This window comes from Hymenobacter negativus (assembly GCF_017571495.1).
Taxonomy (GTDB): domain Bacteria; phylum Bacteroidota; class Bacteroidia; order Cytophagales; family Hymenobacteraceae; genus Hymenobacter; species Hymenobacter negativus.
Genome location: NZ_JAGETZ010000018.1, coordinates 57,672 through 115,342 on the forward strand (window position 1 = coordinate 57,672; position 57,671 = coordinate 115,342).

Below are 57,671 nucleotides of genomic sequence, written 5' to 3' on the forward strand. Positions count from 1 at the left end.
TTTTAACCTTTTTTATACCGATGAATTAGTTCCCAAAAGAGGAGCATGAAATACTAAACCTTAGAGCACATGTTAAACCTTAAGTCGTATTGACACTGAGAATCGTTATAAGCTATTAAGTAAGTAGGAGATAAATGAAGCAAAGGATTAACATAATCGTTGCTGTTTTACTCTCATAATCTTTCACCAACTGCCACCCACAAATTTACCCACCCATACAATACAGTCTGCCACGCAGGCACTAGCACCCGCCATACAGCATTTAACACGGATACGTAAATAAAAAAACAAACTTTCTGCGCCAGACACCACGGTGCTTGTGCTGGATTAACTCTTGACAAAAGCGACAGACGAAGACACCCTATACAAAATTGATTTAAGCAGTTCAGTAGAAGGCTTACCAATTCTCTTGAGCACGCGAAAAACAAATCGAGTTATGTCTTATAATTTATATTATGTTAAATTATAAACGCGAATGTCCCTTTAACAATAAAAAAAGCCCGCTCACCTAAGTGAACGGGCTTCCCCTACTAGCAGCAATCAGTCGACTACTTTTTATTGAGGGACTGAAGCTTTGCATTCAAACGCTCAGAGTCAGCAGTCCGACCTAAGCGGAAATATACTTTCTGCAGAGAAGTCAGCGTGTTCCGGTCATCGGGCTGAAGCTGGAGTGCCTTCTCAAAATATGGCACCGAAGCTTCAAAGTACTTCTTGCCGTCAGCTTCGAATTTCTTTCCCGATGTTTGATACGTTTTCAAGTCCATCTTACTGGCTTTAGTGTAAGCATCAGCAGCCTTGTTGTAGTTGTATACACCAAGGTTGAACTGCGCGTCGAAATTATTCGGGTCCAGTTCAACGGCCTTACGGTAATCAGCTAGTGCTAAGTCCGTTTTCTTTTGCTGGTCGTACATCGAACCGCGAACCGCATACAGGTTCGAGTTAGTGGGGTCAGCGGCGATTGTCTTCGAAATTTTGTTGAGCGCTTCTTCACCACGGCCCGAAGCCAGCGAAACGTTCAGATCCTCCAACATGAAGGTTTTGTTGTTTGGATACGCAACCAAGGCCTGTTGCAACACCTTAGCTGCTTCAGCATTATCGTTCTGCTGCTTAGCCATCTGAAACAGACGCGAGTACAAGGTAACCGACTTATAGTTCATGCCCAGCAGTTGATTGTAGCTAGCCTTCGCACCCGCATAATCCTGCTTGGCTTCTGAAGCATAAGCCGAGTAAAGCACTGCCGTCGTATCCTGGGGCTTAATTTTTGAAGCCAGCTTGTAATTCTCGATTGCCTTGTCGTACTCCTTGGCATTGTAGCTGTTCACGGCATCATTGAAAGCGTGACCATACAGATTATCCATCTTGGCTACTGCCTGCTTGCCAAACTCGCCGTCTTTCGTATCCAACTCAATGGTCTTAGCATACGACTCATAGGCCTTCTGCACACCCTCACCGGGTTGCAACTGCTTGGAATAAATGGGGCTATCCATCATACCCTGGTAGATTTCGCCCCGCGTATACCAAGTCTTGGCTTTGCCGATGGTCTTCTCGTTAACAATGGCTTTGTCGATGTCGACCCGCGCCTTGTCCAACAATCCGCTCCGCTGGTTCAGAATGGCATTGGTAACAGCCGAGGTTTGAGCGGAAACCAGTGAAGGCAAGCCAGCCGTGAGCATCAGCGCCGCAGCAATCGTCAGAAATGTCTTCTTCATGAGTTCGGGAATATGCCGGGTTGAGCTGGTAACGCTGCCAAGTCCCGGCGAAAAAGTGAAAAAAGTGAGTTAAAGAGTGAAATCGCTGAATGCTCCAAACGGAGCCTCCAGACAATGAGTTCGCCAAAAATAAACGGGGCGGCCCAAATGGACCGCCCCGCTCCTACTTCATCTATTATGCCAAGTCCGCTTCCTCGGCTTCATCCTCCTCTTCGTCCGCCTCATCAGCATCGTCTGCAAGGTCGTCCTCGTCATCCAGAAGGTCATCTTCGTCAAGGGGTTGCGGTTCAACTACCGTACCATCTTCAGTCCCTGTTACAGCAGCAGCCACCAACCCATTTTCAATTTCCTCTTCTTTCTCTTCAGCTTCGACCTTCGCAACCGAAGAAATTTCATCGTTGCCGCCGATTTTAATCAGCCTCACCCCTTGCGTGGCACGACCAATCGTGCGCAAGTCACTCATTCGCAAACGGATGGTAATGCCCGATTTGTTGATAATCATCAGGTCATCGCCATCATTTACGTCTTTAATGGCCACCAGCTTGCCGGTTTTATCGGTTAGCTTCATAGCCCGGACGCCTTTGCCACCGCGCTTGGTTACCCGGTATTCTTCGAGTTGGCTGCGCTTACCAAAGCCATTCTCGCTCACTACCAGCAATTCCTGCGTCGGGTCGGATACGCACACCATGCCCACCACGCGGTTGCCGGGTACTTCTTCCAAACGAATACCACGCACACCCGCCGCCGCCCGGCCCATGGAACGCGCTTCGCTCTCGTTGAAGCGAACAGCCCGGCCGGTGCGCGACGCCAGAATAACCTCCGAATTCGGCGCGAGCAACTGCACGTCCAGAATCCGGTCGCCTTCGTTGATGGTGATGGCGTTGATGCCCGCCGTGCGGGGGCGCGAATAGGCTTCCAGCGGAGTTTTCTTCACCGTGCCCTGCTCGGTGCAGAACATCAGGTAAGTATTTTCGAGGTAGTCCGGGTCTTTCAGGCCGCGCACGTTGAGCACAGAGCGAACCTTGTCTTCGCGGGGTATCTCGATGAGGTTCTGGATGGGCAAGCCTTTGGTGGCCTTCCCTCCTTCCGGCACTTCATACACTTTCAGCCAGAATACCCGCCCTAGTTCAGTGAAGAACAGGAGGTACTCGTGGGTAGTAGCTACGAACAGGTGCTCGGTAAAATCGTCCTTCTTGGAAATAGCCCCCCGCGAACCAGCTCCTCCACGTCCTTGGGCACGGTATTCATCCAAATTGGTACGCTTAATGTAGCCTTCACGCGAAATGGTGATGACCATCGACTCGTCGGCAATCATGTCTTCCGTCGAGAAGTCCCCACCCTGGTAGTTGATTTCCGTGCGTCGGGCATCGCCGTAACGCTCCCGAATATCCTCCAACTCGGTTTTAATGATGCCACGCTGCAACACTTCCGAAGCCAGTACCGAATTCAGGTAGTCAATAAGCTTCATGAGCTCGTTGTACTCGGCCACAATTTTATCGCGCTCCAAGCCGGTAAGGCGCTGCAGACGCATGTCAAGGATAGCACGGGCCTGGACTTCGCTCAGCGCGAAACGCTCGATGAGCTGGCCACGAGCTACCTCAGGGTCGCGCGAGCCGCGGATAAGGGCAATTACCTCGTCCAGATGGTCGAGGGCAATAAGCAAGCCTTCCAGGATGTGGGCACGCTTCTGGGCTTCGGCCAGCTCGTACTTGGTGCGGCGCACGATGACCTCGCCGCGGTGCTCCACAAAGTAGTGAATGAGCTGCTGCAGGTTCAGCGTCATGGGGCGGCCTTTTACCAGGCACACGTTGTTGACGCCAAAAGAGCTTTGCAGTTGGGTATATTTGAACAGGTTATTGAGCACTACGCTACCCATCGCGTCACGCTTCAGGTCGTACACGATGCGCATACCGTCGCGGTCCGACTCATCGCGCATGTCCGAAATGCCCTCAATCTTCTTATCGTTGATGAGTGCAGCCGTTTTTTCAATCATCGACGCCTTGTTCACCATGTAGGGAATCTCGGTGACGACAATTTGCTCCTTTCCTGTCTTCGTCGTTTCGAAAGTGGCTTTAGCGCGCATCACTACACGGCCGCGGCCGGTATGAAAGGCCTGCTTCACCCCCTCGTACCCGTAGATAATACCGCCCGTCGGGAAGTCTGGAGCCGTAACGTACTGCATCAGCTCATCCACCGTGATGTCGGGGTTGTCGAGATAGGCAATGATACCATTGACAACCTCCGTCATATTATGAGGAGCCATGTTAGTGGCCATGCCCACGGCAATACCCGACGTGCCGTTTACCAGCAGGTTGGGAAACTTGGCAGGTAATACGCTGGGCTCTTCGAGCGAGTCGTCGAAGTTAGGCTGAAAGTCAACAGTGTCCTTGTCAAGGTCGTTGAGCATTTCATCAGCGATGCGCTTGAGACGGGCCTCGGTATAGCGCATTGCAGCCGGTGAGTCGCCGTCAACAGAGCCGAAGTTACCCTGCCCATCCACGAGGGGATAGCGCAGGCTCCACTCCTGGGCCATGCGCACCATAGTGTCGTACACGGAGCTATCGCCGTGCGGGTGGTACTTACCCAACACCTCGCCCACGATACGGGCCGATTTTTTGTAGGATTTGTTGTAGCCCACGCCCAGCTCGCTCATGCCGTAGAGCACGCGGCGGTGCACGGGCTTCAGGCCGTCGCGCACATCGGGCAGGGCCCGGGAGATGATAACCGACATCGAGTAATCGATGTAGGCGCCCCGCATCTCGTCTTCGATATTAATCGGAATGATTTTTTCGCCTTCCGCCATTGAGGGGGTTGATAGGCAGCTTTAAAAAACCAAAAAAAAGGTGGTTTTCAGCCGCAGGGTGAATGGTTCTTTATATGCGTGCGAAGATACAACAAAAAGGCCGCAACGGCAAGCGCTGCGGCCTTTTTTACCCATATCCAGGCACCCACTTTACGGCGAATAACAGAGCGCTTTTACTGCCCTAAATTCAACAAGTTTGAGGCCGTAGCTGGCGGCGCAAAAACTATTTCAACGGCTTGCTTTTGTCGTTACCGCGACGACCCTGCTTTTCGCTGGTCAGTTTGATTTTCTCTCCAATGGCGGGATTCTGCTTCTTCCAAAGCGGCTGCCCCCGATACTTCACGCCGCTGTGCAGGTGCACCTTGCGCACATGGCAGCTCTCAATGGGACAGGTGCGGCAACCAACCACCAGCAGCACCGGCAGCATCATTAAAACCAAACGGCGGAACAGCTTCATTGGGCAAAGGTAGCGGCAAGGTATCCGGCAACACCAACACTGGGACAGCAGAAATTGCGGATGACTTACCCGTTTATCAATCGGCGCCGTCCCACTCGGCTAGGAACCGGGCCACGTAAGCTTCCATAAACGCGTGCCGCTCCTTGGCCACAGCTCGTCCGGCATCGGTGTTGAGCCGGTCTTTCAGGTGCAGCAGCTTTTCGTAGAAATGATTAAGTGTAGGCGCAGAGTTCTTCTGGTAGCTGGCGAAGCTGTCGTGCACCACCGGCACAATGGCGGGGTCGTGCAAGGGCCGACCGGTATGGCCGCCGTAAGCAAATGCCCGCGCAATCCCAATGGCCCCAATGGCATCAAGCCGGTCGGCGTCCTGTACCACAGCAGCTTCAATGGATGAAACAGGAGTGGCAACACCCAGGCCCTTAAAAGACACTTCCCGAATAATGGTCTCGACGCGGGCTATCAGCGGCTCGGGAAGACCTTGGCTTTGCAGCCAGGCGCGGGCGGCGCGGGGCCCGGCTTCGTAGTCACCCCCGTGGAATTTCCAGTCGGCAATATCGTGCAACAGGGCGGCCAGCTCCGTCACGAGCGGGTCGGCCTCAGGGTAAGCTTTTGTCAGCCGACGGGCCATCAGCCAAACCCGTCGAATATGCGCCCAATCGTGACCACTGCCCTCACCGGCGAATTTTTGCTCAATAAACTGAGCGGTGGCATCGATTACGTTTTCGTACATGCAGCAGAGATTAGAAATGGGAATTGCCAAAGCGCAAAGCTACAGTGGCCCACTCCAAGCTTTACCACCCAAAACGTCACTGCAAACTCAAGAAACCCAAAACTTCGCGCTGGCCAGTGTTTCTTCGCAGCTATATTATTTGCCTTCCCCATGATGCGTTCCCGTTATTTATCGAACACCGTACTGCTTGCACTACTCGCCGGAGCCCCACAGCTAGTACGGGCACAAACGCCCTCCACTCCTGCCGATACGACGCATAAATATGAGAACCCGGGCGGACAGCCGGCATTGGTCAAAAAGCCTTTTTTCAAGAGCAAGGGCTTCCGGGCCAGCATTGTGCCCGCCATTCTTATCGGCTATGGCGTCAGCACCATCAATGGAAACGGATTTTACAGCTCATACGATGCCAAACGAGACATCCGCAAGGCTTTTGGAGACTACCGCAACCACATCGATGATTTTCTGCAGTGGTCCCCCTATCTGGAAATTCCAGTGGTGCTCCTAGCCGGCGTAGAATCGCACGATGACCGACTGAACCTCGGGCTGGTGATTGTGAAAAGCGAGTTGATAATGCTGTCCTCTGTGTATGTAGTGAAAACCCTGGCCGACGTGGAACGACCTGATGGGTCAAACAACCTGTCGTTTCCGTCTGGGCATACGGCTCAGGCATTTCTGGCGGCCAGCATCGTACACACCGAGTTTCGCGATAAGAGCCAGTGGTATGGCATTGGGGCATACACGCTGGCCACCAGCGTAGCTGCTTTCCGGATGATAAACAACAAGCACTGGGAGTCTGATGTGGTAGCCGGCGCGGGCTTCGGCATCATGTCGGCCCACTTGGCCTACCTCACGCACCGCAACCGCTGGGGACGCAAGGCCACTGGCCGGGGCGTAGGCGACACCAGCTTTCTACCAATGTGGAGCCCGGCGGGGGGCGCCGGCCTATGCTTCACCTGGCGGCCAAAGTAACGGCTTCATCATTTGGTAATACCCGCCGGGTAACACCTGATGCCCCGTGCGCGTTGGCATTTGCTAAACAGCACCTATATGAAGCAGAACGAGATTCAACCCCGCCAAAACCGCGTAGTGTACGTGCTGATGACACTGATTGGCGCGTTGGGCCTTATCTGGGGGTTGTGGCGGCACATGCATAGCTAGCGCTAGTACCAGAAAAGGGCTCCCGACCAGTGTCAGGAGCCCTTTTCTGGCTCAGGAGAAGCCTGAGAATTCTACTCATGCCTCAGGCAGCCATCAGCTCGTCCTCTCGGTAACAATCCCAGAAACCATCATTCAGCCGATATACATTAACGCGGTGAACCAAGCCGGTATCGGGACGCCGCTCCCGGAGCTGGCCACGCCAGATAATCTGACGAGCGGGAGCATCAGGGGCTGGTTGCACGCGGTGGCCCAAGTCGTAGACAAAGGTGCTGGCCGGACGGCTCACCATCAGCACGGGCAAGGCCGATTGCTCGTCCTGATTAAAGACTTCATCGTATTCGGGGTGCTGGTCTTCTGCCTCAGGCAGGTCGTCAATCAGCGGGTAGTCGGCAGTCGGTTCGTCGGTCTCGTAGTAGACCTTTTTCGTAGTTGCCATAGCAGCATGCTGTTAATTTATTTAACTCCAGAGAAAAACTTGTTTCCTCTAGACAAGAAGCCTGTGGGTTATTTTAGGCAAGTTACGAAGAGGCAATACGTCCCGATACTTTTCTCCGCAATGGCAGCAGGGCTTATCTCTGACTAAAATGGGTCCAAGGTTGTCAAAAGCTTCCCCGGATTATCAGCCAACGCATTTCTTGGCCTAGTGGCTTGGTATCTTTGTGCCACTCACGTTTGGAATGTCCCCGGCCAACCGGCTCACTCTGTAAAAAGAGAAGCCCGACTGGTTGAGACAGACGGGCTTCGAGAAGTATAGGGGTTGGTATCACCCTTTTTACTTCTGGCAAGATGAAAAAGGACAGCGTGAAGAAACTACTGCAAACGGTCGGTAAGGCTGTGTTGCTGGGAGTTGCGAGCGGTGTAGGGAAGGGCATTGGCCTTTTCTTACTAACGCAACTACTGAGGTAGTTGGTAAGGCAGTTTGGCCGTGTGCCGGGCTGCCTTATTTTGCTTTAAATACCTTCTGAATACGATACAAAGATAAAGCTCGTTCAAATTTATTTCCTAGCAATATGTTTCGCCTGGAAATTCAACCTCATCATCAGACAATTTAGCCTTCTAGGCACACTGACCGGCACACCACAAAAAAAGCCCCACACAAAAGCAAGTTTTGCATGGGGCTTAAATGACCTGGAGCCGCCTGTCGGACTCGAACCAACGACCCTCTGATTACAAGTCAGAAGCTCTACCAACTGAGCTAAGGCGGCGGGTTGGTGATGCAAAAGTACGCAGGCAAGCCATAATTGCCAGCTTTTCGCTGTTTTTTTTATCAACAAAAAGGCCCGTCATCTATGATAACGGGCCTTTTCTGCGGATTATCAGCACTATGCGAGCTAGCTGCGGATGGTCTTGAGCTGTTTTTTCAACGCATCAATTCGCTTCTGCCCTTCGGCAATGCGGCCCTGGTACTCCTCACGTAGTTGCGAAGCATTCTTGGAACGGGCAAAGAAGTCGAGGTTGGTTTGCAACGTGGCAGCGTCGTTTTCCAGCTCATTGATTTCCTTGCGCAACGCCATTTCCTTGCGCGCTAGCTGCTGCTGAGCGTGCGGACGGGCCTTGAGGCGGACCACTTCGGTCTGGAACAGCAGCTCGGCACGGTCGGCGTAATGGAGGCCGGGGACGTGGTCGAGGTACTTGCCCAACAGCGCGAGCAATTGCTCTTCGCTACGGTCGGAAGTGCCACGGCTGGACTGGTCGTCGGTGGCGTCGAATTCGGTGGACCAATTGGCCAGGATTTCGCGGAAGCCTTCCAGCGAGCCGGGGGCATCAGCAGTCAGGGCGTTTACCTGCTCGGCAATTTTGTCTAGGTGAGCAGTTTGCTCTACCGATGCCTGCTGCACCTTTTCTTCCCGCTGACGGAATTCCTGCTTCGGACGCTCAAACACAGCATCGCAGGCGGCGCGAAAGCGGTGCCAAAGCTTATCGGCCAGCTTATCGGGCACACGGCCCACATCCTTCCACTCCTTCTGCACCCGAATGATGACCTGACGGGCCGCGTCGTGGTCGGGATTGTTCTGGGCTTCTTCGGCCTGGTCGATGAGGGCCTGCTTGGCTTTTACGTTAGCCGACTTCTCGTTGTCGAGTGACTTGAAGAAATCATTCTTACGGTTGAAGAAAGCTTTGTAAGCTGCCCAGTATTGCTTGTTCAGCGCATCGGCCTGGGCACGAGGCACAAGGCCGGCAGCTTCCCACTCGGCTTTGATTTCCTGGAGCTCGTCAGTTTTCGAGCGCCACAGATTCACGCGGTCCGTGTCGAAGGTGGCGAAGGGCAACACACGCTCCAAAAGCGCCTGCTTTACCACGAGGTTGCTTTTCTCCACCGTCGAGCGCTGGTCCACGAACTCCTTGCGGCGCTGGTGCAGCACATCGGAAGCCGCAATGAAACGCTGCCATAGCGGCTCGCGCTGGTCGTTGGGTACGGGGCCGATGTTTTTCCAGTCTTCGTGTAGCTTGGTCAGCTCGTCGAGGGCTTTGTTGATGCCGGGGGCATCGGCCAGCGCTTCGGCGCGCTTGATGAGGGCTTCTTTGGCCTCCAGGTTGCGGCGACGGTCGAGGTCCTTCATCTGCAGGAACTGGCCCTGCTTGCTGTAGTAGATATCGAGCAGGCCGTGATAGGTATCCCAAATGCTTTGGCTGTCGGTTTGCGGCACAGCACCAGTAGCTTTCCACTCGGCTTGCAGCGCCTTGAGCTTAGCCGAGCTGTCTTTCGTTTCGGCACCTTCTACCAAGCTGCGGAGCTGGTCGAGCAGGGCTTTTTTCTTCGTCAGGTTGTCGGCCCGGCTGGCGTCTTCGGCCTTGGCATCCTTCACGCGGTTTTCGCGGAACTCCTGCAAAGCCTTATTCAGCTCCTGCTGGCCCTCCGGCTGCTGGAACGCAAAAGCCTCCACCCCTTCGCCCCCAGCGGCGAATTTCTCGCGGGCCGCAGTGCGGGCCAGGCCCACGTTGGCTTCGTACTGGCGCGTAAGGTCCTGAATCTGCTTGCGGTTCTGACGAGCGTTGGGGCTGCGAAGCAGGCTCACCAGATAAGTAGCCTGGGCCGGTAGGTCGAGCCCGGTAAAATCGGGAGCTGGCGCTTCCGAAATATGTGCTACCCCCGTTTCCTCAATACCCGTAGGCTCCTGACCGGCCGCAATTGCGGCAACATCGGCGGGCGGTGCATTCAGAGGCGTGTCGGAAGAGGTAGGCAGCGAGGCAACGGGCTCCGTCGCAGTTTCCAGCTCGCTGGAGCTGTGCAGGGCTACTTCCGGCAACGCAACTTGGTCTTCTACCGTGGCCGCGCTATTGGCGTTGCTCAGGGTTTCGGGGTCCGCAAGCGGTGCAGGAATAGCGCTGTCGATGTGCTCAGCAGCGGGCAAGGCCTCGGGATTGGGCGACGAAACCGCATCGGAGCCATAATGGGCAATAGCGCGAGCGGCCGGGGCCGAGACGTCGCTACCGTCTACAGTTACGGCATCGGAAACGTGTTGAGCCGTTTCGGCAGCGGCCGTTGCTTCCGGCGTGCCCGCGTCGGGCGCGGTGCTGCCCAGGTCGGTGGCCACCACGGAATCGGCAGGTGCTTCGGCGGTGCCGGCACCTTCGGGCTGCGTGGCAGGCAGCGCAGGCGTGCCCTGTGCAGGCAGTTCTACCTGGCTTTCGCCGGCCGCATTAGGCTCGGGCGTGGTGGAGGGAGCCACCGGCGCGGATTGCCCCGACCGATTTTGAATCTCGGCGAGACGGCGTTGCAAAATGGTCATCCGGTCTTCAGCGGACGGGTCGGTGCCGCCGGCTAGCGGGGCAGTGGGGTTTTCTTCAGCAGCCATAAATCTTCGTAAAAGCCGGCCTATACCAGAGGCCAGAGGAGCGCGCAAAAAAGTTTGTAAAGGAACAAAATCCCAGCCCGAAGGCTGCATTAATTCAAACGAGGGTCTACCGGATAATTAGCCAGCACCTTGAAACGGCCGCCTTTTTCCCGGAGGATGTCCCGCCAGAAAGCATCAGATGCCAAAGTAAACACTTTCCCGGCGCTTGCAGGGTGTCGTATCCAACTCTCGCCCTGCATTTCGCCCGCCAGCTGGCCCTTCGACCAACCCGAATAGCCGGCAAACAGGCGTACTTCGTCGGGCTGCACGGCCCCGCTGCCAATAAGACCCAGCAGCAGCTCAAAGTCGCCGCCCCAGTATACATCCTGCCCCAAATCGTTGGCACCGGGCAGGTCAGGTCGGCGGTGCAGATAATGCAGGGTATTGGGCTCAACGGGCCCACCCACATAAATGGGCAGGCTGCCAGCCGAGCCAGCCTGCGGGGGCAGGTCAAGCACGTCGTCGAGCACAAGGTTAGTTAGGCGATTGAGCACGAGGCCGAAAGAGCCGTCTTCGGGCTCGTCGCGGCAAAGCAAGATGACACTACGCTCGAAATTGGGGTCGCCGAGGAAGGGCTTGGAAATAAGCAGGGTACCGGGCCGCATGGGATGGTCGAATGTTAAAGGTTGGGGGGCTGAATGAGGACTTTCGCAATGAACAGCCCGTGTGGGAGCTTAGCCGCCGTTTCAAGCTGTATTACCTTGCGGCGCGAATGAGGTCCTGACTTCAAAACAGAATAATAAAGACTCCTGTCTTTGCAAAAATGTTCCGGGTTCACCCCGGCAATAGCGTCCTCCCCTATTTGAACCCCCTCATTACGCAACTGCCAACCTATATTCCTGCCCATGACCGACCCGCACCTTGCCGACCTGCGTCAAACCTATGCCCAGCGCACACTATCCGAAACCGATGTGCTTCCGGAGGCGGTCGCGCAGTTTCGGGTGTGGCTGGATGAAGCCTTGGCCACCAAAGTAGACGAGCCCACGGCGCTCACGCTGAGCACAGTGGCCGCCAGTGGCCAGCCATCGTCACGCGTGGTGCTGCTGAAGGGGCTACCCGATGATGCGGGCTTCCTGTTCTACACCAACTACGACTCGCAGAAAGGCCAGGAGTTGGCCGGACAGCCATTGGCCGCCATGAACTTTTTCTGGCCCGCGCTGGAGCGTCAGGTACGCGTGGAAGGTCGGGTAGAAAAAGCCCCGTCGGCCCTATCGACCGAATATTTCCAGAGCCGGCCACGCGGCAGCCAGCTGGGTGCCTGGGCTTCGCCTCAGAGCCAGATTATTGAGAGTCGGGAAGAGTTGGAAACCCGCGAAAAGGAGCTGGAAGCGCACTTTGAAGGCCAAAATCCATTACCGCGCCCGGAGCATTGGGGCGGCTACATTCTGCGGCCCACGCGAGTAGAATTCTGGCAGGGCCGCCCCAGCCGCTTACACGACCGCATCGTTTACGAACTGGAAGGCAGCACTTGGAGGCGCAGCCGCCTGGCCCCATAATAAGGGCTGACTATTTTAGAAGGGTTGAATGTTAAGAGCTAAATTCTCAGAGCTTGGTCATTGGAGTCAAATAACACCCGCATTCAGCCCTCAACCCTCAACATTCAACCCTTCTCCTTTTGGCTGAAATTCAACCCGTGCGCGGCTGGCGCTATAACCCGGTCCTGAGTGCTGATATTGATGCGTATGTGTCCCCGCTGTTCGATGTAGTATCGGTTAAACAGCGGGAGGCACTCTACCGCAATCCACTTAATTCCATTCATCTGTCGGTACCTCGGGGCGACGACCCGGCGGCGGCGGCGCTGGAGCGCCTGCGGCAGTGGGAAGCCGATGGCGTGCTGCGCCAGGATGAGCTGCCAGGGATTTACGCGTATTATCAGTATTTCCGGCTACCGGGCAGCGCCCGCGAGTATTGCCGCAAGGGTTTCATGTGTCACATTCGGGCGTATGACTGGGACGAGGACGTGGTGCTGCGCCACGAAAACACGCTGCCCGCCTCGGTGAATGACCGGGCGGAGCTGCTCGCGCGCACCCAGTTCCAGACCAGCGCCACCCACGGCCTGTACCGCGACGAAGATTTCGAGCTGGAAACCTACCTGGACGAGGCTATACGCTCGCCGCTGGTGGAAACGGAAGAGGACTACCAGGGCGCGCGCGACGTGCTGGCCGTGATTCAGGATGCTGCCATCATCCGGCGGTTTCAGCAGGTGCTGGCGCGCCGGCAGGTGATTCTGGCCGATGGGCACCACCGCTACGAGGGCTCGCTGGCTTATCGGCAGGCCCGGGAAGTGGCTGCCGAAGGCCACGCCACCGGTCAGGAGCCCTGGAACTACCACCTCATGTACCTCACCAACTCGGCGGCCGACGACCTGCGCATTCTGCCCACCCACCGCCTGTTGCTGGAACTGCCTGCGCACCTCACTGAAACCGAGCTACTAGCCCGGCTCGCGCCCTACTTCACGGTATTGCCCGCCGATGATGCCAACGACTTGCCGGAAATCATTGCGGGCAAACGCTGGGCCTTTGGGCTGTATCTGGGCGGGCAGGCTTACAAAATCCGGCTGCGGCCCGAAGTGCATACACAGATGGACTGGACAACAACAGACGAGGTAAAGGCCTTGGATTTAACGGTGCTGCATTTTTTTGTTTTTGAAAAGGTGCTGGGTATTGTGGGGCCGGATGCGCAACGGACCTGGCCGGGCGTGGCCTACGTGCGCAACTTTACCGAGTGCCTGCAGCGCGTGGACCGCGGCGAGGCCCGGGCCGCCTTCATCGTAAATGAGGTAAGCATGGCCGAGGTGGAGGCCGTGTGCCATTCCGGGTCCGTGATGCCGCCCAAATCCACGTTCTTTTATCCCAAAACCATTGGCGGCTTTCTTTTCAGCAGCATTGCAGATGAGGAAGCCGGCAACACGTTTGCCGACTTTTTCCTGAATTCTCCCGCGTGAAACTGATTTTAGCTTCTAACTCGCCCCGTCGCCGCCAGCTGCTCACCGAGCTTGGCTTGCCTTATGAAATCCAGCTTTTGGAGGTCGAGGAGGACTTTCCGGCCCACCTGCGCCGCGCCGAAGTAGCCGAGTTTCTGGCCGCTCACAAAGCAGCGGCTTACGCCCCCGGTCTTGCAGCGGACGAGCTGGTAATAACGGCTGACACTATTGTGTGCCTTGACGATGACGTGCTGAATAAGCCCGCCGACGTAGCCGAAGCTACTGCCATGCTCACCCGCCTGCAGGGCCGAGCCCACGACGTATTCACGGCCGTGTGCCTGCGCTGTGGCGACGGCCGCGAAGTCGTGTTTTCGGACCAGACCACTGTGTATTTCCGCGCCCTCAGCCCGACTGAAATCAGTCATTACATCGCCACTGCCAAGCCCTTCGACAAAGCCGGCGCCTACGGGGCGCAGGACTGGCTGGGCATGGTCGGCATCGAGCGGCTTGAAGGCTCCTACTTCACGGTGATGGGGCTGCCCACGCACCGCGTGTGGGCGGAGCTGGAAAAGCTGGGGGCCCTCCCCGAACCCACCACCCGCTAATGCCCGCCGCGCCCCAGCCGGCCCGCATCATGCCCTGGCTGCTCTGGACCGGCGCCCTAGGCCTGCTCACGGCAGCCATTGCGCTGGGCCTGGTGGTGGGCACCGCCAGCTACGCCCAGCTCCAAGTCCTGGGGCAACTGCCTTACCACGAGTTCCAGTATAAAATTCTGAAACTGGCCCTTACCCCGGACCGGCTTGCTCTACTTAGGGCTTTGCTGGTCGGGGCAGGCGTGGCCGGGCTATTGGGCACGGTGGTGCTCCATCAGCAGTTTCAGCCGGCGCATGGGCTTTTCCAGGAAGCACGGCTGGCCCGCAGGCGCTTTGCCAGCTGGTTTCGGCGGCAGCCCAAGCCTGAAAAACATTGGGCCGCCGTCTTGCTTGGCCTTGTTCTGGCGGCCCGCCTGTGGTATTTGGTTAGCTACCCGCTCAGCACCGACGAAATGGCGTCACATGACTTTTTCGCCCAGCGCGGACCGCTCACCGTCACCACCTACTACCCCATTCCCAACAACCATATTTTTTACAACCTGCTAGCCTGGCCCCTGGCGGCTGCGGGCCTACCCGCGCTGCTGGCCATGCGGCTGCCGAGTCTGCTGCTCGGCTTTGTTGGGACGGCGCTGGGCTATGTGCTATTGGCCCGGATAGCAGGTGCCCGACTGGCGCTGGCCGTAACCGGACTGGTGAACCTGGCTTCGCTCTGGGTGTACTACGCCATGGCGGGACGCGGATACTTTCTGCAAATCGGACTGCTACAAGCCGGCTTTTTTGCAACGGTAGAGCTGTTGCAAACACCCGCCCGGTATACCCGGCTAGCCTGGCTGGCTTTTGGCATAAGCAGCGTGCTGGGGCTGTATTTGATACCAAGTTACGCCTATCCGCTGGTGTCGCTGGGTGCGGGACTTGGGCTGGGATTTGTCTGGCAGCGTCGATGGCAGGCGCTGGGGCAGCTGGTGGTGGTGGCTGTTTTTGTTGGACTAATAACCGTTCTGTTGTATGCACCAGTAGGCGCCGTTTCCGGCTGGGAACGGCTGCTCCACAACCCTTACGTAGCGGCCAAAACTCCGGCGCAATTCTGGCCTACCTACCGGGCCTTTCTCTACGAAACGGCCGCCACACTATTTGGGCCCAGCCTCCGCGTGAGTGGCCCGGTCTGGCTGGCGCTGGCGCTGGGGGGTGGAATGGTGAGTGCGTATTGGCTAAAAAAAGGCCACGCCTCACTGCGCATCGCTGCGCAACTGGCCTCACTCCTACTGCTCATGCCGCTGCTCCTGATGGTGCTGCAACGGGTGTATGCTCCCACCCGCGTGCTGCTGTATCTCACGTTTTTTGGCTACCTGCTGGGGATGCTGTGGCTGCAACGGCTACCTTGGGAGCGCTACATCCAGGCACGTTGGCAAAGCCCACTGCTCCTGCTCCTCGTTGTCAGCATTGGCAGCTACCGGCTGTACGAGAACCGCAGCCAAGTGCAGGCATTGCGCCACGAAACCCAGCAGGTTGAAGCCGCCTACCGCTGGTTACGGTCCCAACCGCAACCCGTCGGCCAGCCCGCCCGCATCTGGCTGCATGCCATTATTCACGAACTATTTTTTCTGCATTACGAGCAGCAGGAACCCGCCGGTCGCCGTGACCGGCTGGCGTCGCAACCGGCCACGATGGCAACGGGCGGCTACGACTACCTGGTGATTGGCCGGCGGCCCGAAGACCGGAAGCTACCGCCCCCACCTCCCCAATACCAAGCCCGCTACCACGACGATTTGGTGACGATTTATCAACTCACCGTGCAGCCCAACCAGCACGACAGATAGCTCATTTTGGGCAAGCCATGCCACTAACCATGACTTCTTCCGTTCCCAGACTGTCCTTCTTCGCCATGCTGGGCTGCGCGGTACTGGCCGTCAGTGCTGGTTATGCGGCAATAGTACTGCACAGCGCAACCTGGGCCGACACGCAGCAACTGAACAACGTTTTCCCTTTCTACCACTGGAAAATCCGGACTTTCACCCCAGTTGAATTACGGCAGGCTACCCAGTGGCTTGCCATCGCTGCCGGGGCTTTAGGAACCAGCTGGGCCGTGCTATTCAGGAGTCGGGCCAAGCGTACCGAACAGCCCAGTCAGCAAGACAAAATTGGTTTTTCAGGGACAATAACAATCTTGCTGAATGACCTAACGCAGGCGCAGCGGCGCGGCGCAACAGCAGCTTTTGCCGCCCTCACTGGCTTGCGCCTGGTGCTGAGTCTGCCAATGATTATTCCGGCTTACGATGATGCCGCTTCGTACACGCTATTTGTGAGCAAGGGGCTTCTGGCAGTCAGTTCCTACTATCCATTGCCCAACAACCATGTGCTGAGCAACACGCTCAGTTGGCTGTTTTTTCAGGTAAATCCCAGCTTTTGGTGGACCATGCGCCTGCCAGTAGTTCTCACGGCTACGGCGGCTACCGGGCTGCTGTTTGTGGGGCTGCTGCGCGAGAAAGTAGCATTTCGGCCGGCACTGCTGGCTACCGTGCTGTTTAGTCTGAGCCAGCTCAGCCTCTACCACGCCGTGGTAGGCCGGGGCTACTGGCTGCTGACCGGGCTCGCGGGCCTGGTCTTCTTCAGCACGATGGCGCTGAGCCGGCCGACAGCCCGAACACGGCGGGCCTGGTGGGGGCTGGTGGTGGGTGGCATGCTGGGCACTTACGCTGTGCCCACGTTTGCGCTGGTGCTGGGGTCGGCGTTTTCGTGGTTGGGATTGGAATGCCTGCGCCGCCGCGATGCCGCGGGCCTGCTTCGATTGGGGCTGGCAGGAGGCATTACGGCCGTGGGCTCACTGCTGCTGTATGCGCCGCTGCTTTTCATTTCGGGACCGGCCAAGCTGTTCAATAATGGTTTTGTGGCGTCCCTGCCGTTGCACGATTTCCTCGCGGGCCTTCCCCGCTTCGTGTGGCAAACGGAAGGTGCTATGGCCGGGCAAGTCGCGTATGGCGGGCTGCTGGTGTTCGCCGGATTTATTGCCGCTGCCGGACTGCTTTGGCGGGCCCGGCAGCAAGCGCTGCCCGCGCAGCTGGCAGTGCCCATCCGCCGGCTGGGGCTGCCCGCGCTGTGGTTCATAGCCCTGCCCTACGCGGTGCTGGCGGCCCAGCGCGTATTGCCCCCCGGTCGCACCATGTTCTACAAGGCGTTTTTCTTTTTCACCCTCCTGGCGCTGGTCCTCGAATGGCTGCTACAAACGCAACTGGCCAGCCGTCTCCGGCTGCTCCGGCCGTTGCTGGGGCTGCTGGCCCTGGGCTGGGCAGGCTACCAAGTGGTGAGCCTGCGGCGCGATGCCCGCATCCCACTCCAGCACAACGCAGCATACCACGAAGCCTTTGCCTGGCTGGCCCGCCAAACACCCGGTCCCGTGCTGGCTCCGGAGCCCACCCACGCTATTTTCCTGGGCCTGTATTTCCGCGCCGAGCAGCCCGCCTGGCCCTGGCACGCCGATGCTGCGCCACAGCCGGGCATTCCCTACGCCTACGCCGTAGCCTTCCCTAATCGACGCGGCTACTTCCAGCCGCGCTTTGCCTATCCACCCGCCTTCCACAACCAGGAAGTTGATATTTACCGCATCAGCACGCCAACCGACTCTACTGCTAGCCCCGCCTATTGGCACTTAGTAGAGTAGAATTTCATAAAAGGGTTACTCAGTGCCCCCGCGCCAGCAACGCAATTCCGGCCACAATCAGCACCAGCCCACCCACCTGCGGCAGGCTCAACGCCTCGCGCAGCACCACCAGCCCCAGCAGCGCGGTGAGCAGCACGGAGCCGCCCACAATCAAGGGCGTACCCACCGAGGAATTCACCCCGCGCTGGAACACCACAAATGTTAGGATTTCGGCCAGTCCCACGCCCAATCCGGCCAGTACCGCCAGCCCCACGCCTTTGCCCGATACGGCCAGGTGCTGCCCTTGCAGCTTCAGTTTCACGAGCCACGCGGCGCCCAGTGCGGCAGCTACCAGCTGCAGAATCACCGCGCCCACGGCGGGCGGCAGGTGGTTGGCGGCCAGCTTAATGAAGAAATTGTAGAGCGCGAGGCACAGGGCGGTGAGCAGGGCAAGCGGAAGCCAGTTCATATATCATTCAATATCATACAGAATTGCTAACGCTTTTACGGTCGCGTCTTCATCCAAACCAATCATAGGCATTGTCTGAACAAACCTGCTCTTTATCTCAGCAGGCAATTCATTAATGGATAGGTCATCGTCAATAATGACATAGTTTTTTTCATATCCACCTCGTGAAACCCAGTCCTCAATTTCGCGACCCCGGTCCTGATTATGATTCAAAACTGAGCTGTCGTTAACCTTCTCGATTGAAGATGGGATTATGCCCCTGGTGTTCAACAGCACTTTCCACTCTTCCAGCGAATAGTTGATTCGGTGGGATGTAGTCAGGACAATTGATGCATCTGTTTCGTCAATGATACGAGCCAGATTTTTCGCGGCTTTCTCATTGAACTTCATAAAGCCATCAGGCTCAAGTTCTACAACCCGCCAAACCGGAGTCGTAACCAAAACGCCATCGATGTCCAGAAGAATTACCACAATTACCGCAGCTTCTCCTTCAGCAGTTCCATTTCCGTGGTTGGCAGCACCTGCTCGTAAAGGATGTTATAGGTCGCCTCCGTAATCGGCATGTTCACTTTGAGCTTCTTGTTCAGCTCGTGAATGGACTTCACGGCGTAGTAGCCTTCGGCAATCATGTTCATTTCCAGCTGCGCTGACTTCACGGAGTAGCCCCGGCCCACCATACCGCCAAACGTGCGGTTGCGCGAGAACTGCGAGTAGGCCGTAACCAGCAAATCGCCGAGGTAGGCCGAAGCCGATAAATCGCGCGCCTGTGGATTGATGGCTTGCAGGAAGCGGCGGATTTCCTGCACCGCGTTGCTCACCAGCACGGCCAGGAAATTGTCGCCGTAGCCCACGCCATGCGCGATGCCGCCAGCCAAGGCAATGATGTTTTTCATCACCGCGCAATACTCAATGCCGTCGAGGTCCTGGGCCGGATGGGCGCGCACGTAGCGGTTGCGCAGCAGCTCGCAGAAATCCAGCGCCAGCCCCGCGTCGGGCGAGCCAATGGTGAGGTAGCTCTGCTTTTCCAGCGCCACTTCCTCGGCGTGGCAGGGGCCGGCGATGACGCCCAGCCGCGTGCGCGGCAGCCGAAACCGCTCGGCCACGTAGTCGGTCACGAGCTGGTTTTTGCTCGGAATCATGCCCTTAATGGCCGAAACCACCTTCTTGTGCTTGAGGGCATCGCGGCCCAGCTTATCAAGTACGGGCTGCACGAAGGCTGCCGGCACCGCCAGCACCAGCCAGTCGGCTTCCTCGATAGCGTCTTCCAAGTCGGTGGTCGGAAAAACCTGGTTCAAATCGAACTGCACGGCCGAGAGATAGCGCGGGTTGTGGCGGGTGCGCAGCAGGTGTTGCACGTCCTCTTTCGAGCGCTGCCACCAGTCGATACGGGCCCCGTTTTCGCTGAGAATTTTGGTGAGTGCGGTGGCCCAGGAGCCGCCGCCGAGCATGGCTATTTTTTCCAAGGAGTGGTGGGAATTGAGCGGGGAGGTTGAAATGGCGCCCTCAAAAAAGAACGTCACGCGGAGCTTGCCGAAGCATCTCTGGCGCAATACTAACCCCAATTAAGCGGATTACTGCGGCAACAGAGATGCTCCGGCAAGCTCCGCGTGACGTGCGATGGATACGTCAGAACGGAGCGGAACCGCTTATTTACCCGCTTCCGGGTCGTCTTTTAGAGCTTCCTTATTCAGAGATTTGGCATCCTTGATATCCACCAAGGCGCCATCTTTCAGGGTCTTGGCCACGGCGCGGAATGGGCCACTCACCACTTGCTGGCCCGCCTGCACCCCGCTCAGAATCTCAATATTCTGGAAGTCGCTGATACCAGTTTTTACCGGCGTCAGTACCGCCTTGCCGTCTTTAATCACGAACACCACTTCCTGAATTTCGGCCTTCGGCGCGGCGCCCGGCTGCACGGCCGTAGCCGTGCCATTGCCCCGGTTCGAGCGTACCTGCGGGCCATTTTTATCGTCACTGCTCGTGTTGGCTGAGTCCGAACGCGTGGTAACCGAAGCCAGCGGTACGCTCAGCACGCCCGATTTACGGTCGGTGATGATGTCTACCGAGGCTGTCATACCCGGGCGGAACGGCACAATAGTCTGGCCCCGTACGGTGCGCACCAGATGCTTGTAGCTCTCGGGTTGCAACCGGATGCGAACCTCAAACTCGGTCACGGCTTCGGCCGTGAGAGCGTCTTTGGCGGTATTGGCAATGTTGGTCACGATGCCCTTGAACTTCTCGTTGCGGGTGCTGTAAGCATCCACGTCCACGTCCACCGAGTCGCCGATGTTCACGTTGTTCACGTCATTCTCATTCACATTCACGCGCACCTCCATGTTGTTGAGGTTGGCAATGCGCATGATTTCAGTGCCAGCCATCTGGGTGGTGCCCACCACGCGCTCGCCCTTCTTCACGTTGAGCTTACTCACCGTGCCGCTCACCGGCGCGTAGATGGTGGTTTTGTTGAGGTTTTTGCGAGCTTCCTCCAGCGAGGCCGAAGCGGCGCTTACGGTGCTCTGCGAAGCCCGAATGGTTTGGCGGGCGCTGTTGATTTCTTCCTGGGAAGCATTGTAGGCCGCCTGGCTGGCTTCGTAGTCGGCCTGCGAAATCACCTTTTGCTTATAAAGCGAAGCGTTGCGGCGGTAAGTCAGCTCCGTTTGCTTAGCCGTGGCCAAGAGCTGTTGCAGGCGGGCCTGGGCCTGGCCCACATTGGCGCGCTGGGTGCCCACCTGGGCGCTTTGCATGGCCACCTGCGCTTGATAGTTGTCGGGCCGGATGCGGAGCAACAGCTGCCCTTTGCGCACCGAGTCCCCTTCCTGCACATAAAGCTCGATGATTTCGCCGGACACGTCGGGCGAAATTTTCACTTCGGTTTCGGGCTGCACCTTACCCGAGGCACTCACTTTTTCCACGATGTTGGCGGGGCCAGCCTTCGCGGCCAGCACTTCAACGCCGGTGGGCTTGCCAATCCAGCCCTTCTTCTTTGCCACGGTGTAGCCCACGATAAGCACCAGCACCACGGCAATCAGCGAATACAGTAAACGGTTGTTTTTCATTGGTTAGTTGTCAGTTTTCAGTTGTCGGTTGTTAGGTTGTTCCAATGCCTGTTATCAGCGGCGACTAGGCCTAACCACTGATAACAAGCAACTAACAACTGCCTAAAGTGTCAGCGGCTTGCCCTGGTAGAACTCCAGCACTTTGCGGCGGAAAATGAAGCTGTACTTGGCCTGAATGCGGTTCGACTCGGCGAAGGTGAGGTTGTTTTTGGTGATGTTGAATTCGGTGCCGTTTAGCAGGCCGTTGTTGAAGCGGATTTCCGCGTTGCGCTGCGTGAGCGTGAGGGCGGTTACCTGGCGCTTGTTGGCTGCGTACTGAAGCTGGGCGGCGCGGGCATCGGCGTAGGCCTGCTCGATGCTCTGGCGCAGCGTGAGGCGGGCCTGCTCGGCGCGCACGGAAGCTACCTGCTCGTTAATAATGGCCCGCTGCACACCCGTGCGGACCTGCAAGCCATTCAAAATCGGCACCGACAGGCTGAATTGAATGGATTTGCCCAGGTTGTTGTTGAGCTGGTCGAAGAAGCGCACCGGCAGCACGTCATAAGTCGGCTGGCCCGGCAATGAGAACGTGTAGCCATTGGTGAACGGGGCTGGATTGCCGGACGCGTCGCGGATTAGGGTAGACAGCGGAATCGGGGTGCCTTCCGAAGTACCGGTAATCACCCGCGATACCGACGACGAAGAGAAACCGGTAAAAATCTGCCCGTTCAAAAACAGGCGCGGGTAGTAAGCACCCCGCGTCAGGTCGATGCTGCGGCGGGCGCTCTGCACCCGTAGCTCGGCCGCTTTTATTTCAGGCAGTCGGCCCGTAGCGCCTTGGTAGGTTTCGTTCAGGTCAATGACGTAGGGGGCTTCCTCGTCGGGGTCGGGCAGCGACGGTACCTCAATCTCAAAGGTTTTGGCCGTGGCCGGGTCAATATTGAGCAGCTGCATGAGCGCCAGCCGGGCCAGGTCGACCTGGTTTTGGGCCGTGATGACGTTCAGCTCGTCGGTGGCCAGCTGCGACTGGCTATCGAGCAGCGTGCTTTCCGGGATGCTGCCGGCTTTGAGCAGGATTTTGGTGCGGGTAATCTGCTCCTGGTCGCTGGCCACGCGGGTCTGGTTAGCCCGTACCAGTTCCTGGGCCAGCATCAGCTGCAAAAACTGGGAGGCCACGTTCAAACTCAAATCGTTTTTAGCCTTTGCAATGTCCTGCACGCTGGCTTCCAAGTCCAGCGCGTTGCGCTTAATGGTATTGCGCAGCTGAAATCCCTGAAACAGCGCCAGCTGCGACACCGCCGAGAAGTTGTTGGCCCGCACCGTCTGGCTCTGGTACTCAAAGGTGAGCGGGTTCACGCTCGTACCAAATTGCCAGTTTTGGGTCCCGTTGAGGTTGACCGTGGGCAGCAACGCGGCGCGGCTTTGCTTCAGCACCTGTTGGTTGCTCTGGGCCGTCAGCTCGTTCTGGCGCACCCCGAGGTTGTGCTCCAACGCATAGTCTACGGCGCGTTGCAGCGTCCAGGGCCCGGTTGCTGGCTGGGCCGGGCTGCTCAGCGCGGCGGCCGGCGGCGAAGCCGGAATGGCCGGTGACTGCGCCCAGGCAGCCGGAGCCAGCAGCAGGTTCAGGCCCAGGCTGGCCAGCGCCAGGGCGCGGGGCGAATAGGCAGCAGTGGTAATCCTTGTTTTCATTTTGCAGAAAATTGGGTGCTTGGTAGTAGCATAATCGGTTTCGGGCCGCTTTTATTACATTGTTCGGCGCTAGTCCAACGTCGGAATGTAGGTGATGCGCTGCACCCAGTTTAGCTGACGCAAATAAGCCAGTGTTATTTCTTTGATGGGGCTGTCCATCTCGATAAACTGCCGGGCGGCGTCGTTGCGGCCCTTTCGGCTCACAAACATGGTGGCAATATTGCACTGGTCGTGGGCAATGACGGAGGCAATGAAAGCGATGGAGCCCGGCACATCGTCGGCATCAATCATCAGGGTGTGCAGTGCGCCCGAAAAATCGGCCGGGAAGCCGTCTACTTCCACAATGCGAATCACGCCGCCGCCCCGGCTCTGGCCCACCACCTCCACGCGGTGCCCGGTGGTGCCGTCCACCAAGTTCAGCTTAATGGTGTTCGGGTGCATGGTCGAGGCGTTGCCCACGCTTTGGAACGTGTAGCGCAGCCCGGCGGCCTCGGCGTGTTCAAAAGCGGTGCGAATGCGGGTATCGTCGGGTGCGTAGCCGAGCAAGCCGGCCACTATGGCGCGGTCAGAACCGTGGCCCTCGTAGGTGCGGGCAAAAGAGTTGTAGAAGGTCACCACGGCTTCGGTGGGCAGCGCACCCAGGATGCGAATGGCCGCACGGGCAATGCGCACCACCCCGGCCGTATGCGACGAGCTAGGCCCAATCATTACGGGCCCAATCATATCAAAAATACTGGATTTTTCGGCCATTTTATTGCACCACTCGCTTGGTTGAAGAGCTAAAAATAGTGGGCGCGACGTGCCGGCTCAATTCTTTTAACTCAGGATTTAGGGACAAAGATGCGGCGCAACCGCAATGGTTGCGAATTGTTCGGCAAGCCGCGTAAATAAGGGCCCTTGAAACCTCAGTATTTTGACGATATTTGCCCCGGCCCCACCCAGCCGTGTCTCCCTCCCACCTTACCGCTTTTTCCATGTCCGCCTCTCCCACCCAGGAGGAATTTTCTCCCGCCGTGCTGGCGCAGCTGCGCCGGCTTCAGGAAAAATACTCCCCCGACGGCCAGGACCTCGCCGCCTACCTCGAAGGTCTGTACCACGCCAAATACATCAACTACTGGGATTATATTGAGTTAGACACTTTACTCTCTCTCCAACGCCCGCTCACCAACATCCCCGATGAGCGGATTTTTATCATGTACCACCAGATTTCGGAGCTGTATTTTAAGCTCTGTCTCTGCGAGTACGAGCAGATTGGCAACCTCACCCAGCCCACCTTGGGCGAAGTCGTGCTGCGCATTGGCCGCATCAACCGCTACTTCGACAACCTCATCGACTCGTTCGATGTAATGGTCGATGGCATGGACAAGCAGCAGTTTCTCGACTTCCGCATGGCCCTAATGCCTGCTTCGGGCTTTCAGTCGGTGCAGTACCGCATGATTGAGATTGCCAGCACCGCGCTCGAAAACCTCACCGACCAGGTGAAGCGCCAGACCCTGGGCCAGGCCGATGCCCACGATTTCGACCAGCTCCTGGGCTGCATCTACTGGAAAGCCGGGGCTACCGTCGAAGCCAGCGGTGCCAAGGCACTTACCCTTATCGAGTTCGAGCGCAAGTACACCGCCGAGCTCGTGCGCCACGCCGAAGCTTACCACCAGCGCAACGTATGGGCCGTGGTGCAGCGCCTACCCGAGGCCGACCAACGCCATCCCCGCCTGGTGCGCGCCCTGCGCCAGCTCGACGTGAGCGTGAACGTGAACTGGCCCCTGATGCACTTCAAATCGGCCGTGCGCTACCTCCAGCGCAACCCCGTGGACGTGGCGGCCACCGGCGGCACCAATTGGCGCAGCTACCTGCCGCCCAAATTCCAGCGCCGTATTTTCTACCCCCAGCTCTGGAGTGCCCAAGAGCTTGAAGACTGGGGCAAAGGCTGGGTAGAAAGCGTGCTGGAAGAAGGCGTGGGCGTGTAATAAACGTCCAAAAAGCCACAAGGCTGCAAAGTAATCAGCACGGCCCTGCGTCTTGCTGGTTATGATGAAAGCACCCCTGCTAACTGGTCTGATTGACCGCCGGATTCTTCTAAATTTTCGGGCAGCCCCGGAAGTCGTGAACCAACTGCTACCTCACCCATTTCGGGCGCAACAGGTGCAGGGCATGGCCATTGTGGGCATTTGCCTGATACGTCTGCGCCATGAGCGCATCAAGGGCTTGCCGCCGGTTTTTGGGCTGGCCTCGGAAAATGGCGCGCACCGGATTGCGGTGGAATGGGAGGCGAATGGCCACCTGCACAGCGGAGTCTACATCCCCCGGCGCGATACTTCCTCGGCGGTAAATGCCTTGGTGGGCAACCAGCTGTTGGGCATTCATTACCACAGTACGTTTTTGGTAGCGGAAGCCGGTGGCCGGTACGCCATCTCATTTCAAAGCGCCGACGGCACGCAGCTGACCGTAAAAGCCCAGGAAACGGACGTGTGGCCCACAACCAGCCTATTCGCTGACCAGGACCAGGCCTCCGACTTCTTTCGTCGGGGGGCGGCCGGGTATTCGCCCCGCGCTTCCGGTGCGGGTTTCGATGGCGTCGAATTGCAAACCACCCAATGGAAAGTCTCACCGTTGGCCGTGCAGCACGTTTCGTCCAGCTTTTTCGCGGATAGCTCGCGCTTCCCGGTGGGCTCGGTGGTATTTGACAATGCGCTGCTGATGCGGGACGTATCGCACGACTGGAAGCGTCTGCCTGCCTTGTGAAAATCGGCGCAGGCTCCGGCCGGCTAGTCGGCGGCCATTGTGCCCTTTTCGGCGCGCGTCTCCCCCATTCGCCAGTATACGAGCAGCGACAGAAAGGCACAGCCCGTCACGTACCAATAAAACCATTCCTCTACGCCGCGCTCTTTGGCAAAGAGGGCTACGTATTCGGCGGTACCACCAAATATGGCTACGGTCAGGGCGTATGGCAAGCCTACACCCAGTGCCCGGATTTCGGTCGGAAACAATTCGGCCTTTACCACTGCGCTGATGGAGGTGTAAGCACTGACCACGAACAGCGCTGCAATGAGCAGGCCCGCTGCCATCCCGGCGTCGTGCGTGTGGGCCAGCAAGCGTAGCAGCGGCACCGTGCCCAACGTTGCCCCGACGCCAAACAACAAAAGCACCGGCCGGCGCCCAACCTTATCGGAAATGGCGCCCATCAACGGCTGAAAAAGTAGTGCAACCGCCATCACACCGAATGAAATCAGGGTAGCCTGCTCCTTGCTGAAACCAGCCGTATTGACCAAGAACTTCTGGGCGTAGGTGGTGAAGGTATAGAATGCCAGCGTACCGCCCAGCGTGAGCCCCACCACCGTGAGCACGGCCTTCGGATGCTGAAGTAGTACCTGTAGCTGGTCAGGTTTGGGCGTGTTTTCTAACGCTGGGCCGGTTGCGCCTTGCTGTTCGAAAGCGGCGGTTTCGGCCATGTGAGTACGCAGATAAAGCGCCCCAAGCGCGGCCGCCGCTCCAATCACGAAGGGGACTCGCCACCCCCACGCACTCATTTCATCAGCGGTCAGCACCTGCTGCAATCCCAACTGCACCGTCAGGGCCAGCAACTGCCCCCCCATGAGCGTGAGGTATTGGAAGCTGGACCAGAAGCCCCGGTGGCGCGCCCCCGCCATCTCGCTCAGGTAAGTGGCCGAAGTGCCGTATTCACCGCCCACGCTGATGCCCTGTACCAGCCGAGCCAGCAGCAACAGCATCGGAGCAGCCACCCCAATGCGGGCATAACTGGGGGTGGCTGCAATCAGCAATGAGCCGCCAGCCATGAGCTGCACCGATAGCAGCAGCGCCGCCCGGCGCCCGTGGCGGTCGGCGTATGCTCCCAACAACCAAGCGCCCAAAGGCCGCATCAGAAAGCCTACCGCAAAAATTGCTGCCGTATTAAGCAGCTGCGCAGTGGCACTGCCTTTCGGAAAAAACACCGGTGCGAAATAGAGGGCAAAGGCAGAGTAGGCATACCAATCATACCATTCCACTAGGTTGCCAATGGAGCCACTGATGATAGAGCGCAGCCGTGAAACGGTAGTGGAAGCATTAGGTGTTGTCATGAAGCAAATAAACAGCTTAGCGTGCAGCGCCGACGTCACGTTAGTCAAGTTAGCGGAACGAGTGCTCTATCAGCTTTGCTTCGGCTGAACCAAACTTGGAAAATCAGGCTAAGCAAACGGCCTGTGACGAGGCTTTATTAAGAGTGGAAGCTAAGCTCCAAGGTATTGGTGATGTTTGTCCAAATAGCTTCCAATCCTTTGGGAGGAGCCGTACTGTAGCTTTGTATAATAATTGTCAGAAAGCCAGAAAACCCTAAAGGATAGCCACCTTTCTTATTACACAAATGTTAAAACAAGAAATTGAATTATTGCTCACTCCCGAAATAGCTTTTGATGAGCTAGCTCGATATGATGCTATTCTTTCACAAGCGGGCGTCAAACCAGGGGAGGCTGATTTTGTGCATTTAAAGCGCCGTTCCATTGATGCGAGGGGCCGCCAGCCTCTCGTGCGCTTGCGAGCAGACATCTACAGCAGCAGGCCACCAGCCGAGTTGTTTGGGCCCTGGTTTTTTTATCCAAATGTTAAATCAAATTCACAAAAGACTATAGTCGTTGGTGCAGGGCCGGCAGGGCTTTTTGCTGCGTTGCGCTGCATCGAGTTGGGCATAAAACCAATCGTGCTGGAGCGCGGGCGCGACGTGCGCGCCCGTCGGCGCGACCTTGCGGCCATCAACAAAGAGCAGCAAGTCAATCCCGATTCTAACTACTGTTTTGGTGAAGGCGGCGCCGGCACTTATTCGGATGGCAAGCTTTATACCCGGGCTACCAAACGCGGCGACGTAGGCCGGGTGCTGCGCCGGCTGGTGCAACACGGCGCCACGCCCGACATTCTGGTGGATGCCCACCCCCATATCGGCACCAATAAACTGCCGGCCGTGGTGCAGGCCTTGCGCGAGGCCATCATTGAGGCCGGCGGTGAAGTCCGGTTCGATACCCGCGTGACCGACCTGCTCCTGGAAAACAACCAGCTGCGTGGCGTGGTGACGGCGGCGGGCGAAGCCATTGAAGCGGAAGCCACCATTCTAGCCACCGGTCATTCGGCCCGCGACATCTACGAGCTGCTGCATCGGCGCGGCGTACTTATCGAAGCCAAGCCCTTTGCGCTGGGCGTGCGCGTCGAACACCCGCAGGAACTCATCGACCAGGCCCAGTATCGGCGGGCCGAGCGCGGGCTGCTGCCGGCCGCTTCTTACTCGCTGGTACACCAAACCGAGGTGCGTGGGCAGCAGCGCGGCGTGTTTTCGTTTTGCATGTGCCCGGGTGGGTTCATTGTGCCAGCGGCCACTGCCCCGGGCGAAGTGGTGGTGAACGGCATGAGCCCAAGCCGGCGCGACTCGCGCTTTGCCAATTCCGGTATTGTGGCCGCCGTGGAGCTATCCGATATGGATGTGGCGCAGCATGGTCCTTTGGCGGGGCTGCACTTCCAGCAGCAAATTGAGCAGCTGGCTTGCCAGGCAGCCGGCGGCACCCAGCGCGCCCCCGCGCAGCTGCTGGGCGATTTCCTGAAAAACAAACCCTCGGCCCATCTGCTGGAAACATCTTACCAACCCGGGCTGGTGAGCGTGCGCATGGACGAGGTGCTGGGCCCCGTGCTGGCCGAGCGACTGCGCCAGGGCTTCCGCGACTTCGGCCGCAAGATTCCGGGCTACGCAACCAACGCGGCGCAGATTGTGGGCGTCGAAAGCCGCACCTCCGCTCCCATCCGCATTCCGCGTGATAAGGACACGCTACAGCACCCGGTGGTGGCGGGCCTGTTTCCGTGCGGCGAGGGGGCCGGCTACGCGGGCGGCATTGTATCGGCCGCTATGGACGGCGAGCGCTGCGCAGAAGCAGTGGCCGCGCTGGCGCGTCGCTGAGTTTCTGGCGGCAGTTTTTTTTCTGTCATCCGGAGCACAGCGAAGGACCTTGTCATGTTCGAACCTGTTCTACTCGTCACGCAGTATGGTGCGGGCCGTGGTTCCCCTGCTCGTCGTTTCACAAGTATCACCGGGCTTGAATAACGCAAGCGCGATACCCTCTTCGCTGCGCTCCGGACAGCCAGAATAGCAACCTATCCTTTCCAAATCTCGAACAACCAGTTTCCATCCTTTTCGAACCATCAAGTCTCGACTTATTATGAAAAAGACCATTGTGCTCGGTGCCTCCGACAATCCCTCCCGCTATTCCTTCCGGGCGGCCCACATGCTGAAAAAACACGGCCACGAGGTGGTGCCGGTGGGTATTCGCAAGGGTGAGGTAGCTGGCCTGCCCATTCATACCGACCGGCCGCAGGAGCAAGACGTGGATACCGTGACGCTCTACGTCGGCCCGCAAAACCAGCCCGGCTGGTATGACTACATTCTCGACCTCAAACCCAAGCGCATCCTGTTCAACCCCGGCACCGAAAACCCGGAACTGGAGCGCCTAGCCCACCAGCATGGCATCCGGACGGAAGAGGCCTGCACGCTGGTGCTGCTCTCGATTGGGCAGTACTAATTAACCCAAGTTGTGGAGCAGCCATAACGCGGCGACAAGTTTGCAGAGTATATATTAATTAAGAATAAAGCCGCGTAGCGGAGACAGAATTCCACCGGGCTCTGTCTCCGCTACGCGGCTTTATTGGCTTGTTGCATTTCCTACAAACCTGGCACCGCACGGCGGCCATTCGAATAAGTAATAGTTGCGTCAGCCTGGCTGCCCCATCTCAACCTTTATTTATTGGCCAATAAATGTGCCCGAAAACGCGGCTCAACGGTGTGCTTGATGTGGTCGGAAAGCAGGAAGCATCCCAGCACGAACCATCCAAACAGCAGCATGGTCACGAGTGCGCGACGGCCTTGAAATGCCCACGCTGGCCACTGGCCAAAAGCTACTAATGCCAGAAGCAGCAAGTGTAGCGGCAGCAAAAACCGCGCTTCCATGCTCATGGGAATAACGGCCAGACAGGGTAGCAGCAGTGCCGCTAGCACCAGCGTTTCGCGGAGCGTGGGCCGGCGGCGCAATGCCACCAGTACCGCCCAAAACCAAAGACTATAGTTAAGAAGTTGTCGCCAAACAGACGGCTCCCAGCGTTTCAGGTAGGGTGTGGGGTGGCTGATGTCGAGGCCAGCAAACAGGTGCCGGCCATACACGCCGGCCACAACCACGGGGTGCCGCAACACCAGCCGCAGGTACTGCGTCGGCGAATCAATCTCAGTGAGCTGCTCGGCCCGCAGCACGGCGGCGCCGGCAGCATCCAGAAACAATAGCTGCCCGGTGGGCAGCTCTCTTCCAACCGAAGACTCGTATTTTTCGTGCAGCAGGCCCCATTTCAGCTTTTGTAGGTAGAGGTTGTGAATGTTGAGCGCCTTGGACTGCGATAGCACTAGCGGCGTGTTGGCTTGAAAATGCCGTTGGTTTATCAACCATTGCGGGGCCAGCACTACCGCAACGCCAAGCACCAGCAGGCCAAATCGTGGCCCCCAGCTTGCCCGCGGCAACTGCCATAGCAGTAGCGCCAGCACCGGTACCACGGAGGCCAGATAAATTGGTCGGATGTTGACGGCCAGGGCGAGCAGCAGCCCAGTCGCCAGCGCTGCGCCGGTACTACGCCGCTGCGCCAGCCACAGGGCGGCCCCCAGCGCCAGCAACGCCGGGAAATCAGAAAGCGAAAAGTTGAAGTAGCCGCGCCAGAACACGAACCCCAGCGCCGCCCACGCCAGCCGCCGGGCCAGCGACGGCAGCACCGCCGCGCCCGTAGCAGCCCGCCACAGCCGGGGTCCCACCACGCCAAACAGCACCCCGGCTAGCCCGGCATTGAGCAGCTTCACCACCGTCACCGCCTCCCAGCTAAGGGCCTTGCGCACGGCCAGACACAAGAAATTTACCAGCGGATAGGTGTAGCCGCGCATGGCATCATCGTAGGCCAGGAACTGGAAACGGCCATTCTGGTAGAAGCGGTGGCTCAGCTGCCAATAATCCTCGGCGTCATAAAACAGGTTATGATATTCAGAGGTGAACAGGTAGAGGCTGTAGACAGCGGCAATGGCAGCAGCAAGTCCGGCTTCCTGTCGCCACGTCGAAATCGGCTGGGGCGAACGGGGCGGGAAGGAACTGGCCATTGGGAAGTGCTACGGAACAAAAACGCCGGAATGTGGGCGGGGTAAAGTTCGCATCAATACAGCTGTTCATGCTTTTGCAGTTGAAGCTATTTACGAGTTTAGACGCCCGTCATCCTGAGCATTCTGCTTTATGCGTAGAATGCTCAGGATGACGGGCCGCGCTCAAGCCAGCATGCAAATCCATTAGATGGGTCAAATCCTGCATGTTTTAAGCCTGATTTCGTACCACCACCGGGCTGGGCCAGCCGTTCCTTTGCATAGTGTTAACGCGCCATTGTAGCGCACCTCATTACGATGCTACCCACTCCCGAAACTACCACCCTCGACATTGAAGGCATGAGCTGCGCGGCTTGCGCGGCAGCCGTCGAAAAGTCACTGGCTCGCACGCCTGGCGTGCAAAGTGCGCTGGTCAACTACGCCACCGAGAAGGCCACCGTGCAGTATTCACCTACCGAAGCCTCCCCCGCCAGCCTAAAAGCGGCCGTGGAAAATGCCGGCTACGCCGTAGCCGAACGCGCCCCCGAAACCAGCGCGGCCGAACGGCAGGCTGAAATCGATACCCAGAAAGCTACCGCCTACCATCAGCTAAAGCGGCGTTTTGGCGTGGCTGCCGGGCTGGCCGCCGTCATCATGCCGCTGAGCATGCTCATGCTGTGGCCCGCCATGATGGCCCGCCTCAGCATGCCGCTGGTGAACTGGGGGCTGCTGCTGCTCACATTGCCCGTGCTGCTTTACAGCGGGCGAGAGTTTTACGTATCGGCCTGGAATGGCTTGCGGCACCGCACCGCAAATATGGATACGCTGATTGCCGTGGGAACGGGGGCGGCGTTTTTATATAGCCTGGCCGCCACCGTGGCCCCTGGCTTTTTCATCAGTCAGGGTCTCCGGCCGGAAGTGTACTACGACACCACGGCTACCATCATCGCCCTGATTTTGCTGGGCAAGGTGCTGGAGCTACGGGCCAAGACCCAAACCTCGGCCGCTATGCGCAGCCTGCTGGGTCTGCAAGCGAAAACCGCCCGTGTATTGCGCCCCAACGGCCAGGAACTAGATGTGCCCATTGCCCAGGTACAGCCCGGAGATGTAGTGCTGGTGCGCCCCGGCGAAAAAGTAGCCACCGACGGCGAAATCATCGAAGGCACATCGGCTATCGACGAAGCCATGCTGACCGGCGAGAGCCTGCCCGTAACTAAAAAAGCCGGCGACCCGGTCTTCGGTGCTACTCTAAACAAGACCGGGGCCTTCCGCTTCCGTGTCACCAAAATCGGGGCCGATACCATGCTTTCGCAGATTGTGAAGCTGGTAGAAGACGCGCAAGGCAGCCGTGCGCCCATCCAGCGGCTGGCCGATAAAGTCAGTGCGGTATTTGTGCCCACAGTAGTGGTCATCGCCGTTCTCACCTTCGTGCTGTGGCTCAATTTGGCCCCGGTGGGCACGCGGATGCCGCTGGCGTTGGTCAACTTTGTGTCTGTGCTCATCATTGCCTGTCCCTGCGCCTTGGGGCTGGCCACGCCCACGGCCATTATGGTAAGCACTGGCAAGGGCGCAGAAAACGGCGTCCTCATCCGCAACGCCGAAGCTCTCGAAAAAGCTTATCAGGTGAACACCGTGCTGCTCGACAAAACCGGTACCATCACCCGGGGCGAACCCGCCGTGATTGATTTCTGGGCTGTACCCGGCCAGGCAGCCGGCTCGGTGCTGGCGCTGGTAGCCGCCGTGGAGCGGCAGTCGGAGCACCCGCTGGCGGCGGCCGTGGTGCGCCATGCTGAAGCTGAAGCAGTCGAAACACTGTCGGCTACCGGTTTTCAGGCCATCGAAGGCAAGGGGGCCACAGCCAAAGTAGCGGGCCAGACGGTCCTCATTGGCAATGCCCGTCTGTTGGCAGATACGGGAATCGTGCTGCCGCAGGAGCTACATGCACAAGCCAGCCAACTGCTGGGCCAGGCCAAAACCGTGCTCTACGTGGCGGTAGCCGGTCAGGCGGCGGGCCTCATCGGCGTAGCCGACACGGTGCGCGACACCTCGGCCGCCGCCATCCGGCAGCTTCAGCAAATGGGGCTGGAAGTAGTAATGATGACCGGCGACAATGCCCAAACTGCCGCCCAGGTGGCTGCGCAGGTGGGCATCGGGCGCTACTTTGCTGAAGTGCTGCCCGCCGATAAATCAGCCAAAGTAAAAGAACTGCAAGCCGAAGGCCGCGTGGTGGCCATGGTGGGCGACGGCATCAACGACGCGCCAGCCCTGGCGCAGGCCGACATTGGCCTGGCCATGGGCGCCGGCACCGATGTGGCCCTGGAAGCCGCCGGCATCACCCTCATGCGCTCGGATTTGCAGGGTGTGGTTACGGCTATTGAGCTTTCGCGCCAAACCATGCGCACCATCAAGCAAAACCTGTTTTTCGCCTTCGTATATAATACGCTGGGTATTCCGATTGCGGCGGGGGTACTTTATCCGGCATTCGGCATCCTGCTTTCGCCCATGCTGGCGGCAGGCGCAATGGCGCTCAGCTCCGTTTCGGTCCTCACCAATTCGCTACGGTTGCGCGGGTTTGCGGTGAAAAGCTAGCGCCTGGGGCGGCGTTTCTACGGCGAGGCTTTAACGCAATAAAACCAAACCAGGGCCGCAGCACGCTGCATTCGCGCAAAGTGCCGCCGCTAATGGATGGCCCCTGTCGACGCATTACTTCCTTTATCATGAAAACTCGCACCCTTACTTCCATTGGCCTCTTCTTGAGCACGGCGGCTTTGGGCCAGCATACCATGCCTGGTATGGACATGTCGGCCCCCATGCCCAAGGCACCCGCAGCGAAACCAAAACCGGCTCCCCAAAAGACGCGCTCCGCTAAACCGGCCACCCTGCCCCGCGCCACGGCCCAGCCCACCGATACTGCGCGTCAGAAAACTGCTCCCGCGCCAACCATGCCGGGAATGGATATGCCTACGCCGGCTGTCGCGTCGCCATCGGGCCATGAAATGCATGGCGACATGAGTGCCGCCGATATGGCGGGCATGGCCCACGACAGCAGCGGCGGCATGATGATGCACCTGCGCAACTCATTTTCACGAAACCTGCCGATGACGCGGCAGGGCTCCGGCACGAGCTGGCACCCCGATTCGTCGCCGATGTACATGCAGATGTACCAGCCCAGCGGCTGGGATGTGATGCTGATGTACTCCGTTTTTCTGCGCTACACCCGTCAGAACTTCACCCACGACGACCAACGCGGCGACGCCAACCTGCGGGCTAACTCCTATATAATGGGCATGGCCAACCACCTGATGGGCCAGCGCGGGCTGTTCAGCATTCAGGCCATGGTATCGGCCGACCCGCTCACGGTGGGTGGCGCAGGCTACCCGCTGCTGTTCCAGACCGGCGAGTCGTGGAAGGGCGAAAAGCTGCACGACCACCAGCACCCACACGACCTGCTGAGTGCCCTGGCCGTAGGCTACACCTATGCCGCCAGCCCCAACGTGGACCTAACCGCTTACCTGGGCTACCCCGGCGAACCGGCCATTGGCCCACCCGTGTTCATGCACCGGCCCTCGGCGGCTAGTTTGCCGACCGCACCGCTGGGCCACCATTGGCAGGACGCGACGCACATTCAGTTTGGGGTGGCCACCTTGGGCGTGCGCTACCGCAATGCCAAGCTCGAAGGCTCCTTATTTACGGGCCGCGAGCCCAATGAAAACCGCTACAGCTTCGACCGGCCGCGCTTCGACTCCTACAGCGCCCGTCTTTCGGTAAACCCATCCGCCAATCTGGCGTTGCAAGTGTCGGCCGCGCACCTCAAGAGCCCCGAAGAGCTGGAGCCGGCTGACAACGTGGACCGGACCTCGGCCTCGGTGCTGCACAACGTGAACGTGGGCAAGGAAAGTATCCTGTCGTCCGCCTTCGTATGGGGCATGAACCGCCATAGCGGCACCGATGAGGCCACTTATTCGAATTCCTTCCTATTGGAAAGCAACCTACAGGCGAAGCAATTCAATCTCTTTACCCGTCTCGAAACCCTGCAGTTGAATTACGACGAGCTACTGCTGACTGCCCTCTCGGACCACGACGCCCACGCCAACCGCCAGGTGGCGGCCTTCACGCTGGGCGCCTCTAAATACGTCGCCAAAACCAAAGCAGGTTGGCTCGACCTCGGCCTCACGGGCACACTGAACACGTTCGACAGCAGCAACACGACGTTGGTGCAAGCCTACGGCAAAAACCCGCTTTCCTTTGAGGTGTATCTGCGCTTTATCGCGCCGCGCATGAGCATGCACATGGGTGGAGGGAAACACACCGGCCACATGATGTGAGCACCGGCTCAATTAGTTGGTTTCCCATTTTTAGTAGGATTGAGGAGGAAAAGCTCCCACTTATTAGGAGCGCCCTTGCAGTGGCGGCCCCGCTTCTGGCGCTTGCGACGTAGTCCTCCGGATGGCTACATCGTAAGCGCCGCTTCGCGTTATCTGGATTAGAGGGCGGCCGAGGCTACAGCTTTGTCGCCGGTCTGGTTGTTCTGCTCACGTACCGAAATGGTAGCGTTTTGGGCTTGCACCTGCACGGCGTAACGATACCGTTCGCGACCTACACGTACCAGTACGGCATATTCACCGGCGGGCAGGCTAGCGAAGTTCAGTTTGGTGCCGTACGAAGACTGGTGGTTGATTTCGTTGGAGAGGCAGGTCTGGCTGCTCATCTGCACCACTTGCACCTGCATGCGCTGCTGGGAGGGATTTTCAACGGTCATCATCAGGTTTGCGGAATCGGTTTTGGTGTGAACCGATTGGGCCTGCTGCGCTTGAGCGGGGCTGCTGGCGGCCAAGCCAAAACCAGCTACCAGGCCGAGTACAGCGCGGCGGATGGTACGTTGCGAGAAGGTGGCCGAAGTTTGGGCGGTGCGGAAGTTGATGAACGATTTCATGGCGGTTGTGAAGAAAAAGGTGTGAATTGAAAGTTGAGAACTGGTGGTTTGTAGTGGTTACCGGCTAAGGCATTCAATCATTACAGCCGGTTGTAACTTTTTTTTCTGGTTGCGCTAAAAGCCGGCTTCCGGTGGGCTGCGGCTGGCGTGGGCCGGGTGCTGGTGGCGGTAAGTTCTCATGGTGTTTAGAGAAATAGGCTGGCTTGGGGTGCCGCTCCTACCCTTCCGGGTCAGGTTCTGGCAGGGTAGCGGGTGGTCTTTGGTACAGGCTGTCATCAGCTACCTTGCTAAGAACAGAACAAATGTAAAGCAGGTACTTTGTAAAGCAAGGTACTGTTTCAAAAAACTTTTGCCAAGCGCTGCTTTGTTATGTATTAACCCTTGGATGTGAGTGAGTAGCCTGTTAAAAAAAATTTACAGCTTTTGCGGGCTTTGCTATTTCCGCTTCCGCTTTACGACCACAAAGATGCAGGGAGCCAGAGGCGGGTTGCCTAAGTGCCCAATTATTTCTCTGTTATTCCAATGTAAAATCCCAGATTGGTTTGTACAACCAGCCGTTCGGACGGCTCCGCCGTCCGAACGGGCCACCTATATATCATCCCCGCAGCTGCTCCAATGTGCTGAGCGCAATAAGGTCCTATGCGGTGCTTAGAATGCCAGGTGATGCACGCAAAACGCCTTATTGCGCTCAGCGCGACACCGGCAAAACCTTTTTCATCCCCTAAGGCAACCATTGCTCCTACTTTCGCATCTGACGCGCTAACTCACCAACCTTTCTGCTCCCGTGGCCACTCTTACCGTGATGACCGAAGCCGACCTCATCGCTGCTTGTGTGCGAGGCGAGCACCGGGCCCAGCGCCAGCTCTACGACCAATTGGCCGGACTGATGCTTACCGTGTGCCGTCGCTACCTCAAGCGCCGCGAAGACGCCGAAGAAGCCCTGATTCTGGGGTTCGCCAAGATGTTTCGGGCCCTGCCCAACTACCGGTTCGAAGGTAGTTTTGAGGGCTGGGTGCGCCGCATCATGGTAAATGAGGCCCTGATGCAGCTGCGCCAGCGCGAGATGATGACCGTCTCATTCGAGGATTTTGCCCAACCCGAAAACCTGGCTACTACCGCCGCGACCGCCGAAACCCAACTGCAGGCCGAAGACTTAATGAGTCTGCTGGCCACGCTGCCCGTTGGCTACCGCACGGTGTTCAACCTTTATGCCTTGGAAGGCTACGGCCACCAGGAAATTGCCGAGCTGCTGGGCATCAGCGAAGGCACCAGCAAATCGCAGCTGAGCAAGGCCCGCGCCATGCTTCAGCGCCGCGTGCAATTCTCGACGCTTAATCCGAACTAATTATATGCATCCTGATAACCTTGATGATTTATTCCGCGGCAAGCTCGACGGCCACGAAACGCCGCCCGGCGACGACCTGTGGGCGCGCCTGCAGGCCCAGCCGGCGGCCGAGCCGGCACCCAGCGTGCCCCAGCCGAACGCAGCCGATGCCAAACGCCTCGACCAGCTTTTCCAGACGCGGCTGAATACCCACATCAGCCCGCCCGCCCGCGAATTGTGGGAGCGGTTGGAAGATGAGCACCTGCGCCCCCGCAAGCGCCGCGCTGCCGCCTGGTGGCCCATGGCCATTGCCGCGGCCATTGCGCTGCTGATTACGGCCGGCGGGGCCGGCTTGTGGCTGGGCTTCCCGGCTGGCAAAACGGGTAGAGGCAACGTAGCCGTGCAAAGTGGTAAGGGTTCCTCAACGACGGCAGTTACTTCTACCCCAAATGCCACGTTGCATGCTTCCATTAAGGATGCTTCCATTAATAAGGTAGCCATCGAGGCTGCTCAAGCTGCTACCGATGCCCGCGATACTCAGGAAGCTATAGCCGCAACAACCGCAACCAATACCCCTGAAAACACGGTTTCAGCGCCTATTCAAAAAAATGCAGCGGGCCGGGCAACTTCCGCTTTGGCCTCCGCATCTACCGCATCAAAGGCCAGGAAGTTTGCCGAACGGCAGTCGCCTCGCCACCCGCTGGGAAGCACCCGGCAGCCAGACGTGGCTGCCCCTTCGCCCTCACTCGTGGCCCACACGACGCCCGCCGTTGCTCCCGCCCCGGACCGGAACACCGCCGCTGACGAGCCGCGCCTGAACCCCGCCCCGGCCCCGGTAATAGCCCAAACCAACCCAAACCCGGCCCCGGAAATCGTCCCCGCCGGCACCGTCATCACGGTGGATGTGCGCAACGGGGCTACACCCGCCGCCCGCAACATCCGCACGACCCTCTCGGAAGTAGCTTCGGCCGAAGAAACTACCGAACGGCGCGGCCTGGGTGGGCGCCTGCTTCAGCAGGCTGGCCACCTGGTGCGGGGCGAGCGCCTCAGCCTAGCTGAGGCCACCGGCCTGCCCGAAAACATGACGCTCAAGGCCAACATTGCCGGCCGTCGCGTCAGCAAGTCCATTCAACTCTAACCTCTCTTCTTTAGAAATCATGCAACGCGCTTTTCTCTCCTTCTTTCTGCTGCTCCTGGTGCTGTTGGGCGGGCCCACGGTGGCCCGCGCCACGGCCCTTGCTGCCTCCACGGCTTCCTACAAGGACACCATTGTGGTGCGCCTGCCCAACCAAGCCACCCTCACGCTGGTGGTGCGCGACGCGGCTCAGCTGCGCCAAATGAAAAACTACCAGCTCGACTCGCTCACGTCGCGCCTGGCCAGCTACATCACGCAGGCTGAAAAAGCGGCTCAGGGCTCCAGCACCAACCAGGTAACCCTGCAATTTTACCCTGACAAGGACCAGCCCGGCAAAAACCTGCCCGAGCAAATCCGCATCACCACCCGCAAAAAGGAGGTGAATACCAACCGTGTGGACGTGGTACTGAACAAGGCCTTCGGCGTAACCGTGACGACCGATGAAAAAGGCAACAAGTCCTACAACACCGTGGACGTGAAAACCAAGGAGCAGCGCCAAGCCCACCGCGACTCAGTTCGCATGAAAGATTTGGAGAATCGCAGCACAAAATCGCATCTTATTTTTGACCTGGGCCTGAATACGCTGGTAAACCAGAAAACCGCCGCCGGCCAGTCTGATGTGGACCTGCGCACCGAAGGTTCGCGCTACGTCAACATCGGCCTGGACTGGGACATCCGCCTCGGCGGCAAGCATAGCCCCATGAGCCTGACCGTGGGCCCCGAGTTTGCCTTCAACAACTACATGCTCAACGGCAACCAGCAATGGGTGAACGAGAACGGCCGCACCAGCATCATCCTGAACCGCGAAGGCCGGCAGTACCAGAAAACCAAGTTGGCCACATCGAGCATCAACCTGCCCCTGATGCTGCGCCTGCAGCTGCACGACTCCCACTACAAGCCCACGTTCACCATCGGGGCGGGCGGTTTTGTGGGCTACCGCCTCAAGTCCTGGACCAAGGTGAAATACACCAGCGAGGGCACCACCTACAAGGACCACGAAGAAGGCAGCTACAACATGGAAAACTTCCAGTATGGCCTGCAAGCCACCATCGGCTACCGCGACCTGGAGTTCTTCGGCAAATACAACATGAATCCCCTCTTCAAAACCAACGCTGGCCCCGATACCCAAGTACTGAGCTTCGGCCTGCGGCTGGTCGGGATTAACTAAGCGGTTGTCATTTCGAGTGCAGCAATCCATCTTTTCCGCACCCAGCGCCCTGAAATGTAAAAAGCCCCGACTCTGATTTGAGTTGGGGCTTTTTACGTTATAGCATGCCTTCGTCCCTTCACCAGGGCAATGCAATGAACTGGATAGATTGCTGCGCCAGGCTCGCAGTAACAAAAAGCAACTACTGATTTCGAAAAAAATTGTCCAGTAAAATCGCGGCTGAAATGGCCACGTTCAGGCTTTCGGCCTGGCCACCCGCGCCGTGCGGGATGTGCAACTTGCGCGTGAGGGCCGCCGCCACGCCCGACGTGAGGCCATGCGACTCGGAGCCCATCACCAACACGCCGCTCGGGTGCAGGGTGAGGCGGTGCACATTGTCGCCTTCCAAATCGGCGCCGAAGATGCCGGTGGCGGGCGGCAGCGTGGGCAGCCACTCGGTGAGGTCGCGTTCCCAAACGCACACGCGGGCAAAGGCACCCATGCTGGCAGCTACGGTTTTGGGGGCATAGGCATCAGCGCAGCCGGGGCTGAGCACCACGCCGGGCAGGCCGTACCAGTCGGCCAGACGCAACAGGGTGCCGAGGTTGCCGGGGTCACGCACTTCGTCGAGGGCGAGCAACAAACCGGTTTCCGGGAGCGTTAGGGGCAGTGGCTGCTCGGTGGGCAGGCGGGCTATGGCCAGGGCGGTGGTGTTGGTAGCCAGCGTGCCAAGCTGGGTGAGTTCGGCTTCGGTGGCGAGGGTGAGCGGCAGCCGGGCGGGCAGGTGGGCACGGTTTTGGTCAGCAAATTCAGCCGTGACCAGCAAGTGTTCGGTTTCCAGGTCGGAACTTAGCAGCTCCAACACGCTTTTGCCACCTTCGACCAGAAACGCCCCGTACCTTTGTCTGTATTTCTTCGTATGTAACTGGCTTATAGACTTTTGAAGTGCTTTCGATACCATGCGCTGGGTGTGGTTAAGTACGGCAAAAACCCGTCAGATACCAATTCTCTGACCTTTGTCTTACCTTTCGGAAAAAACCACCTATTTCAGCCGTGTTTTCCGCTGCCCAAAGGTAGCGGGCCGCACGACTGGTCTGACCGATGGCTTCGCTCCGCTTCTATCTTGACAGCGTTCTGAAAGGACGCGACACCCGCGCCGTGTTCCTGCGCTACAAAACGCCCGAGGGCACGGCCACCTTCTACCCCGATGAGCCCGGCGTCTATGTGCCGACCGCCAAGTGGGACGGCAAGGCCCAGCGCGTAAAGGGCACCGGCCTCGAAGCCCAGAAACTCAACAACACGCTCAAGGCCCTGCGCGAGCGCGTGGAAGAAACCCTGAAGCAGCTGCGCGAGGGCTACCCGTTGGGCTATGACCCGGCGCCGTCGGTGGTGCGCGAACTGCTGCGCGTGCCGGCCACCCGGGCGACCGGCAAGACCAGCCCCAATGCCGGCGCTGACCTGCCCACCAATCCACACCAGTTGAGCCTGCCCCAGCTGGTGCGCTACATGCTGGTGCTGCGGGCCAACGAGCTCAGCGATGAAACGTGCAAGCTCTTTGCCCAGGTGGCTGACCGCCTCGACGAGTATGCCGAGCGCCAGAAGCCTGCGCATGCCTGGCACTTGGCGCGCATCATGCCCTCGCATCTGGAAGAGTGGCGCCAGTGGCTGGTGAGCAGTGCCCGCGTGGGCCTGCCCACCAAGGGCAAGGGCCGCGCTAAGGCCATGGGCAACGTGACGGCCAACAACCGCGTGGGGCTGCTGCAGGCCTGCGTGAATTACTTCCGCGACCAGGATGCCTTCTTTCGGCGCGTCTTCACCGAGGACCACCTGCTGGTGCTGGGCCGGGAGTTCAAAACCACCAGCCGCGTGCGCCAGTCGCTGAGCAAGGATGAGCTGGTTGCTTTCTACCGCGCCCCGCTCCCACCCAAAAGCAAGGCCAGCGATGCGCTGCTGCGCGACATCTACGTGCTGGGCTGGTGCACGTCGTTGCGCCAGTCCGACTTGTTGGGCATCCAGCGCGTGCACATTATATGGAGCACCGGTGAGAACCCGCAGCCCATCGCCCTCGACACCACCTCCATCAAAACCTTGTCGGCCACCAAGCTCCCGTTAAATGCGCTGGCGCGTGAGATTGTGCTGCGCTGGCTTGACCGCGACCGGCCCGAGATTGCGCCGGCTACGGTCTGGGGGCGGCACCTGGCCCGCTACCGCTGGCCCGCCGACAACTTGTTCCCCTTTGTGGGCAATCGGCGCCGCACCGTCCTGCAGCGCCTCTGGCAGCGCATGCAACTGTTCAGCGAGCCCGTTGAAGTGGTCACGCTCATCGGTGCCAAACAGGTAAGAACAACTGTGCCGCGCTATACGCTGCTGACGCTGCATACGGCACGGCACGGGTTTGGTAACCACATGGCTGCCAAGAACGTCCCCATTGAGGACACCAAGCTATTGATGGGTCACGCCAGCTCCAAGACTACAGAGATTTACTACCATCGGCCAGAAGTAGAAGCCTTTACTCGGGCCCAACAGGCTCTAGACAGCATGCTGAACGATTAACGGCTTTGGCTAGCATGTAATTGGCGCAACTGTTCTAGCAGTTGATTTTCCCGCCGCAGGCGCGCCAATTCTTCATTGAAGTCGCGCAGGTCCCAGGTACCCGTGCCGTCAATCAGCCATTCGTAACTCACTTTGAGCTTTTGGTGAATGTTGCGCACCTGCGCCACGCTCACGTTGCTCTGGTTGGATTCAATCCGCTGCAGGTGCCCGGCACTGATGCCAGTCATGTTGGCCATTTCGCGCAAAGAGAAGCGCAGCTCTTTTCGCAGCCACTTCAAGCGGGCATTGACTTCTGCGTCCATGCGCGAGCCTGTGGCCCCATGACCGGCGCCATCGGGGCGAGCCACTGCGACAAAAGGGACCACTTCCCGCTCCGGCACGTCCAATGCCTGGGCCCACGCCACGAGTTGCGAGGCCAGAATTATCCGGGTCCCGTTCTCCCACGCCGTCACGATGGAATAGGTGTACCCGAGCATGCGGCTCAACTCCAACTGCGTCAGTTTCGGCTTGTGGGCGAGCCGATAGGACTTGATAAACTCCCGCAACCGCGTCGCCGCTGGGTCGGCGGCCCACGCTGTTAGGGCGGTAGTGGCGTCAATCGAAGGCGGGGTTGGCGCTGCTAGGAACGCAGTCCCACCAGCAGGGACAGGCTGTTCATTCATAATCATATGTTTTGAGGAAGGCACCGGCCAAAGCTAATGTGCTAAACACAGCAACAAATATAAGACAGCAAAATAAAAATTGCCATTACTTGCGTACAAAATATCACTCTTATAATTTTACTCTATCAACTTGCTCTTACCACTACCTAGTTTACCGGTTGGTGCATTTAAAACCTCAATCCTTCGCTTCATTTGCCTCCCAACTATGCAGTTTTTCTTCCCCTACTTTCAACTGGAGGGTACCACGCCACTGGCCAGGCTTTTTAACGCGTACCTAGAGGAACTACAAACCCACGCTGTGGCCATTGACCCAGGCCTCGTGACCATGCACGAACTGCATATGGGCCTGTTTAAAAGTGCCAATGGGCCAGTGGGCCAGATGACTTCGTTGGCTGAAGAATATCTGAGCTTATCCATCCTTCAGGGCTCGCTCAAGGCCATACACAAACAGGTGTTGGGAGCTGTGGAAACCTTGGAGCAGTTTTTCTCTCAATACGCTGGAAACCTTACGCACTACGCCGTTGCCAACCGTTTGGCCAGCATTGAACGCGACGGCAGCAACGACGACAGCGACTTTGTTGGGTTGCCGGACACACAGGAAGGCCAAGTGTGGGCGGTCGCTTACAAAGACGACTCCGAGAGCTTGGCCCCCTACTCGCTAAAGGCCGATCTGCGGCAGTTCTTTGGAGAGGAAGGCACCCGCGGGGAATTTCTGGGCCGGTCCGACGCGGCGGACTTCTATCCGTGGACCGAGGCGGTCGCTCAGGCAAGCGAATTCAGTACACGCAACCTGTTTGCGCATACGGGCGTTGAGGTGCCATTCTCGCGGTTGGACGCGGATGGAAACCAACAGACGCTGCAATTGGCGGACCATATTGAGGACGAAATCAACCAAGATATCCGCAATGGCACATTGGTAGAGCATTTTAATCACGCGCTGAACCTCCTTTCCGAGGCGGCGCGGCGATTCCACGCCATGGCGGAATCGGCTGAGGATTCAACACCTTACAGAGGGATACTAGCGCTGCTCAAAGAAGTACGAGACTTAGACTTCCTAGAGTAATCCCAAATAAGCATGTGACCACATTGATACCATGGTCGTTCATTAAACTTGAATAGGCACGAAAAAAATTTGCGTGCATTTTGTTCGCAAATATAAAATGTATAACTTTGTTCTGCTGCTGTGTTGGCAGCCTTACGATAACGCTTCACAATAGTGGGCTGTGCCCCCACTGGTTGGGATTATATTTGAAGCGCTGGATTAAGAAAGGCCTTTTGCCGTGTGGGCCTTAACTAGAATGGAGCCGCTGCCTAAACCGCTTCTAAAAACCCCGTTACTACGCCGCCGGTTTGGTCTCCGGTGCATCTCCGTAGTGGCTGGTATTGGCTTGTAATTCCGCTTAGTTCGTTTGTTTAAGTGCCTTGTGCGCCGCCCTCGAAACAGCGCCTTAATTATGTCGCGCACGCGCGAAGACCGGGTGGTGGCGGGGGCGGGCGGGTAATGATACTCATGCTACTATCCCTAGGAATTGCCGAACTCACGCGTACTTGGTGGAAGATGGGCTGCTTACAAATTTTAAAAAATTTGTAAGCTAAGCGTTAACCCATACACATATATACCCCCCCTTCCGCAAACGCGAAATCGAAATCCTACTGATTTTTCTTGCCCGAATCGGCCAGTCCAATGTCAGGACTGGCCCAATCTTACCTTCTACGCTTAAATAGTTTAACCTCCTTCATTTTGGATGCTATCTTTGTAAATATGGGGTCATGTTGCGTCGAAAAGGCAGTCGCTCATAACGTAAGGCCGTTCGTAGTCAAGCTTATTGCGATTTTACTTGCTTGACAATTTGCTGCGCCAGCCCGCCTGCCTCTTTTGAGGAAAGACCACTTTTGGGCCATCCTTTCAGCGTAGGATTAGGAGGAGTATTCCGGCGCGATGGATGAAGCATACCGCTTTTAGCCACGCTCAATTCTAGGGGCGCTTATGATAGTTATCTGAACACTCTACTTCACGCGCCCATAGTTACTTAAAGGTTATTCTACTTCACTACTTAAGCTCCTTCTTCAATCCCAAATCTTGGTCCTTGTTCACCAGCGAATAGATTGACTAGGCACCCCCAAGTTTGGGGATATCCAGTCGCTCATGTCTTCCATCTTATTCGGTTACTGCCAGTACGACAAGCGGTAGCGCAATGCTGCATCCTACTTTATTATTGGGATGAACACGACGGCTTATTACTATGCGGTGGTGGCGCACACGGACGGGGACAGCATTGTCACCTCCACTACCTGGTACAAGCGGCGCATCATCACGGCGACGCCTAGCACGGAGAAACTTGCGTTGGCGATGTTTCCGAACACCACGGCGGGTACAGAGCAACGTTGTCGTAATTCCTGACGGTGGCGGGGGCTGTTCGCGCCGGTAGGACGGCGCATGGTGGGTCTAGCGGCTGGGAACAGCAAACTACTGTACCGGATACGCTGGCGGTGCTGGCGTTGGCACCGCCAGCGTATCCGGTTCGCTTGGAGCATGAGGGCGAGAGTGCTTAACAGAAACTGGCAGTGTAGTAATAAGCTAATAATCAAGCCCCTTACTTTGGCACGATGAATAGACTTGTTGAACCACCTAAGAAACCCATGCAAGCCGGAAAAATGGTCCACAATCTTTCGCGAGTAAAACCAGCCTTGCTGAAAATACAGCAGAATGACAAAGTGTATTACCCGCTGATACAGGCAATTACAACTCTGGGCCCGGAGGTCAAGCCTCGTACTGGCAAGGCTATTTAACAGTAGCTTGGCATCAGCGCGACAGTTTACCGGCGGTGGCTTGACGCGCTTTACATGGATTTCCTGACGCTTATCGCCACCGATGCAGATGTGCTGCAGTTCCGCGATGTAAAACACATATTCTATACGGGAGGAAAAGGCGATAATGCGGAGGTACGCTGCCGGCTGGCGGTAACGCCGCAGGTCGGCGAAGCAGTCGACTTATTTTTTAATTGCCTATGCCAACGAAGAAACGTCCGCGTCAACAACGTGACGCATCAGCACTTACAGTACAAAGCCCTGGTTCTTATAACGCTGCGGCCAAGCTACTATGATGCTCATTTTACGCATTTACTCGCCCGGGCCTGGTTCGAAAATAAGTGGCCACTCGAGGCCTGGGAACCGAGTAATTACGCGCAAAAGGAGCTGCTGCGAAAGATTTACCCGAAGGGATAAATTAGTATTCTACCCATTCAAGTTGGATGCATTTGTCAAAGCCGCCGCGGGTCTGCCGGCGCAATTCCTGAACTTGTCGTACCTGAGCCATAGTGAGTTGATGGGCGGTAAGAATGGTATCGAAAACTTCCAACACGTCAGCCAGCTCGGTGAGAAGCTCGTCGTCTAGAGCAGTCTGGACTTCCTCAGCTTCTTCGACGAGCTTAGCTAGCAGGGCAACCCGGAAATCCGGTTCTGATAGAGTCGTAGTGCGACATTGGCGTCCTTCCTCGGCAATAATGGCGGGAATGCGGTCGCGAACTAATTTGGGATATGACATAGCAGAGTATCGGAGCAGATTCAATAGATATTCCCGGCTGACGTTTTATACTCGAATGGGTAAGTGAAACCCAAGTTCTGGGCAGTTTGGAGTTGTGGTAACACGAGTTGTTGTAAGCGGTCGCGAAACCAGCTAAAGGGCTGCTTCTGCAAGAAATTTAAGTCTTGCGCGAAAACAATATGGTAATCTTCCAGTAGCTTTTCGTTGCCGCGTGAAACATGGTATTGGAAGCCGTCGAACTGCAGCTTAGCATAAGCATCAAAATACAGTTTGAACGAAGGCAACCAGTCATTCTTGGCTGAGTTAACGCTTTTAGGAGTAGGAATGATATTCCACAGTTGGTCGTGAGCGACATATGACCATGGCAGAAAATGGTCAAGGCTCAGATTAGCCAAGGTGAGAAGTTCGCCAGAATAAATACAGGCCTGACCTGGCTCTGTAGCTATGTATTCCTTCCAGAACTTTCCCGCAGTGCCCAAAACACGGGCTGCGGGTTTTAGCAACTTTTCGCTCAACCCAATTACGTTTGGGTTGTGCTTCTGTAGAAATCGCACTAAGTGCCAGTAAGCGAAGCCGCGCAGAATGTAACTATGCTGTCGCAGGTAGTCCGCCCAACTATCATGGACTTCAATTGCGTCCTTTATGAATCGGTACGGAGTTTGTGTGCTTGTGGCGGCCAGTTCAGCAATTCGGCCATTGACTTTGTATTCTGGCAACCCCCGGGTTTCTGAAGCAAAGAAAGGACGTATGAATCGGTAGGGAACCCAGCGCAATAGCTCTCCCACTTGCTTATAAAGTATTTCCAGCTCGCTGGATGAAAGTGCTAGCTTGAGTTGATTAAACAAATCTGGTGCAGTAGGCCGATTATCAACCGTCAAATGCCTCGAAATGGCATCTGCAATAGGCCGAAACCCATCCTGCTTGCCGAAGGAGAGCTTGAAATAATCGAGCGGGTACCACACACCTGCTACCATTCGGAGAGACAGCTCGCGAAGAGTGATGCGATTGTCAGGGCTTGCTTCCAAACTCTCGAGTATGGCAAGCAACCAGTAAAACTTGTATGAGTTAGTAGTATCCCCAAAAACAGCGTTGAGTTTGGCTATGTCTAATCGGGCATCTCCGGGGAGCGGCATGTCAAACATCTTGTTTGTCTGAGTTGGGTTTCAGCATACCTTTAGCTAGTGTAAGCAGGCCTTAGAGTAAAAGGCGAAGCTTAAACATACGCACTTCAGACCCTATCAAAAAGGGTAGCAACCCCATAGGCGGGCTTTCTACCGCAGACCTTCTACCCTTGCCCGCGCTATATGAGCCTTAAAAGTCTACTCGACACCCTACGAATTTCATCAAAGGAAGCCATTGTGAACGGCGACAGTGCCACGACAGGGGATTTAAAAAACTACCTGCACGTCAAACGGCCCGTGGAAGACCGCCTGAGTTCGATTATTTCCCAGGCGAGTACCCAAAGCAAGCCCAGACTGATTTTCGTCATCGGCAATGTGGGCGATGGCAAGTCACACCTCATGTCCAAGATGTGGGAAACCCATGCCGCGGAACTGGGCGGATACACTTTGCACAATGATGCCACCGAGAGCAATGACATCAACAAGACCTATATAGAAACGCTCTCTGAAGTCCTGGTTGCTTATAGCGATACACAACTCAGGGAGCCTTCGAATACCTCAAAGACGATAGTTGCAATAAACCTAGGCACCTTAGCTAACTTCCTAGCTGCAAAAGGAGACCTTTTCACCATACTGGCCGAGTATATTGAGAAGAATAATATTATGCAAGAGGGCGGGTCGATAGCAGAAACTGAAAGTGACTATTTTAGTTTTATAAACCTCGCTGATTATCATATTTTCTCCTTAACTAAAGAAGGTGCCAAAGCTGACATTTTGTTGGAGCTATTAGATAAGATAACAAAGCCAAGCAAGAACAACCCGTTTTATCATGCTTATCAGGAAACATATGCGTCAAACGAAAAGCTTACCCATTGCCCTATTAAATACAATTTCGATTTAGTATCCAACAAGAAGGTGCAAGAGTCACTTTCGAAGCTGATAATATCTATACTTATAAAGGACAAAGCCATCATCTCAATCAGGCAACTGCTGAATTGGATTTATGATATTCTCGTCGCGCCCAGATTTGCTAACCTTCCCTATGACAAAGTAATAGACCTATTAGATGACGTTTCTGGCAAGCACCAGTTCCATCACGACATATTACCTTCTCTCCTTTTCGACAATGCTGGCACTTCGAATATTCTAAAGCTTATAAGCAAGTATGACCCGATAAAAGAGAGCAATGAAGAGCTTGATAAGTTAATAACCACACTAGGAAAGACCCGAGCTCCGCTCAAGCATTTCATTAACGAGGGCTTAGTTCAAGGCCATTCGCGGTTAACCGCTTCAATAGAGACTGTTGATGTACAAGAGCGTATCAAGCTGTTTGTCCGGCTCAACTACCTACTGCAGAGTAATGCAGACTTGATTGACAAGGATGAGAGTTTCACAGAGTACAATCGAATTCTGTACAGCTACCATTCTGGAGACAAAGCAGGGCTTAAACCGCTTTACAACAACATGATGAATGCGATTTACCGCTGGAATGGGACAACCAAGGACAGTGGCAAGTCAGTGAATATTGGTGTAGGCAAGGACCAAACGGCCTATAAGATTACTCACGAGCTCGTTTTGGAGTTTAGCCCGGCTGTACAAAGTCAAAACAATACACCGTCGATATACCGATTCGTAAAATTTGCCCCTATTTCGTTTAAAATAAAAAACGACATTACTGTTTTTGACACAACCGTAGATTATAATCTTTATAAGCTGGCGGTGGACATGAACAAAGGCTACCGCGTCAACTTAGTAGACAAACGGGAGCATCTTGATTTTTCAACCTTTGTGGACCGGATTAGCAATCATCAATCTTCGACTAAGGACTTAACCATTCAGGTTTACCGGGGCCAAATACAAGAAACGTACACCCTGAAGTACGATGCAGGCTTTGATGCCTTCCAATTCGAATAATATGCCAAATATCAGATTCGACCTGGAAGAGGTCACGAAACGCATGCTCACCAAAGAGGGCACTTTTCAGCACAACACCGGCAACCGGGCCAAGCTTTTTCCCTTTACTGCCAATGACGCCAAAGTCTTTAAGATGGAATATGACTTGGTCGACTTTGGAGGAATAGCAGCTGCCTGTTACCGCGAATGCGCAGCGCTTTCGCATAAGTCCAATTTCAACAAGGATGAATTTATTCGGCATGCTTGCTTGAAAGCTGACGCACAGAACCCTGCGGCCTTAACCGACATTATAGAAAAAGTAGCATTCGATGAAAGTGGCCGGCTGTACGCGTACGACACCGAAGTGTATGCTTATCTGAACTTTGCATACCCTATTGAGGCACTTACAAGTATTGCAAGGTATATCACGTCTCTGCTATTTGACGATGAGCTTAAGGCAGCGTTTCGAACCATGGCGGGAGGCGATTCCCAAAACCTACTTTACAAACTACTCTCTTCCTCCTTCCCTCCCATTGTCGAGGAACTGAAAAAGGATGAGCAGTTCTACATGCCTTCGGAAGCTATTAAAGCCAAATTCAAAGAGGATTTTAACTTTTTAATAGCTAACAAGCAGAAATATAAATTCGTCGACTATTTTCCGACACTGATTAAATTTTATTTTTTCCGATTTGTAACCGATATAAGCCTAGAGCTGAATTCATTTATTACACAAGCTAAAAGGCCTACTATATTTTTCTCACTGGACTGGGAAAAGCTTCAAGCTTCGCGTCCGGCTTCTAACAATGGGTGGAAGCTATTTGACGCCATGTTAGACTCAATGTTTATACATGCTAATACCTTTGAGCTTCTCAGTTACATAGACATGCCAATCGCCCGCACTGGCTATAATGAAATAGAAGCGTTCGTGAAACAGTCAGCTGAAGCTGATAATAAGCAGCTAGCGAATGTCATCGACCAAGTCACTTCGTTCTATAGGGAGAAGAACCCCCAGGTTGAGTGGGCCAGTCTACCGCTGAGCCATAATGATGTTGCGAGAACGCCTGTTCAAAAGGCCATCAATAATCTTTGGAAATCCATAGAATATCAGTTTACAACAACAAAGAAGCGCCAGTTAAGAGCTTACAAGCACCTGTTCGTTCAATTTGCCAAATTTAACTTCGGCAAGAAAAGAGGACCGAATGGCTATTCGCTAAGCCTCAAGCACGCTGACGTGCTATTCCTTACCACCCTGTGCATAGGTGCCCAAGACAAGGTTCGCTTGAAAGACCTCCGAAAGGAGTTTGAAGACCGAGGCGTATTCCTTGACGGCATATCCTGGACCCATTTGATTGACTATTACGAAAAGGTGAATATGCTTGAGAAGAAGAGCGATAGTGGCGATGGGCAATATGTTAAGCACCTGAACTAGTATACCCATGCACAACGCAAGTTTTTTTGAATATACAGCTGGGGTTATACTAGACTTTTTCGCAAATGCGGATATCCTGGCAGGCGACCATTACCAAGTCGCCTTTGAACATCGTGAGGAGGTCCTCGGCCAGCAAGCAGGCTTACTGGCAAAAGCGCTCGAGTCCGCGGAGGTCAAGGTCGGCACGTTCTCCTATCAGAATTATGAGACGCTGAAGCTTATCTACAAGGGCTGTGACCTAATAATTGCAACAAGTGATAATGTGGAGGGGGACTACCTCACGGCCCTCAGAAACCGGGTTGTGGACCAAAGTATCCCGGAGTTTAAAGGCGTAGCGGCGTTGTTCATCCACAACACCTCATTGGACAGCATTATCGGAGGTTGCAAAAGCCTCATGGATGCCGGCATGCCTCTTAACTACCAGGCCCTTCGACAGCACATTACCGCAAATGCGGCAAAATCGACGAGCTTAAAGGGGTACGAAAAGGTTATTTTATCGGAATCGCTGAATCGGCTTGGGGTTGAAGCCGACGATAGTTACAACCTTTTTGACTTTGAGGCCTACTTCTCCATTTTGGAACACGGCACTATTTCCTTGAAGGACTATGCAGCTTTGGGTTTATTCCCGGACCAGGAGCTTGCCAATACCACCAAGGATGCAGAGATAAAGAAGAGACTGCAGAAAAACGAAGAATGGTACACTGAGATAAATAACGGCTTTCAGTATGGAAGCCTCGACACTGTCTTAGATAAGCACTTTAGCGCCGCTGGTGTAAGCAAAATAACCAAGAACGAGGACCATTGGAAAGAGACCGACTTCGTTGACTTGGTAAAGTGGAACGCTGATAAAAACAAGGTCATCATTCCTCTTATCCTAGACGATAAGGGGGAAACAGAAGATAAGCTCGTATGCTGGAGTAAGGTTGAGGGTGACACTGCAGCGCAAAAGAAGCGGCGTCACATCATCATTTTTAATCCCGAGGGCAAGGAGGTTATCTCCCATTCCATCGATTTTAGTGCAAAGCTTAAAGATGGAACTCCCAAATCAACTGTTATAAATTGTAGTACAGCACTACAAGTAGTCCACAAGTCTATACTCTTCGAATGCAAGGTCCAAAATCCTAATGAATTAGCTTATTCTAAAATAACGTATAAGCACAAGAATTACACCTTTGTCTTTTTCATCCTAATCCTACCAATTGAGCACACCTTAATTGAAGGGCTTAAACCGCACTATCTAATCAAGGAGGCCAAGAAAAGTATTCACTTAGCGCTTGACACCGAAGTGCTCAACTTGAGGCAGGGGTGGCCCCCACTGCTGGTGCAGGACTTAGAACCGGGTACAGAATATCCTTTTTCTACCGAACCTGATGCATTCGTTGAAGTCAAGGAAAGCTCCTACGAATTTGACCAAGAGCTCAAAGAAATCAATCTGGCCTTTGAAGGCGTAGTCCTTCCGGCACGCATAACCACTCATGCGAATCGGGCGAAAGAGATATCAGGCCTGGACGTGTGGAACCTGAAGCGAGTACATTCTGAGTCTTTCAGAACCTATGTGTCGGAGTCTAATGCTGGGAACGAAACCATCATTATCACCCAAGGAACCCACAAGTATTATCCAGTAGCCGCCTTTAGAAATAATCTTAAGCTAGAAGAGCAGCTAATCCAGTCGTCGGCTCCGGCGCACTACCTGTTACTTGATGGGACGTTGGAAGTGCGGGACTCTATACCGGAGGAAGACCCCATCTACCAGGCTTACCAGAGTATTGTCACCTACTTTGTCCGCCAGGACTTACTTCCGAGCCTAGCATTTATTGATGATGAGCTAGCCAACCTGTATGCCACCTACGTTGAGGCCTTTATAGACCGGCTCCAGCGGCTAGAAGATAATAGCGCCGTCAGCAAGAGCGATAAGAAGCTACTCTACATTGGAACGGTCCAAGAGCTGATGGGAGAGCGAATGCTCATATGCACGCCGCTGCACCCTCTAAATATTGCTTATCAGCTAGCGATAAGAAATGAGGTACAACATCAGTCCTTGCCGAAATACTTGCTGAGCAAGTTTTCCCCGGCCAACCTTCTTCCTTTCATCAAGGTGGATGTTAAGGGTCGGAACTCAAATTATCTGTACTATCAGACCCTTAGCCAGAGCCATTCACCCGAATGGCAATACTACTATTCCGACGAAATAAGCAAGCACTCGACTCGTGACTTCATACCGCGTCTGGTATTGGAGAAAATTGAGCAGTTCATCACTCACTTCTCGGTGTTGTTCGTTGATAACAAGCCTGTACTAAAAATCAATGTCATCAACCAGGGCGACTGCCGTGAAGTGCTGCAGGGCATACTGGATTATTATGCCAAATTCTTAAGCAAAAGCGCCAAGAATGGCATTGAACACGCCTTAGCCATAAGGGTCAATATCTATGGCTCGACCGATTACTCCACGAAGTTCGAGGAGATAACCTTGTGGAATAACTCCAACTTCATCGAAAAGGAGATTGGGGTAAAGTTGAATGTTGCTACCGATACGGTCACGGATTTGCTAGAAGCCTTCAATACCAAGGTTTCGTTTTTCAAGCTTGAGGATGAACAGTACGCATACTCTCATCTTTCCTTCTATGAATTCGACCCTAGCGAGGTAAAAAAGTCACATTACAGCTCTGATAACATTCCAACCGGCATTAGTCTGGATGGCCTGCTGTCGGACGTTCCCTCCGTGCATGAAGCAGACTCTTACCGAACGGGGTTTGGCACGAAGCATATATCGTCTAAACGAGGCCTATTATCGTCTTTGGCCTCCTTATATAATGCGTATGCCACCGTTGCAGTTACTGAAGACCCATTTTCGCAGGGCGTAACCAACGCTTTGGTGGTGAGCAAGAACTCACGCAGCACCTTTGAAAAGGTAGCTTACTCCTCACTATGGGTCACCTTCATCAACCCACGGGTTGACCTAAGCTTTTTCAAGAACTACAAGGACGTAGTTATCATACACTACAGCGACCAGTATAATAACGCTAGCGGATATGACGCTATCACTATAACCAGCAAGTGGGAACCCTATCGGGCAACCATTTTGGAGTCTCTACAAGCAGAAGGCGTTGAAGCGAACCGGCTAGACATCGTTCACATTATTAACATGTTTAACGCTGTCAATGGGAACTGGTTGCTTCACATGCATGATGCTACCGCTACGGGTGACCACTCTAAACTGGAAAAGCTTAGCTTGCTAAGTGCGGTCAAAACGTCTTTGGCCATTTTCCATCACGAGAACATCACCTGGATACCTATCTCGCTAGAAGAAGTCCTGCGCATTTCACGCCCAATCGGACTAACGCAAGCGGAGGGCCTCTTTTCCGTAAAGAACCTGGAGGGGCAAGGGAAATTCACCGATGACATCCTCTTAATCGGCCTAGAGCAGAAGGAGCATCAACTATTGATGACCCTATATCCGCTGGAGGTTAAAATTGGGAATAATGACGCCGGCGTTGAGCGCAAAGCGCTAGAACAAGGCAGAAAGACCTTGGAGCTTCTGAACAACTATCTTGTTGAGGACACAAGCTTCACGGCAAAAATCTACCGCAACTTCTTTGCAAAACTTGCCCTCATAGGGGCAGAGAAATATGCGCTGTATGAAGTATGGCCAGCTTACCAGGAGAAGTGGCTGAAAGTAGCGGAGTGGCGCAAAGAGCTGCTCAACGACCAGTTTGTGGTCAGCACCCACCTACACGAGTATATCGGTGATTTTGCCGTCCTTAAGTATACCTGGAACGAGGAGTTCATGGCGGGCTCGCTGCGATACGAAGACGATGCATGCATCATTGAACTACTTAAGCAGGATGCCCTTGATTATATCACTGAAAGCATCGATGACTTAATGGTGCGGTTTCAGGAAGGCAACGTGCACACTATAGAAGCACGACAGCTCTTGTCTAGCAAGTACCAACCTCACAAAGCTGCTCAACCCGAAATACGTCCACATGCTACACCACAGGAAGTTGCTGTTGAGATGGAAGCACCTCCCCTTCCTAAGGTTGAACATAAGGCAGCGGTGGCCACGAACAACAAGCTAGTATTTGATAAGATTAATAAACAAGAAATCTTAGCCATATACGAGGCAGTTTACAGTAAACTGACTGCGATTAACGTTGCAATTAAAAAGGATATAGCCTCGGAAATCAACTTCCTGGAGGGGCCTGCATTCTATAAGCTCGAGGTTCGTCCGCAACCTAGCACGACCTTTAAGAAAATAGTAAATGCAGGCCAGGAGTTGAACATTGCCCTCAAGCTGAATGCTGGCCAGCAGGTGCGGGTTTTCCAAGACAAGGGCAAGGTGTGGGTAGAAGTGCCGAAGCAGGACAACCAAAAGGTGGTCGTGACGACCGCGCATGTATGGGGAGGTTTTTCTAAATCGGATGACTTTGAAATCCCGTTCGGGATGGATGTTGATGGCAATGTTATTAACATCAACTTCTCCTCTTCGAACTCTCCCCACCTTCTACTAGCAGGAACCACGGGCTCGGGTAAGTCTGTGGTGCTTGATACCCTTATAAGGGGCGCAGCACAGCTTTATGAGCCGACGGAGTTGAACATGTTTTTGATTGACCCCAAAGGCAATGAGCTCATTGATTTTGAAGGCTTACCTCACGTGCCTCAGCCCAATGGGACCACCTCGTCTGATGCCATTGCTTTATTGGAGCGCTGCGTACAGGAAATGGATGCTCGATACCTAGCTTTCGTGGGTAAGGAGTTGCGCGCAACCCATAACAGAGCTGCTAAAGACATTGTGCAGTACAACCACATGGTTGCTGACTCGGGTAAGACGATACCACGCTGGCTAGTGGTACTTGACGAGTACTCCGACTTGCTGGACGAAGACCCTAGCAATAAACCCATTATTGAAACGCTCTTGCGACGATTAGCGCAGAAAGCTAGGGCAGCTGGGATTCATGTTATCCTAGCAACCCAGAAGCCGTTAGCTACCATTGTGAGCTCTGTTATTAGAGCTAACCTACCGGCGGTAATAGCACTGAAGGTGCGGACAGCTGGAGACAGTAGAGTCATACTCGATGACAGTGGAGCTGAAACCCTTGCCGGCCGAGGAGACTCTCTTTTCAAGAACGGCGCGGGGGACCTGGTTAGGGTCCAATGTGCTATCCATGTGCATTAGAAAGTTATCAAAAAGCGGCCCAATCAATCGATTGGGCCGCTTTTATGTTCATTGCATACCTGGTGTGATAGAAACGTGGTAAATGAAACACTTAATAAGTACGCTACCCTCCACTGGCGACATAACACGTGAGCATCATAGCTGTACGCTCATTGAAAACAGCACAGATTCTTGACTCCTACTAGACTGCCTTCGGTACCTTTACGGAATAGACTAGCTGCCATGATTTATCTCGATAACAACGCCACTACACGTCTTGACCCTAGGGTATTAGAGGCAATGATGCCCTTTCTGACTGAGGAGTACGCCAATGCGGCCAGTACCCACCCGTTTGGCTTGCGGGCCCACGAAGCGGTGAAAACAGCGCGACAGCAAGTAGCTCAGTTGCTGGGCTGTGAACAGCAAGAGCTGGTTTTTACCTCCGGCGCGACCGAGGCCATCAACTTGGCGATAAAAGGCGTGGCTGAGAACTATGTCAGCCGGGGCAAGCATATCATCACGGTACAAACGGAGCACACCGCCGTACTCGACGTGTGCCGTTACCTCGAAACCCGGGGCTACGAAGTAACCTATCTGCCCGTACAGCCCGATGGCTTGCTCGACCTCACCACCCTACAACAAGCTCTGCGCCCCGATACCATCCTGGTATCGGTGATGCTAGTGAACAACGAAACGGGCGTCATTCAGCCCATCCAGGAAATTGCAGCCCTCGCGCACGCCGCCGGGGCACTGTTCATGACCGATGCCACCCAGGCCGTAGGCAAAATGCCGATTGACGTAGAAGACCTCGGCATAGACTTGCTCACTTGCTCGGGCCACAAGCTCTACGGCCCCAAAGGCATTGGGGCCCTCTACGTGCGCCAACGCAAGCCGCGCCGGGTGAAGTTGGAGGCGCTTCTCCACGGCGGCGGACACGAGCGGGGCTGGCGCAGCGGCACGCTCAACGTGCCTGGCATCGTGGGGCTGGGCCACGCCGCCGAGCTGTGCTACCAAAGCATGAAGGAAGAAGCTGCCCGCATCGGGGCGCTGCGCGATGAACTGGAAGTCCGCCTGCTCGCCATCCCCGGCACCCGCGTAAACGGCAACCGTGACCACCGTCTCTACAACACTACCAACATCCTCTTTGAGGGCTGCGACTCCGATGCTATGATTATGGGCTTGGAAGGTATTGCTGTTTCCAATGGCTCTGCCTGTACGGCCGCTTCTATGGACCCGTCGCATGTGCTGTTAGGAATGGGGCTAAATGAAACGGAGGCATTTTCATGCCTCCGTTTTAGCTTAGGAAAATTCACTTCCTCTCAAGACGTATCACATACATTTATCAAAATCAAAAGTTTAGTAGGTATGTTAAGAAGCTACATTGCGCTCTAAACGATACTGCTTATTGCTTTGGTGAGAGTAAGCGAGCAATGTTATCAAACTCATTCGGCCTTTTGTCAATTGTCTCTTGTTCAATCATGCCATTTGCGTAGAGAAGAAGATTTCGAATTCTTGAGCGACCTACCCCAGATGCTTGGAAAAAGTTGTCATTAAAATCAACATCCTTAACTCTTGCAAGCATGTCCGGAAGGTTTGCACTACTTCTGTTAA

Annotated in this window: 43 protein-coding genes and 1 tRNA gene (1 of these 44 only partly in view); 22 read left to right on the forward strand and 22 right to left on the reverse strand. The window is 55.8% G+C overall.

Annotated elements, in window-relative coordinates; translation table 11 throughout:
• Nucleotides 1-548: 548 nt before the first annotated feature.
• From J4E00_RS26030 to J4E00_RS26045, 4 genes are all read right to left on the reverse strand, one after another.
• Nucleotides 549-1,709 (reverse strand): tetratricopeptide repeat protein, encoded by a 1,161-nt coding sequence (locus tag J4E00_RS26030; protein ID WP_208178276.1) that lies wholly within the window; start codon nt 1,707-1,709, stop codon nt 549-551.
• Nucleotides 1,710-1,884: 175 nt separating this feature from the next.
• On the reverse strand, nt 1,885-4,512 hold the full coding sequence (gene gyrA, locus J4E00_RS26035; RefSeq protein WP_208178277.1) for a DNA gyrase subunit A: 2,628 nt from the start codon (nt 4,510-4,512) through the stop codon (nt 1,885-1,887).
• Nucleotides 4,513-4,735: 223 nt separating this feature from the next.
• Nucleotides 4,736-4,969: a hypothetical protein gene (locus J4E00_RS26040; protein WP_208178278.1), complete on the reverse strand. Its 234-nt coding sequence runs from the start codon at nt 4,967-4,969 to the stop codon at nt 4,736-4,738.
• Between the two features lie 76 nt (nt 4,970-5,045).
• Nucleotides 5,046-5,699: an HD domain-containing protein gene (locus tag J4E00_RS26045; RefSeq protein WP_208178279.1), complete on the reverse strand. Its 654-nt coding sequence runs from the start codon at nt 5,697-5,699 to the stop codon at nt 5,046-5,048.
• A 150-nt stretch (nt 5,700-5,849) separates the two neighbouring features.
• Here J4E00_RS26045 and J4E00_RS26050 point away from each other — a divergent pair, with 150 nt between their 5' ends.
• Nucleotides 5,850-6,668 (forward strand): phosphatase PAP2 family protein, encoded by an 819-nt coding sequence (locus tag J4E00_RS26050; protein ID WP_208178280.1) that lies wholly within the window; start codon nt 5,850-5,852, stop codon nt 6,666-6,668.
• Nucleotides 6,669-6,939: 271 nt separating this feature from the next.
• Here J4E00_RS26050 and J4E00_RS26055 read toward each other — a convergent pair whose 3' ends face one another.
• From J4E00_RS26055 to J4E00_RS26070, 4 genes are all read right to left on the reverse strand, one after another.
• The gene (locus J4E00_RS26055; protein WP_208178281.1) at nt 6,940-7,293 is read right to left on the reverse strand and encodes a hypothetical protein; all 354 of its coding nucleotides are present in this window, start codon (nt 7,291-7,293) and stop codon (nt 6,940-6,942) included.
• Nucleotides 7,294-7,986: 693 nt separating this feature from the next.
• Nucleotides 7,987-8,062, reverse strand: a tRNA-Thr gene (locus J4E00_RS26060).
• A 126-nt stretch (nt 8,063-8,188) separates the two neighbouring features.
• Nucleotides 8,189-10,654 carry a DUF349 domain-containing protein gene (locus J4E00_RS26065; RefSeq protein ID WP_208178282.1) on the reverse strand — a complete coding sequence of 822 codons (2,466 nt, stop codon included), beginning with the start codon at nt 10,652-10,654 and terminating at the stop codon, nt 8,189-8,191.
• Between the two features lie 89 nt (nt 10,655-10,743).
• On the reverse strand, nt 10,744-11,298 hold the full coding sequence (locus J4E00_RS26070) for a YqgE/AlgH family protein (RefSeq protein ID WP_208178283.1): 555 nt from the start codon (nt 11,296-11,298) through the stop codon (nt 10,744-10,746).
• Between the two features lie 240 nt (nt 11,299-11,538).
• On the opposite strand from J4E00_RS26070, the gene pdxH reads away from it, so the two are divergent.
• The 5 genes from pdxH (at nt 11,539) to J4E00_RS26095 (ending at nt 17,864) form a co-directional block, all read left to right on the forward strand.
• The gene (gene pdxH, locus J4E00_RS26075; protein ID WP_208178284.1) at nt 11,539-12,189 is read left to right on the forward strand and encodes a pyridoxamine 5'-phosphate oxidase; all 651 of its coding nucleotides are present in this window, start codon (nt 11,539-11,541) and stop codon (nt 12,187-12,189) included.
• Between the two features lie 119 nt (nt 12,190-12,308).
• Nucleotides 12,309-13,637 carry a DUF1015 domain-containing protein gene (locus tag J4E00_RS26080; protein ID WP_208178285.1) on the forward strand — a complete coding sequence of 443 codons (1,329 nt, stop codon included), beginning with the start codon at nt 12,309-12,311 and terminating at the stop codon, nt 13,635-13,637.
• Nucleotides 13,634-14,221 carry a Maf family nucleotide pyrophosphatase gene (locus J4E00_RS26085; RefSeq protein ID WP_208178286.1) on the forward strand — a complete coding sequence of 196 codons (588 nt, stop codon included), beginning with the start codon at nt 13,634-13,636 and terminating at the stop codon, nt 14,219-14,221. Before J4E00_RS26080 ends, J4E00_RS26085 begins: the two co-directional genes overlap by 4 nt.
• A complete protein-coding gene (locus tag J4E00_RS26090; RefSeq protein ID WP_208178287.1) occupies nt 14,221-16,026 on the forward strand; it encodes a hypothetical protein in 1,806 nt (601 codons plus the stop codon). Before J4E00_RS26085 ends, J4E00_RS26090 begins: the two co-directional genes overlap by 1 nt.
• Nucleotides 16,027-16,055: 29 nt before the next feature.
• Nucleotides 16,056-17,864: a hypothetical protein gene (locus J4E00_RS26095; RefSeq protein WP_208178288.1), complete on the forward strand. Its 1,809-nt coding sequence runs from the start codon at nt 16,056-16,058 to the stop codon at nt 17,862-17,864.
• A gap of 19 nt (nt 17,865-17,883) precedes the next feature.
• On the opposite strand, the gene J4E00_RS26100 is transcribed toward J4E00_RS26095, so the two are convergent.
• From J4E00_RS26100 to sdaAB, 6 genes are all read right to left on the reverse strand, one after another.
• Nucleotides 17,884-18,312: an EamA family transporter gene (locus J4E00_RS26100; RefSeq protein ID WP_208178289.1), complete on the reverse strand. Its 429-nt coding sequence runs from the start codon at nt 18,310-18,312 to the stop codon at nt 17,884-17,886.
• A gap of 3 nt (nt 18,313-18,315) precedes the next feature.
• Nucleotides 18,316-18,783 (reverse strand): HAD domain-containing protein, encoded by a 468-nt coding sequence (locus J4E00_RS26105; protein ID WP_208178290.1) that lies wholly within the window; start codon nt 18,781-18,783, stop codon nt 18,316-18,318.
• Nucleotides 18,784-18,785: 2 nt separating this feature from the next.
• Complete coding sequence (locus J4E00_RS26110) at nt 18,786-19,775, reverse strand: NAD(P)H-dependent glycerol-3-phosphate dehydrogenase (RefSeq protein WP_236050172.1); 990 nt, start codon at nt 19,773-19,775, stop codon at nt 18,786-18,788.
• Nucleotides 19,776-19,958: 183 nt separating this feature from the next.
• The gene (locus tag J4E00_RS26115; RefSeq protein WP_208178291.1) at nt 19,959-21,368 is read right to left on the reverse strand and encodes an efflux RND transporter periplasmic adaptor subunit; all 1,410 of its coding nucleotides are present in this window, start codon (nt 21,366-21,368) and stop codon (nt 19,959-19,961) included.
• Nucleotides 21,369-21,470: 102 nt separating this feature from the next.
• Nucleotides 21,471-23,036, reverse strand: a complete 1,566-nt coding sequence (locus J4E00_RS26120) for a TolC family protein (protein ID WP_208178292.1) — start codon at nt 23,034-23,036, stop codon at nt 21,471-21,473.
• Between the two features lie 69 nt (nt 23,037-23,105).
• Entirely contained in the window at nt 23,106-23,786 is a 681-nt protein-coding gene (gene sdaAB, locus J4E00_RS26125) for an L-serine ammonia-lyase, iron-sulfur-dependent subunit beta (protein WP_208178293.1), read from the reverse strand.
• Between the two features lie 224 nt (nt 23,787-24,010).
• On the opposite strand from sdaAB, the gene J4E00_RS26130 reads away from it, so the two are divergent.
• Together J4E00_RS26130 and J4E00_RS26135 are read left to right on the forward strand one after the other, a co-directional pair.
• Complete coding sequence (locus J4E00_RS26130) at nt 24,011-25,003, forward strand: tryptophan 2,3-dioxygenase family protein (protein WP_208178294.1); 993 nt, start codon at nt 24,011-24,013, stop codon at nt 25,001-25,003.
• 61 nt (nt 25,004-25,064) lie between these two features.
• Nucleotides 25,065-25,778, forward strand: coding sequence for a DUF2071 domain-containing protein (locus J4E00_RS26135; protein WP_236050174.1), 714 nt, complete (start codon nt 25,065-25,067; stop codon nt 25,776-25,778).
• 23 nt (nt 25,779-25,801) lie between these two features.
• Here the strand turns inward: J4E00_RS26135 and J4E00_RS26140 are convergent, their stop codons facing one another.
• The gene (locus J4E00_RS26140) at nt 25,802-27,112 is read right to left on the reverse strand and encodes an MFS transporter (protein ID WP_208178295.1); all 1,311 of its coding nucleotides are present in this window, start codon (nt 27,110-27,112) and stop codon (nt 25,802-25,804) included.
• 284 nt (nt 27,113-27,396) lie between these two features.
• Between J4E00_RS26140 and J4E00_RS26145 the strand changes: the two genes are divergently transcribed.
• Together J4E00_RS26145 and J4E00_RS26150 are read left to right on the forward strand one after the other, a co-directional pair.
• Nucleotides 27,397-28,968, forward strand: a complete 1,572-nt coding sequence (locus J4E00_RS26145; protein WP_208178296.1) for an NAD(P)/FAD-dependent oxidoreductase — start codon at nt 27,397-27,399, stop codon at nt 28,966-28,968.
• A gap of 259 nt (nt 28,969-29,227) precedes the next feature.
• Entirely contained in the window at nt 29,228-29,587 is a 360-nt protein-coding gene (locus J4E00_RS26150; protein WP_208178297.1) for a CoA-binding protein, read from the forward strand.
• A 215-nt stretch (nt 29,588-29,802) separates the two neighbouring features.
• On the opposite strand, the gene J4E00_RS26155 is transcribed toward J4E00_RS26150, so the two are convergent.
• Complete coding sequence (locus J4E00_RS26155) at nt 29,803-31,191, reverse strand: hypothetical protein (RefSeq protein WP_208178298.1); 1,389 nt, start codon at nt 31,189-31,191, stop codon at nt 29,803-29,805.
• Between the two features lie 294 nt (nt 31,192-31,485).
• Between J4E00_RS26155 and J4E00_RS26160 the strand changes: the two genes are divergently transcribed.
• Together J4E00_RS26160 and J4E00_RS26165 are read left to right on the forward strand one after the other, a co-directional pair.
• Complete coding sequence (locus tag J4E00_RS26160; protein ID WP_208178299.1) at nt 31,486-33,756, forward strand: heavy metal translocating P-type ATPase; 2,271 nt, start codon at nt 31,486-31,488, stop codon at nt 33,754-33,756.
• A gap of 128 nt (nt 33,757-33,884) precedes the next feature.
• Nucleotides 33,885-35,492, forward strand: a complete 1,608-nt coding sequence (locus J4E00_RS26165) for a hypothetical protein (RefSeq protein WP_208178300.1) — start codon at nt 33,885-33,887, stop codon at nt 35,490-35,492.
• A 158-nt stretch (nt 35,493-35,650) separates the two neighbouring features.
• On the opposite strand, the gene J4E00_RS26170 is transcribed toward J4E00_RS26165, so the two are convergent.
• On the reverse strand, nt 35,651-36,100 hold the full coding sequence (locus tag J4E00_RS26170; protein WP_208178301.1) for a hypothetical protein: 450 nt from the start codon (nt 36,098-36,100) through the stop codon (nt 35,651-35,653).
• A gap of 784 nt (nt 36,101-36,884) precedes the next feature.
• On the opposite strand from J4E00_RS26170, the gene J4E00_RS26175 reads away from it, so the two are divergent.
• From J4E00_RS26175 to J4E00_RS26185, 3 genes are read left to right on the forward strand one after another with little or no spacing between them, the layout of a single operon-like run.
• Nucleotides 36,885-37,445: a sigma-70 family RNA polymerase sigma factor gene (locus J4E00_RS26175; RefSeq protein WP_317196675.1), complete on the forward strand. Its 561-nt coding sequence runs from the start codon at nt 36,885-36,887 to the stop codon at nt 37,443-37,445.
• A gap of 4 nt (nt 37,446-37,449) precedes the next feature.
• The gene (locus J4E00_RS26180; RefSeq protein ID WP_208178302.1) at nt 37,450-38,562 is read left to right on the forward strand and encodes a hypothetical protein; all 1,113 of its coding nucleotides are present in this window, start codon (nt 37,450-37,452) and stop codon (nt 38,560-38,562) included.
• A 19-nt stretch (nt 38,563-38,581) separates the two neighbouring features.
• Nucleotides 38,582-39,727, forward strand: a complete 1,146-nt coding sequence (locus J4E00_RS26185; protein ID WP_208178303.1) for an outer membrane beta-barrel protein — start codon at nt 38,582-38,584, stop codon at nt 39,725-39,727.
• 181 nt (nt 39,728-39,908) lie between these two features.
• On the opposite strand, the gene J4E00_RS26190 is transcribed toward J4E00_RS26185, so the two are convergent.
• Complete coding sequence (locus tag J4E00_RS26190; protein ID WP_208178304.1) at nt 39,909-40,667, reverse strand: RNA methyltransferase; 759 nt, start codon at nt 40,665-40,667, stop codon at nt 39,909-39,911.
• 140 nt (nt 40,668-40,807) lie between these two features.
• On the opposite strand from J4E00_RS26190, the gene J4E00_RS26195 reads away from it, so the two are divergent.
• Nucleotides 40,808-42,259, forward strand: a complete 1,452-nt coding sequence (locus tag J4E00_RS26195; RefSeq protein WP_208178305.1) for a tyrosine-type recombinase/integrase — start codon at nt 40,808-40,810, stop codon at nt 42,257-42,259.
• On the opposite strand, the gene J4E00_RS26200 is transcribed toward J4E00_RS26195, so the two are convergent.
• Nucleotides 42,256-42,921 (reverse strand): helix-turn-helix transcriptional regulator, encoded by a 666-nt coding sequence (locus J4E00_RS26200; protein ID WP_208178306.1) that lies wholly within the window; start codon nt 42,919-42,921, stop codon nt 42,256-42,258. The genes J4E00_RS26195 and J4E00_RS26200 overlap by 4 nt on opposite strands.
• Nucleotides 42,922-43,126: 205 nt before the next feature.
• On the opposite strand from J4E00_RS26200, the gene J4E00_RS26205 reads away from it, so the two are divergent.
• Both J4E00_RS26205 and J4E00_RS26210 read left to right on the forward strand, forming a co-directional pair.
• Nucleotides 43,127-43,984, forward strand: a complete 858-nt coding sequence (locus tag J4E00_RS26205) for a hypothetical protein (protein ID WP_208178307.1) — start codon at nt 43,127-43,129, stop codon at nt 43,982-43,984.
• Nucleotides 43,985-45,765: 1,781 nt separating this feature from the next.
• Nucleotides 45,766-46,146, forward strand: coding sequence for a hypothetical protein (locus J4E00_RS26210; RefSeq protein WP_208178308.1), 381 nt, complete (start codon nt 45,766-45,768; stop codon nt 46,144-46,146).
• 1 nt (nt 46,147) lies between these two features.
• Here the strand turns inward: J4E00_RS26210 and J4E00_RS26215 are convergent, their stop codons facing one another.
• Both J4E00_RS26215 and J4E00_RS26220 read right to left on the reverse strand, forming a co-directional pair.
• A complete protein-coding gene (locus J4E00_RS26215) occupies nt 46,148-46,465 on the reverse strand; it encodes a nucleoside triphosphate pyrophosphohydrolase (protein ID WP_208178309.1) in 318 nt (105 codons plus the stop codon).
• 20 nt (nt 46,466-46,485) lie between these two features.
• Nucleotides 46,486-47,598, reverse strand: coding sequence for an HNH endonuclease domain-containing protein (locus J4E00_RS26220; protein ID WP_208178310.1), 1,113 nt, complete (start codon nt 47,596-47,598; stop codon nt 46,486-46,488).
• A gap of 171 nt (nt 47,599-47,769) precedes the next feature.
• On the opposite strand from J4E00_RS26220, the gene dptF reads away from it, so the two are divergent.
• The 4 genes from dptF to J4E00_RS26240 all read left to right on the forward strand — a co-directional run bounded on the left by dptF (nt 47,770) and on the right by J4E00_RS26240 (nt 57,452).
• Entirely contained in the window at nt 47,770-49,500 is a 1,731-nt protein-coding gene (dptF, locus tag J4E00_RS26225) for a DNA phosphorothioation-dependent restriction protein DptF (protein WP_208178311.1), read from the forward strand.
• 1 nt (nt 49,501) lies between these two features.
• The gene (dptG, locus tag J4E00_RS26230; RefSeq protein ID WP_208178312.1) at nt 49,502-50,908 is read left to right on the forward strand and encodes a DNA phosphorothioation-dependent restriction protein DptG; all 1,407 of its coding nucleotides are present in this window, start codon (nt 49,502-49,504) and stop codon (nt 50,906-50,908) included.
• Nucleotides 50,909-50,915: 7 nt separating this feature from the next.
• Nucleotides 50,916-56,081, forward strand: coding sequence for an FtsK/SpoIIIE domain-containing protein (locus J4E00_RS26235; protein ID WP_208178313.1), 5,166 nt, complete (start codon nt 50,916-50,918; stop codon nt 56,079-56,081).
• A 222-nt stretch (nt 56,082-56,303) separates the two neighbouring features.
• Nucleotides 56,304-57,452, forward strand: a complete 1,149-nt coding sequence (locus tag J4E00_RS26240) for a cysteine desulfurase family protein (RefSeq protein WP_208178314.1) — start codon at nt 56,304-56,306, stop codon at nt 57,450-57,452.
• 10 nt (nt 57,453-57,462) lie between these two features.
• On the opposite strand, the gene J4E00_RS26245 is transcribed toward J4E00_RS26240, so the two are convergent.
• On the reverse strand, nt 57,463-57,671 hold the 3' portion of the coding sequence (locus J4E00_RS26245) for a DGQHR domain-containing protein (RefSeq protein WP_208178315.1). 1,012 nt of this gene lie beyond the right edge of the window; 209 of the gene's 1,221 nt are visible here — the last part of the coding sequence; the start codon falls outside the window, past its right edge; its stop codon occupies nt 57,463-57,465.

What these genes read in the sequence shown, in the direction of transcription:
- J4E00_RS26120 (WP_208178292.1), bottom strand. Translation starts at nt 23,036, where the DNA reads ATGAAAACAAGGATTACCACTGCTGCCTATTCGCCCCGCGCCCTGGCG.
- J4E00_RS26145 (WP_208178296.1), top strand. Translation starts at nt 27,397, where the DNA reads ATGTTAAAACAAGAAATTGAATTATTGCTCACTCCCGAAATAGCTTTT.
- J4E00_RS26185 (WP_208178303.1), top strand. Translation starts at nt 38,582, where the DNA reads ATGCAACGCGCTTTTCTCTCCTTCTTTCTGCTGCTCCTGGTGCTGTTG.
- J4E00_RS26240 (WP_208178314.1), top strand. Translation starts at nt 56,304, where the DNA reads ATGATTTATCTCGATAACAACGCCACTACACGTCTTGACCCTAGGGTA.
- J4E00_RS26235 (WP_208178313.1), top strand. Translation starts at nt 50,916, where the DNA reads ATGCACAACGCAAGTTTTTTTGAATATACAGCTGGGGTTATACTAGAC.
- J4E00_RS26160 (WP_208178299.1), top strand. Translation starts at nt 31,486, where the DNA reads ATGCTACCCACTCCCGAAACTACCACCCTCGACATTGAAGGCATGAGC.
- J4E00_RS26180 (WP_208178302.1), top strand. Translation starts at nt 37,450, where the DNA reads ATGCATCCTGATAACCTTGATGATTTATTCCGCGGCAAGCTCGACGGC.
- J4E00_RS26155 (WP_208178298.1), bottom strand. Translation starts at nt 31,191, where the DNA reads ATGGCCAGTTCCTTCCCGCCCCGTTCGCCCCAGCCGATTTCGACGTGG.
- J4E00_RS26220 (WP_208178310.1), bottom strand. Translation starts at nt 47,598, where the DNA reads ATGCCGCTCCCCGGAGATGCCCGATTAGACATAGCCAAACTCAACGCT.
- J4E00_RS26090 (WP_208178287.1), top strand. Translation starts at nt 14,221, where the DNA reads ATGCCCGCCGCGCCCCAGCCGGCCCGCATCATGCCCTGGCTGCTCTGG.
- J4E00_RS26150 (WP_208178297.1), top strand. Translation starts at nt 29,228, where the DNA reads ATGAAAAAGACCATTGTGCTCGGTGCCTCCGACAATCCCTCCCGCTAT.
- J4E00_RS26205 (WP_208178307.1), top strand. Translation starts at nt 43,127, where the DNA reads ATGCAGTTTTTCTTCCCCTACTTTCAACTGGAGGGTACCACGCCACTG.
- J4E00_RS26195 (WP_208178305.1), top strand. Translation starts at nt 40,808, where the DNA reads ATGGCTTCGCTCCGCTTCTATCTTGACAGCGTTCTGAAAGGACGCGAC.
- J4E00_RS26040 (WP_208178278.1), bottom strand. Translation starts at nt 4,969, where the DNA reads ATGAAGCTGTTCCGCCGTTTGGTTTTAATGATGCTGCCGGTGCTGCTG.
- J4E00_RS26190 (WP_208178304.1), bottom strand. Translation starts at nt 40,667, where the DNA reads ATGGTATCGAAAGCACTTCAAAAGTCTATAAGCCAGTTACATACGAAG.
- J4E00_RS26050 (WP_208178280.1), top strand. Translation starts at nt 5,850, where the DNA reads ATGATGCGTTCCCGTTATTTATCGAACACCGTACTGCTTGCACTACTC.
- J4E00_RS26115 (WP_208178291.1), bottom strand. Translation starts at nt 21,368, where the DNA reads ATGAAAAACAACCGTTTACTGTATTCGCTGATTGCCGTGGTGCTGGTG.
- pdxH (WP_208178284.1), top strand. Translation starts at nt 11,539, where the DNA reads ATGACCGACCCGCACCTTGCCGACCTGCGTCAAACCTATGCCCAGCGC.
- J4E00_RS26030 (WP_208178276.1), bottom strand. Translation starts at nt 1,709, where the DNA reads ATGAAGAAGACATTTCTGACGATTGCTGCGGCGCTGATGCTCACGGCT.
- J4E00_RS26130 (WP_208178294.1), top strand. Translation starts at nt 24,011, where the DNA reads ATGTCCGCCTCTCCCACCCAGGAGGAATTTTCTCCCGCCGTGCTGGCG.
- J4E00_RS26135 (WP_236050174.1), top strand. Translation starts at nt 25,065, where the DNA reads ATGATGAAAGCACCCCTGCTAACTGGTCTGATTGACCGCCGGATTCTT.
- J4E00_RS26055 (WP_208178281.1), bottom strand. Translation starts at nt 7,293, where the DNA reads ATGGCAACTACGAAAAAGGTCTACTACGAGACCGACGAACCGACTGCC.
- J4E00_RS26095 (WP_208178288.1), top strand. Translation starts at nt 16,056, where the DNA reads ATGACTTCTTCCGTTCCCAGACTGTCCTTCTTCGCCATGCTGGGCTGC.
- J4E00_RS26215 (WP_208178309.1), bottom strand. Translation starts at nt 46,465, where the DNA reads ATGTCATATCCCAAATTAGTTCGCGACCGCATTCCCGCCATTATTGCC.
- J4E00_RS26070 (WP_208178283.1), bottom strand. Translation starts at nt 11,298, where the DNA reads ATGCGGCCCGGTACCCTGCTTATTTCCAAGCCCTTCCTCGGCGACCCC.
- J4E00_RS26100 (WP_208178289.1), bottom strand. Translation starts at nt 18,312, where the DNA reads ATGAACTGGCTTCCGCTTGCCCTGCTCACCGCCCTGTGCCTCGCGCTC.
- J4E00_RS26200 (WP_208178306.1), bottom strand. Translation starts at nt 42,921, where the DNA reads ATGAATGAACAGCCTGTCCCTGCTGGTGGGACTGCGTTCCTAGCAGCG.
- J4E00_RS26140 (WP_208178295.1), bottom strand. Translation starts at nt 27,112, where the DNA reads ATGACAACACCTAATGCTTCCACTACCGTTTCACGGCTGCGCTCTATC.
- gyrA (WP_208178277.1), bottom strand. Translation starts at nt 4,512, where the DNA reads ATGGCGGAAGGCGAAAAAATCATTCCGATTAATATCGAAGACGAGATG.
- J4E00_RS26045 (WP_208178279.1), bottom strand. Translation starts at nt 5,699, where the DNA reads ATGTACGAAAACGTAATCGATGCCACCGCTCAGTTTATTGAGCAAAAA.
- J4E00_RS26065 (WP_208178282.1), bottom strand. Translation starts at nt 10,654, where the DNA reads ATGGCTGCTGAAGAAAACCCCACTGCCCCGCTAGCCGGCGGCACCGAC.
- J4E00_RS26170 (WP_208178301.1), bottom strand. Translation starts at nt 36,100, where the DNA reads ATGAAATCGTTCATCAACTTCCGCACCGCCCAAACTTCGGCCACCTTC.
- dptG (WP_208178312.1), top strand. Translation starts at nt 49,502, where the DNA reads ATGCCAAATATCAGATTCGACCTGGAAGAGGTCACGAAACGCATGCTC.
- sdaAB (WP_208178293.1), bottom strand. Translation starts at nt 23,786, where the DNA reads ATGGCCGAAAAATCCAGTATTTTTGATATGATTGGGCCCGTAATGATT.
- J4E00_RS26165 (WP_208178300.1), top strand. Translation starts at nt 33,885, where the DNA reads ATGAAAACTCGCACCCTTACTTCCATTGGCCTCTTCTTGAGCACGGCG.
- J4E00_RS26210 (WP_208178308.1), top strand. Translation starts at nt 45,766, where the DNA reads ATGGATTTCCTGACGCTTATCGCCACCGATGCAGATGTGCTGCAGTTC.
- dptF (WP_208178311.1), top strand. Translation starts at nt 47,770, where the DNA reads ATGAGCCTTAAAAGTCTACTCGACACCCTACGAATTTCATCAAAGGAA.